Raw genomic sequence first — 57,671 nt, 5'->3', positions numbered from 1 at the left:
AGGGCGAGTATATGGAGGGTTCCCGTCTTTTCGAAACCCTCATGGAGAGTATCCGGTAAGTGTTCCCGGACGCCGAGAAAGAGGGCTTCAAAAAGCGAAGATGCGGGGTATCCCATGGTGCCAATACTCTCTTCAAGCATCCGTATAATGGAATAACGGATTTCCCATACAGGAAACGTAAAGCCATCTGCTTTTATATTATCTTCACGAGCGGAAGCGATAAAATGAATATCCGATTCGTCGCTGCCGTCGAATACGGAAAGGGTGGTGGCTGCAGATATCTTTTCTCCGGTATAACGCTTTTTACCGAACGGGGAAACAAGCATCACCGCGCCGCGCGCATCGGCAATGATGTCTGCGGAACGCACTGAAACAAGTCCGATATAATGGATATATCCGCCGTCCTTCCGGGCGACACTGTCTTTTTCGATATACCCCGAAATATAACGAACACGTGACAACCGGATACCGGTGTACCCCGCACCGCGTTCGGCATCTATTCTCGAGGAAAGAAAAAAACCTGAAAAAAAACCGAGGGCAGCGGCGATCAGAAAAAAGCCCGCCCGTTTAGCCGGGGGATGATGAAATCCAAAGAGACTGATACCCGCGCCCCCCGCCAATATCGCGATTATCAAACAGGGTAACACCGCCGTTCCGGCGCGCAGTGAATAGAGGGTGAGTACCAGACAAGCTGAAAATACAATGAGAAAAGAAATATTTCTATGGATCATCATATGTGCATATTTTTTAACTAATCCAGTTTTTTCATTGCGTCCTTTGCGGCGTTTTTGATTGTCAGACTGTAATCCATGTGTCCGACGGCAAGGAGGGCCGATGCCGCAACCTTGTCACCAAGGTTCGCCAGGCCGGCAATCAAAGCCAGAACGATCTGCAGATCGTACGGCTTGCCGCTTTCCGTCAGGGAATTGATGAATTCCAGGTAGAGGGTAAGCCGTTTGGCCGCCTCGTGGGTTTTCATGTTGCCGAGTGCACGGATGGTATCGATGAGATCCGATTCCATGGGTGTGCGGCCGTTTGAAGAGGCGACCAGATTGTTGAAATGTTCGATAACCAGTCCCGTGGCACTCGACCATCGGGCTTTACCAAGCACTTCCACTGCAATTCTCCTGATCCCGGATGCGATCGATGCGTCATCGGCATCCTTTTGTACGGAATGCAATGCAACATCGAGGGAAAACTCGGCGATTTTGCATTGTGCCGGTACGGACAAGTTTTCGTCTTTCCGTGATATGAGGAGGGCGGCCTTTTTTTCAGGAAACGATCCTTCCAGTATGAAATCGAGATACATTTGCGTTGTGTCTCCCCGTATCATGAAAAACGCGCGTTCGGCGGTTTTTGCGACCGGTGCAATATAGCCTGCGTTCATTGTGCGAAGCAGGGCACCGAATGCCGCCGGATCACCCATGTTGCCGAGAACCTCCAGCATCGCTTTTATAACATGGAGGTCGGGTTTTTTGCCCGCCAGCGTTTCGTTATTCCGCCGATCAAGCCAGTCCGCCATATTCCGAACCAGCTGCACGTCTCTTTTTGCAATGTCAGAGATGGTATCGAGAATGATCACCCTCATCTGTCTCGTCTCGTCAATGAGAAAAAGCTTCCAGAGCGTATATTTTGCCGGTTTGTATTGAATCGTATCGATGCACCGGACGGCAAGGAGGGCGATTTTCCTGAGGACCGGTATCGTTTCAAGCAGATCGCCATTGTCGACGACATAGGTAACCGCATCATGGAATAACGGCCCCATCCATTCGATGTCGCCGGCCGACGCTTCCCGGAGTAGAGCATATTTGTCGTCCGGCCGGGCAAACCCGAATGCCCGCTGCAGCTCCGTAAGTCCGGTTTCCGGTGTTTGGGCTGTTGTATGAAATGCAAGCACGATGAAAATAAAAATATATAACCTGTTCATAAATAATGCACTCAATCCCGTCTGATAATCTATACTATAGCCCGCTTTTTGTAAATATCAGGAGTCCTCAAGACGGCGCTCTCAGTATCGTAGCTGGTGCGATGATTTGCTCGAATCCGGACGAATAAAAATCCGGGGACGGAGGTCACGCCGGGTGCGCATATGGATATAGGAGTCGTGTGGAAATGAGGATATGCAGGACAGACGCATATGAAAAAATATTTTCACACACTCTTGATATTTCTCGGATAACCTTACACTATGGTGAATATGAATAAAATAAAGATTATCTGTACCATCGGTCCCGCATCATCCCGGCCGGAAGTACTCGAGAAACTCATCGATGCGGGAATGAATGTCGCCAGACTTAATTTTTCCCATGGAACATACGACGACCACGCGAAGGTGATCGGTCACCTGAAACGTATAAGGGAAGAGAGGGGTAAAAATATCGGTATTCTTCAGGATTTAAGCGGACCAAAGATAAGGGTCGGGAATCTGCCCGAAGGCCGGATAGAGCTTGCCGTGAACACTGAAGTGCGGCTTGTCCCCGGAAAAGAATATAGAAAGACAGGCGATATACATGTCATACCGGTAAATTACGATCATCTGCTCGAGGATTCCAGTGAAGGAAAAATGATTCTTCTCGATGACGGTTATATCGAACTGAGGATAGAAAAAAAGGAAGAAACGTCTCTTTTGTGCAGGGTCATTGACGGCGGCTTGTTGAAAAGTCATAAGGGAGTCAATTTTCCGGGCCAGGTTCTCTCGAACGAGATTCCGACCGGGAAAGATCTCGAGGACCTGCGTTTCGGAATCGAACACTCGGTCGATTTTGTCGCGCTTTCCTTTGTTCAGAAAAAAGAAAATATCGAACGGCTTCGAAAGGAAATAATGGCACTGGGAGGAAAGGCCCTGGTGATTGCGAAACTCGAACGGGACGCGGCGCTTCGCGAGATGGACTCGATTATCCCCGCCTCGGATGCGGTCATGGTGGCCCGGGGAGATCTGGGAATCGAGTGTGACCTCGCGATGATTCCCATCTACCAGAAAATGATCGTCAGGCTTTGCAACCTGCGTTCACGGCCGGTGATTATCGCGACACAGATGCTCGAAAGCATGATTTCGAATCCGATTCCGACCCGGGCGGAAGTAACGGATGTCGCAAACGCGATCTATGACGGATCGGATGCGATCATGCTTTCCGCGGAAACCGCTGTCGGGAGTTACCCTGTGGAGGCGGTTACAATGATGCGGAAGATAGCGAATAATGTCGAACGAAATCTCTGGCTCGACAGGGGGTGGGTGCGGGAGGAAAAACTCGATTATTCGATTAATCCCAGTCTCATCATTGCCGAATCAATCTGTACATCGGCTGAAGAACTCGATGCGAAACTCATCATTGCCAATACCATGTCCGGTACCACGGCGAGGCTTATTTCCATGTTTCGTCCGCGTGCAAAGGTGATAGCGATGACACCGGTTATGGAGACCTATTACCAGCTTTCATTGGTCTGGGGAATCGAGACCATTTTTCATACGGAACTCAATGCCAGCTTTCTGGATATGATCGCCAAAGATGAAGAAATACTCAAACGGGCGGGTCTTGTCGAGAAAGGAGACCTTGTCGTTGTTTCCGCGGGACTTCCACACGGAATAGCCGGCGGAACGAATGTGATGAAACTTCATACAATAAGTTAAGCGTCCGCCGGGCGGGGATGAAGGACATAGAAGATTTCCTCGTCATAGCTTTCAAAAGCTTCTTCCGTCTTGTCGCAATTGAACGCGATTTTTTCACATTGTTCCGAATATTTTCGGAAACTGTTTGAAATGTGCGGGAAATTGCTGATATTGTGGGGGGCGATAATCTTTATCCTGCTGCCGTGTGGAAGAAGTAGTCCGGTGAATTTTTCCATAAACGTTGAAAAAAATCTGATGGGCATAAATGTGAATGATTTTTTAATCTGGATTCTGTCGATGAGAACGATTTCCCTGTCACAAGAATAATCGAGCACATAGATGTTGCCCACCCACTCGTCGGAGTAAAATATCCTGATATTGAAAAACCGCGGATTCGCCAGATGATCTTTCGCGAGGTCTTCGTCCACGGTACAGTCATGTGAATAATATCCCTTCAAGTAATCATGATAATCCTTGCACGGATACAACGTGAGTTTTTTGTTTTCCGCGATATCGTTCCTGTCCAGTTTTTTTTTCTTGAACGTGTGGATGAGAGAATGAAATACATTTATCTGCGAACAATAAAAATTGGCCTCGAAAAAATTTTCATATTTATCGAGCAGAAAGAGAAAGTTCTGGAGAATTCCCTTTGCGCGAAGAAGTTCACCGTCTGCGGCCACATGTTCGTAAAGACCGATTATCTTGTTGATGTTGTTCTTTACCTTGCTTATCGACGTGTCGCGGTAAAGGGTATTCATCTGATCGATCACGCTTCTTCTGAGATTGGCAGGAAGCCGTTGTTTGATTATTTTATCCTTGAAGTGCTGGATAAAGGTGACTACCGAAGGATGAAGGAAAAGGCTCTTAAGAACGGACAGTTTTTTACAATAAAGATGCATAAATTCCCGGATCAGCCCGATACATGGCACCTCGTATGCTTCAATGCGTTCCCAGAGTTCTTCCTCGAATGTCGAGGTCTGCGTGTCGTATGAAATCAAGGCGATGATCGTCTTTTTCAAAAAAAGGCCGACCTCGTCATTCGATGTCGATAGAAAAATCTGGAAGATTTCTCCCATAAGGTCGATCGCCAGGGTACGGCGCTCGAGTTTGCCGATTATTTCACTTTTTTCCCTGATGCGGCCGCATGTGTCTGAAAAACGGTGCGCCGATTTCGGTTTGATTCCCTCGAGCAGGGCGATTCCGGTTTTGCATATAAGGGTGACAAGATCGTCGTAATTTTCCGGAAGTTCGTCCGTCACATCGAGGAACTCCGCCCTCAGTTGTTCGAACAGCCTGAAGGGGCGGTCATCGTCGAGAAAGTGGGGTATCGATGAGATAAGGGCTTCGTGTGTCTTTTCGACCGTTTTAATCGTCACATCGAGGCTCAAAGGAATTTTATTCAGAAGTGGGGGGATGACGAGGGGATTGGATCGGGCGAACGAAAGCATTGACTCGGGAAAGTAATCGGGCGTCGTATAACGCCTGAAAGCGTTTATCTGGGTAATTGACTGTAATCTGAAAGGCGGCGTCATGTGCATTGCCCGGTTGTTTCTTTTTTTTTATATCCGCTGCCGTCTGTCCTTCCGCCGGATTTCCTCGCATGGAAAAGGGGTCGTACGCGGCAACCCTCTCTTTTTTAATCCTTCGCCTCGATAGGAGCGACCGATGTATTTTATCTCGCTAAAGCGATAACCTGTCACCAATATTATACATCAGTCCGATATTGTCAAGCGGCGACGGGTGGGTTTTAACGGGATTTGCCGGCGTAACTGTTCCTTCCGGGCTGTATCGCACCGCCCGATTTCCCGCCGGTGTATGCCGGCGGTATAGCTGAGCGACCAATCGGAGAAGATGTCTCTCTTGAACACATCGATCTTTGACGCTACACTATTTGAGCGACATCCGTGTTCTGTAAAACGGCGATATGAGGGGGAGACGTGAAAGAGATATATATCGGGACAAGCGGCTATTCCTACAAAGACTGGATCGGGCCGGTTTATCCGCCGGGTACGAATCAGAAGGATTTCCTTTCCTATTACTCCGAGGAGTTTTCGATCGTCGAACTCAATTTTTCCTACTACCGCCAGCCGGAAGCAGGGATGCTCGAACAAATGATCAAAAAAAGCCGCGACGGGTTTCTCTTCAGTATCAAGGCGCATAAAGCGCTTACTCATGAGATCGATGAACACCTCGAAGAACAAATCGGACTGTACAAAAAGGGTATCGACCCCCTTATGGATCACGGAAGACTCGGTGCCGTCCTTTTTCAGTTTCCCTACAGTTTTCACTATACGGATGAAAACAGGAGGAGCCTCGATACGATCACAAAAGCCTTTGACGGATTTCCCACGGTGATCGAGTTCAGGTCGGATGAATGGGTAAGGGAGTCTGTTGTCGAAACGCTTGCCTCGCGCAATGTCGGTTTTGTCAATGTGGATGAACCCGATCTGCCGCGGCTTATAAAACCGGGAGACATCGTTACTTCCGATATCGGTTACATACGTTTTCACGGCCGGAATAAAGCCAACTGGTGGCAGGGAACCAATACGAGCAGGTATGACTATTTGTACCGTGAAAGTGAACTTGCCGAATGGATCGTACGAATAGAAAAGATTATCGAGACGGCAAAAATCATCCTTATCGCATTCAACAATCACTATAAAGGGCAGGCGGTTCAAAACGCGCGCATGCTCAAGGAAATGCTTGGTGAAAAAGGCGGCATGAAGGTTTTGTAGACAGACGGCCTTCGGCGGAGAGACCACCGTTATTCAAAAAGATCCATGACGCTGTGGGCTTTTACAAAGAGAAGCGGCGGCAGGCTTTTGAATTTTTCAAGCTCCCGCGAGAAAAAAAGCCTGTCCAGGGCAAAAAGCCTCGCGAGGCCGCTGCCCCGCTGGCCCGGCATACCCATCATGATAAGCAGCGCATCGGCGGAGTGTTCCTCGATGTTTTTGTGAATCGGTTTGTCGTCTTCTTCGAGTACCATGATCGAGCCTTTCAGCCGCGCGTTATAGAGAAGCCGCGTAAGATCCTCTTCCGCTTTTTCCTTTTCCTCACCTTTGAACAGCTTCCTGATAAGCCGTACGGATTTCTCGGATTTTTTCTCCCGCCTGTCGCTTCTGTTGATTATATAGGAGAGGAGGGCCATGAGATTGCCGTTTTCTTCCCCTTTCCACCAGATATCGATGCGTCTTGTTTCGGGATCGCGAATAATGCCGTGCTTGTAAAGAAGGACATTTTTTTGCATGTTGATGATTTCCTCGATAACGGCGATATTGTTTATCCTCGGATCGAGGGGAAGCAGGGCGGTATTTGTATTGAATCCGCCGGGGACCGATGATTGTAATATTGAAAGAATCGCATTGTTGAAGTCATCGTCGGGAATTTCGATGATCTGTGCTTCTTCGGGGATGAAGTAGGGCGGGGCGGGCGCTTTTTTGGGTTTCAATATATTGACCATGGTGAGTCCCTGAAGGGCGGATATTCTTCTTCCCATTTCCAGTGTCGATTCGGATTCTTCCTCCTTATCCGCCATGCAAAAAACATTGACGATCGGCCGCCAGTTCTTGGTCCCCTGGATTATCATACGCATCCGCTTGAAACCCCAGTTCAGGCCGCTGAAGAGAAGACCCCACCAAACGCCTTCGAGTCTGTTGCGTGTTTTGAATTTCAAAAGAAGGACAAAAATGACTATCTGTGAGGCAATCACGCAAAACCCGATGACAAAATTAAAGAGGGAAATGACGACCATACAGATGAGAAAACCGTAGAGGGAGATCGCCCAGTGACCTTTTGATGTGGGTCTGAAGCTCGGGTTCCCGCTGATTCGTTCAAGAAAAGCGGCGAGATTGACCCAGCCGTAGACGACGAGAAAACAGATACCGACGATCGTCGAAGCGAACCCTTCGTCACCCGCCCAGACAACCCCCATGATAATGAACAAGACAGCGATCGTTGCCAGGCGGGGTTCCTGACCTTTTCGTGTGAAATCCCTGCTTAGAAAAGAGAGAAATTTCGGGAGGATACTGTCTTTCGCGAGTGCCTGTGCCGTACGCGGGGCAGTCATAAAGTACGAGAGCGCAGATGAAAGTGTCGCGAAGACGATTCCGGTGAAGATTATCCAGGAAATAAGGGGCGCGGCCTGGAAAATTCTCGCGATATTCGGGTATTCCTTTTCCGTGGGACTAATCGTGATAATATTGAGAAGGTCCATTTTAATAAACGAATAAATGAATGTGACGGCCAGATAAACGAGAAAGGTAATACCGATGGCAAAAAAGGTCCCCTTGCCGAGTGATTTTCTCGGATTTCTCAGATTCCCGCTCATCCCCACTCCCGCGTCGATTCCCGTGACTGCCGGGAAAAAGGTGACGAATGAACTCCAGAAAATCAGCATCCATCCCGGGCGTGTCAATTCGGTCGTCATGGTGAACACGGGCGTGTCGTTCATGGTGATGTTTGATAACGGCGCGGAGAATATGGCCAGTATCGAAGCGGAGAGAACGATGAAAATGAGCAGCTGGATTTTGACGATAAAATCAGCGCCCACAACGGCAAAAACAAAAGCCAGGACAGCGACCGCGGTCGCGATGACCTGTTTTTGAAACAGAACCGAATATCCCCCGAAATAGTCCGAAAAAAGGGGCAACTGGATCAGTATCGGCTGGAGGGCTTTTGCAAAGGCGAGCACATAAAATCCGATACATGAAGCCTGCGCGATGAAAAGCTGTATTCCGATGGAACCCCCGAATGCCCTGCCGAGAGAACGCCTCGAAATAGCGAACATGCCGCCCGCACCGACATTTTCGAGGTTCGTCGTACAATCGGAAATGGAAAATGATGTGGCGAGTGTCGCGCTGTTTGCGAGAATGACGATAATTGCCATGGGAACGAGTCCGATGCCGCCGACGAGACCGGGAAGGATAAGGAATATGACCGCCCCTAAAATAGCTTCATATGAGGGAACAAAGACGCCCTGGAATGTGCCGAATTTTTTCATCGATATCTCCGTTTCAGTGAGAGGATACAGGAATAGTTCATGGTTTTGCAAGGCTTTTTCACATAATTTCGATATCGATCGAACATGTTTCCGAATTCAAGGGTTCCACAAACCACCGTTCCCTTTCCCTGCCGTCGACTAAAAGACGGTTTTGACCTCCCCGCCTGCACGCGACCGTATACCGGCAGCCGCGAAAGATACGTTCCATGGTAAAGCCTTCCCATGAGCCGGGGATGCACGGCGAGATCGTAAGCCCGTCGAGTCCCGGTCGTATGCCGAGGATATGGCGGGTGAACGCGATATACATCCATGAAGCGGTACCGGTAAGCCAGGAATTCGCCCCTTCGCCGGTATTCAGTCCGTCTTCCGAGCAGATCGTCTGGCAAAAAACATACGGTTCCGTTTTGAGAATATCCGCCCGGTCGTTTTTTTTGACGGGAAGTATCGCCGAGTAGTACTCGAAGGCATAATCGGGCCTTCCGAGCATTGTTTCCGCGATCACGGCCCAGGCGCACGCATGGGCGAATATTCCGTTTTCCTTTCTTCCCTTCACGTAGCGGGAGATGAGTCCGTGATCGGGGTCGTAACGGTCGAAGGGCGGTGAGATAAGTTTAAGCCCTTCGGGGGAATTGAGGTGACTCCTCGCGCTGTCCATACAGGCGAAAGCGCGTTCTCCCCGGGCGATACCGGAAATGACCGCCCAGGACTGGCTGTTGAGGAATATCCTTGCCGCCCTGTTTTCTTTTGTTCCGATTTTTTTCCCGCCGAACCCCCGCACGTACCACCCGCCGTCCCAGCAGGACTCATTTATCAACGCCGCCATTTCGGATGACTTTTGACGGATGGCCGCGGCATCCGAAGTTTCCCCGATTCGTTCGGCGAGCGAGGCGAGCAGGCCCGCGGCATACATATAGAGTAAAGCGGTAAAAACGGATTCGGGTGCCTCGGATTCCATCCAGAGATGAAGGGTGTCGTTCCAGTCGGCGACAAGAATAAGGGGAAGCCCGTGAGGTCCTTTACGTTTTTGGGTCGCCTGTAAGGCGGCGGTCAGATGATCGTAAAGGGGGGCCTTCACGTCACTGTCCGCGTAGGGGATGTTCTCCCGGAGGAAATCGAGGTCGCCGCTTTCCGCGATGTAATAATAGGCCGTGACGATGAGCCAGAGATGATCGTCGGAAAAATTTTTTAATTCAGCCCGGTGTCCGAGAGGGAAAAACTGGTGATAACAGTCCCCGGTTTCAAGCTGACAGGCGGATATGATCTCCGTAATTCGTTTTCGTACCGCATCGGGGATTCGTTCGCAGAGTGCGAGGGCGTCCTGGCATGAATCACGGGTACCCATGCCCCGTCCCTCGCCGTTCTCATAGTAGGAAATGTAGCGGGACCAGTCGAAGGTCGTTTTACACTGATACGGATGAAAAACATTGGTGAACGTGTTGATCATGCTGTCGGGACAGGCGATCGTGAAGCCGGAAAGATAGGATTGCCACCCCCCGTTCATATCAAAGAATGCCTTTTCCGCGTTTCCCGGATCGCCGAAATATCGGCTTGAGGCATACGCTTCTTCTTTGTTTGCAGCGAAACCGAGGATGACGATTACCTCTTTGCCTTCCCCCGGCTCGAGTGAGACCTCCGTGCGGAGCGCCGCGCACCCGATACCCCCTTCAAGGAGAGACCCCGAAAGCGAGGGCGCCTCGACGCCGGCCGGATTTGTTTCCGACCGGTATGTTCCGATAAAAACGTCACGGCTGCAATCGTAATCGTTCACACGGCCGTCGATACCCATAAAAGCGAATCCCGGCCGTTGCGGATCGTAGGCCGATTTTTTTTTCGCATCAAAGGCGGGATGAGGTTCGATAAAGGGATAAAAGATGAGACCGTTTTCGAAAAAACAGCGTGTCAGGTGAAGCGACCACTGAATGTTCCGTGATTCGGGTTCGCACCAGAGGGTGAACTCCGAGTACGGGATGACGGAGAGGTCGATGGGGTTGTGTGAGGTGTTTTCGATACGGAGATGCCATATTTCAAGTGAGTGTTCCGGGGGAACAAAATAGCATAACGAATGGGCGATATCCCCGTAACGCGATTCGATTCTGGTATACCCAAGGCCATGGCGGCATATATAGCGGTCGGGATGTTTCATGACCGGCTGCCATGTCGGGGACCAGTAATCGCCGGTCGAGTTGTCTTTGATATAAATGTAGCGGCCGGGTCTGTCTATAGGCACCCCGTTAAAACGGTATTTTGTTATCCGACGGTCGCGCGGATCCCCGAAAAAGGAAAAACCGCCCCCGGTCTGGCTGACGATTCCGCAATAGCCCCTGCCGTTCGAAATATAATTCATCCATGGAGTCGGGGTGTCCGGCCGGGTGATAATATATTCCTTTTGTTTTTCGCTGAAATAACCGTACTGCATGGATATATCTCTTTCCGCCTCAACCATAGTCGGAAATACTATGGCAGGTCAAGCAAAAAACCGATGATTGATAGAGAGGGTTGCTTGCATTGATTTATTCATCGATATAACATTAAGGGGGATGAGATGGTGAGGAACAGGCTGACCGCATCAGTAAGAAATTGCCGTGTGCATCGCGGGCGGGATGTCGCTTGTTTGAATAATATTCGCCAAAGGGTTTCCCTGTTTTCCGTAAACGGAAAGGCAGAAAGACGCCGTTTTCCCGCACAGGGCTTTGCGGTCATACTGTGCGTATGTTTCATTCTGCTGAACGGCTGTAAAAGTCCGCCGCTTGTCCCTGAAAAGGCGGAAGTCCCCGTTATCGAAGAAAAATTTCCGCTTCCCTCGACCTCCGACCCCGAGGGTCCCGAGGAACTGCCATATTATTTGGAGAAAATACCGCCGCCTGCGGAATTATCGATCGGGCTTGATCCCTGCTCGTTTACCCATTATCTCTATTATCGGATATTCGTTTATATGAATCTTCTCGATGTCATTCCGCAGAATGAACGGGTGATTCTCCTTAAGGAAATCTATACGTTGCTTCAAAAGGGATACCAGGTCAATATCGTCGTGAGGAAATATCTGGGCGTCGGTCCGATGATGGTTGCCCTCTATTTTGTTCATGAGTTCGGTGGTCCCGTCCTTTTTCTGAAAACCAATTATGACGAGGGTGCGGGTGTTCTCGTGCCCATGGATATCCCGAAAGAGGAATGGTACCGGTGTATCTCATCACGTTATTCGATCGTTGGAACGAAACTCGTTGAAAAGGAAAATTTCTATTCCAGGAAAACCGAATATGACTTTAAAGAAACGGAGGATATGGTCGGCCTCGCGCGTTTGTACGTATACGACGAGAAGGATGATAATGATGAAGCGGTTCCAGATTTATTGAACAATGCGCTTCTCATGAAAAAAGATACATGGGCCGGATTCAACATACTTCTTTTATTGTCGCATTATTATCTGCTTCGTCAGGATATGAAAGAATCACGACTGCGCATGAATCAGGCGTATTACGTCATAAATAACTCGGTACCGCCGGAGAGTGAACTTCAAAAGCTTTACGCTGTAAGGCGCCACGAACTCGATGTCGCAGGACTTCTCTATCGCGAAAATACCGATAACGGGGTCCCGAAATGAAAACCGTGAAGAACAGGGTAATAAAAAGCGATGAACGGGGTGATTTTTTTCTTATCTTTTCGTTATCTTAATGATGTCACCGGTTGAAATCGATTCAAGAATTTCCGGTTTTCCGTCGCATTTTCCCACGATGTTCACTTTGGTGACGAGTTTGCATTCGTCCCCGTCCGCGATCGGTGTCGGACCGAATGGAATCGCGAGTGATGTTCCTTCCACCCAGAAGCAGATTGTGCCCGGGTCGACTATCCGGCGGGCGTCGGGCGAAAGATCGTCGGAGACGGGAATGGTGAAATATACCTCTTTCCCCCAGAGGTTGGCACGCGAAGAAAAGGGAAGCGACAGATATATTTTCCGTGCAGTCTGCGTATCGTTAAGGGTTCCGGTTATCTCACCCTTGGCCCATGATATTTTTATCCGCATGAATGAGGCCTCCTTTTGTCCGGTACGGATTCTTTTTGTTTTTGAGATATTGTTTGAATATCCGGCACGCGTCGTAATAACCCTGGGGCCCCCTGAAGGTTGAAGAGACGTCCGCCCTGTAGAGTTCCAAAAGAAGCGGGAAAAGGGGCGAATCCATTAGTTTTTCCGTTCTGTAAAGGGGAAGTTTTTTTAACGCGTGCGGTATCATATGAAAACGAATGAGGAATGCGACATTCTCCCGAATACTTCTTTCAAATCCCATTCTCTGAAGAAAATACACGGCAATATGTGCCCCCAGTTCCGAATGGGAATTGAACGGCTTGTCCTGTGTTTTTTCGGAGACGGGTTTACCGATGTCATGCAGGAGGATGGCAAGAGAAAGGGTGAGGTCGGCTTTTTTTCTGTATTTAAGCGATTCGAGGGAATGCATCCAAACGTTTCCTTCAGGGTGATATTCTTTCGCATGTTCGGTCCGGTCCATTCGGGAGAGTTCCGGCCAATACCGTTCGATGAATCCATACTCTTTGAGAAGCGAAAGCCCCTTCCATGGGTACGGGGAGGTCAGTATCAATTCGAGCAGATGTTTCTGCATCATGGGAGAGGGAACATAATGATGCGGCAATTGCGAAACGATCCCGGGCTCGAGTTCATAATGATAGCGTGAAACCATGGCTGATGCTTCCATGAGGATGACCGTTTTGGGGAGGTTGTTGCCTGTGCAGACCAGTTTCGTATTTCTGAGATCCTGGTAGATTGTGTGCGGATCGAGGAAAACCTTCCGGTTTTCATGATAGAGGAGATTCATGGCCGTAAACGGGAACGACGGCGGTCTGTCCAAATCGTCGACGCACCTGAAGAAGATGTGTTTGTCTTCGATCGAAAGCGATGCATCCACAAAGGGGAAGCCGGGATATTTTAGCCCTTCGAATATTTTCGCGAGACTGATGAGGGTCGCGTCGGTATTGAGAAAATACGAGGAGGAATCCTTTATTTTAAAATAGCGATCCAGGGCGGAATAGCTTCCGAGGAGAAATGTTATTCCTCCTTTAATCCCTTCCCCAATAACAAAAGCGAGTGGTTCTCCCATTCGTCTGTTTTCCTGTTCTCTGTCAATTGTGTCGCTCAATCGGCCGCTGAACTCTTCAGCAGCTCCTCGAGTCTTTTCTTAGCCAGATCAATATTCGATTGATATATTGAAGGTGCGTTCTTAATATATTCCAAATATGATTGAATTGCCAGATCATACTTCATGCTTTTTTCCGCGGCAAGCGCCATTGTCAGGTGCGCCCTTGTAAAATCCGGGTTACTTTTAAGTAATTGTTCGAGTTCCTTGATGGCCGGTCCGTAACAACCGTCTTCATAAAATGCGTGTGCCCGGTGGAACAGCGCCTCGATATTGTCCTGATCGATCTCCAGAACCTTTGTAAACTCCAGAATCGATTGATCGAACATCCCCTTTTTGAAATAATCCATACCCCGCTTGAAAAAAACGGATGAAAGAAGCCTGTTTTTGAGTCCTTCGTCTTCAAGGTAAATTTCCGTGATATTCACTTCAGGGAAAGCCGGCCCCGGCACGGCAAAGAGGAATCCCTGACCGTATTTGATTTCCATATCGATGAGTGTTTTCAGTTCTTTTTTTGTCTGGATCCCTTCCGCAATAATATCGGCGCCGACATCATGCGCCATTTTTTTAAGCGATGTGATAAGGTTTCTGCTTAATGTATGTATATCGATATCCCTGATAAGAGAAATATTGAGTTTGATGTACTGAATCTTCAGATTTTTGAGAAGACTGATGTTCGAACCTATCCAGCTGTCGTCGATTGCAATGGCGAAACTCGTATTCGAATAGAGACGGGTGATTTCATTGAAAAAATCGGCGTCCTCTATCGCATATCGTTCGGATATCTCAAAGACGATGTCATTTGGTTTCAGGGTTGTCTCTGTGAGAAGGTCTTCGAGGTATTTCACTCTCATTTTCGAATCGTGGATACTGGAAGAAAAGATATTGACGAACAATTTCTTTTTTTCTTTCAGTTTTTTAATATCCTTGAAAATATTGGTTTTGCAAAGCCAGTCGAGTTCATAGAGAAGACCGATTTCTTTTGCGATCGTGAAAAGGACATACGGATTTTCGAACTCGGTGTCTTTCGGGCCCCTTGAAAGGGCTTCGTAGCCGAGTATTTCATGGCTGTTGATATCGACTATCGGTTGATAGTAGGACTGAATCTTTTTTTCGATAATAAGATCGTATACTTTTTCCTTGTAACCCATTATATTTTTTATCGTCTGATACCGGGCGATGATTTCAGCCTCTGAAATCATCGCCTGGAGGATGCGTTCTTCTTTGACCGACGGATTGTTAAAGGCGATCGCATACCCGATGTTTACCCTCGGTTTTTCCTTGATGAGCGGGAATATGGTCGAGAACATATGGGTGTTGATAAAAATCTGAATTCGTTCGGAAAGCCGTTCATAATCGGACAGCTGGAAACTGCCTTCATTTTTTCGTTTTGACAGAAAGATATAGAATTGATTTCCTTCGCTTTGATTGATGGTAATTATGTCGTCTTTGCGAATTTGTTTCGTCTCTTTCAGTTTTGAGACGGTGCTCTTGAGTGTTTCGAAGATGTTTTCATAGATGGTTCGTCCAAAATTGAATTCGATGTTTTTCAGCTGGGACGCATCGATCATAAGCATTCCCAGCTTGAAGTCGCTCGTCAACCGTTGTTTGATTTCTTCAAGGTTTTCCTCGAATGTCGGAAAGATTATTTTTGATTGTGTTTCAGACATGACACCATCCTTAACGCTTTTCCGCGAGATGTGAATCCCTTGTTTGCATTGTTCTTTTTGGTAAAAATCCGGAAATCTTTATTCCTTGCATAATAGAGTGAAAAGGGTTCTCATTTCGGCTAATATATCGCTAATAAAACAATAATAAAACAGATGTGATATGTCAAGAAAAACAGAAGTCTTTATGTTTCCGTACTTACGAAGGTTTATACGGAAAGTTCACGGCGCACCTCTTGAGCAATTCGGTAAGGAGTATTGTGACCGTATATATATCGCGGATAAAGATTTCCTCCCCTTTCGTATGGCAGGGATGGATTGCCGGTTCCAGCGCCACAGAGGGAAGCGGATCATGAGCCGATACCGCGAAGCATTTTCCGTAGGTCACATAATCGTTCGTGTTGTTTTCATGCCGCACCTCCGGGACGATTGAAAAGACAAGCCGCTCTATCTGTTCGGTCACGGCGACGAGTTTCCGTGACGGATGAAGCCCGCAGAGTTCCCAGAAACGGGAGTAAAGGGCGACGCCGTGTTTCCCCTTGAACGTCGGGGTTGTATCGATGGTAATGACGAGCGCTGGATATCGTTTTGTTTGGATCAAATGCCGTGAAAGACGAAAAGCACCCACACCGGAGGACCACATTCCTTCACCCGGTATCTCGTACGGACCGTACTCCTCCATTTCCGAAAATAAAAGGTAAAGAGGCGGAAAATTATTACTTGCGGTGAGGAGTCCCATATACAGGCATATTCCGACACCCGCGGCATCGTCCAACTGACCCTTTATTTTTTCCCCGTCCGAGGTTACCGGAAGGTTTTCGGGAATCGGGTGCCCGAAATGATTTATCTTATCGAGATGTGCGGTAAGGGCGAGCGGGGGAGCATCTTGTGCGCCCGGTAATGTAAGGAGAAGGTTGTTTTCCGGTACGCGGGTTAATACGGCTCCCGGCATGCTGCGTGCAAAACCTTCAATCAGCGGATGAAGGCGGTCCTCCATCGTACTGAATGAAGGAACGGCGGCACATTCTGTGATAATATCGATGACATTCAAGATAACGACACCTCCTTTTATCGAAACGGTGATATTGATCGAATCATATAACACCCCGGGGATCGCGATGTCATCATTCCTCTTTCTTTCATCGTTTTCATGGTACCCCGGGCCGGTCCTCGATCGGCTTGACAGGGTAATTCTTTCTATAGTATCATTATTATGTCAAGGGGTGGCATATGAAGCGTCTATGCCTGAGAATATACCCATTGAACCTGATCTGGATAATACCAGCGAAGGGAGCAGGACCCGCACATATCCCACACCCCCGGACGAGAATTATCCACAGGCGAACAAAATAGATCGAAGGTGATGCGACACATATCGATTTCTTTTGAGATCCATACGATACATGAAAAGGAGGAAAACGATGACCCAGCTTGAATATGCATCCAAACGACGGATTTCACCCGGGATGAGGGAAGTTGCCGCGTATGAACATATCGCCCCGGAAGTCCTTCTGAAAGATATTGCCAAAGGCGTTACCGTCATCACAAAAAGCGAACGCCATCAATGCAGACCCGTCGGTATCGGGAAAGACCTGCTCGTAAAAGTCAATGCGAATATCGGTACATCCGGGCTGTGCGCTCATTTGCAAAAGGAATGTGAAAAACTCTCGGCCGCGATCAAAGCCGGAGCGGATACGGTCATGGATTTGAGCACGGGCGGCGATATCGATCATGTTCGCAGGACGATTATCTCAGCATCAACGGTGCCGGTCGGTACCGTCCCGGTCTACCAGGTTTTGACGAAACAACCCGATGTCGCCGGGATCACGGAGGATGATTTTCTTCATTCCATTTTTACCCATATCGAAGACGGAGTGGATTTCGTCACCGTACACTGTGGCATAAAGCGGGAGTATATCCCGCTGCTTTCTACCCGGATTATGGGTGTCGTGTCGAGGGGAGGGAGTTTTTTAATCAAATGGATGCTCCATCACGGGAAAGAAAATCCCCTTTACACCAGGTTTGACGAGATTTGCCGTATGGCAAAAAAATATGATGTCGTTTTGAGTCTCGGCGACGGCCTGCGGCCGGGATGTCTCGCGGATGCCACCGACAGGGCCCAGATCGCTGAACTAAAAACCCTCGGGAACCTCTGCCTGAGGGCGCGGAAGGCGTTTGTTCAGGCGATGGTGGAGGGTCCGGGCCACGTGCCGATTCATCAGATTGAAAAGAATATAAGGCTTCAAAAACGATACTGCCATGGCGCCCCATTTTACGTACTCGGTCCCCTTGTCACCGATATCGCACCGGGCTACGACCATATCGTCGGCGCGGTCGGCGGCGCCCTTGCCGCATATTACGGCGCCGATTTTCTCTGCTATCTGACACCGACAGAGCACCTCGGCCTGCCGGAGAAAGCCCATGTCGTCGAAGGGGTTATCGCTTCGAAAATTGCGGCCCATGCGGCGGATATCGGCCGGGGCAGGGCCGGCGTCCGCGACATCGATGACAGGATGTCGCGGGCGAGGAGTAATCTGGATTGGGAGGGGATGTTCGCGTGCGCGATGAATCCGGAGAAAGCGCGCATGGTTCGGGCGGAAACGGGAATAAAGGATAACGGCGTCTGTTCCATGTGCGGCGAACTCTGTTCGGCCAAGATCAACCGTGAAAACAGGGAGCGATATAAAAAGAATGTTGTAAAAAGAACTTAAGTCCGGTGTCTTTATTCGATTTTGAAGTATTAATTTTTACTATAGCGGGCGAATCAATAATTACTATAGCTTTTTAAGGAATGAAATTATTTTCTCAAATGCGCGGTGATTCAGATCAAAATAACCTGCTTTTATGGCCGATCCCAATTCCAGATACGGTTTGGGTTTGGAAGCTATAAATGAATGGATTTTGGCAGAAGCTATATTTTCCGGCCACTCATATTCTTGAATAGCTTTTTGTAATTTCTCATAAACGGCTGATTCAATAATTTCTCTTGATATTAAAAAAGATCGTATTTTTGTTTTTGCTTGATTGATGTGTAAATCATGGAAATTATCGGTTTTCTCCCGTATACAATTCATGTATGCTTCGACACAAGACATATGAGGATCGTCTTTTATCGATGAAAGACAAATATCTTCGAGCATACCTTTTTTATCACGATCGGGAATAATCAAAATAGTGACTTTTATTTCGTTTCTATTTTTTTTCTCTTGATCCGGTCCGGGATAGCTTGCTGATTTTAATGCATGACAGATACTATCATAAGCCGCATCAGGATCATTGTCGGCATCCTGTTCGATCCCTATCGATGTAATAGTCTCGTGTCCTGTCCTTTTTTTCAGGCTTTCTAAATAATTCTTTAAATTTGCTTTACCTTTATAATCTTCAATCTGGATAAGCAGTCTTTCTTTTTCCACTATTTCACTAAAAAAATTGCACTCGTCCTTACCTTCGACCAATAGAATCCTGCTTGATCGAATCGGTTGTGGGGTCATCATTATCGTATTTCCCAACCGGAATCCAAAGATGTCTCGAGCGTCTCTTTATCAAAGCTTACTGCGGAAATATTTCCATTAATTTCTTCAATCCTATGAACACGAAAATCATACTGTTTTTCTTCTTTAAATGAGCTATGTGCGTTCTGGATGCATTCGAAACTGTGGGTGGTGGCGAAAACCTGAACATTTTCTTTTCTTGATAGTTGTGCTATTGCCTTCCATACTTTTTCCAAAATTGAGTAATGGATACCATTTTCAATTTCATCTATCAACACTATTCCGTCATGAGTCGTTGCTATTCCCATCGATATTTCAAGAAGACGTTCCACTCCGCCTCCCATTAATGCTATTGGTATCAATCTCGATTTACCGATATCGCCATGAATGACGGGAATTCCGCCCTGGATTAGTGTGCTTAAATCCTTTAGCTCGGGATATATGACTTGCAGGAAAGCGATAATTATATCTTTTTTTTTGATTTCAGCCAAATCACTATATCGCTCGGCCAAGGTTTTTTGCTTTTCCTGCCAACGTGACGCAATGAATATCGCTTTTTTTTCTTTTATATTTGGCGGCCGTTCGCCTCGAATTTCCATACGGTCACCATTTACGGAAGGAAAAACACGGCTTCTAAATACCTTTCCATCCGGGCCTGTGTGTTCTATTAATAATTGACGATTCGTGGATGTTATTTTTTCAATTCCGTTGGATAAAATATTATTATCGGTTATTGATCCCGATGTTCCTTCACTCATATTATTTTTTGCTATCGGCCCCGTTGAAGCTGGAGTATTGATTATTTTTACTGTATTTTTTTTGCCGTTTTCAATGGAAACGATTTCAATCGTTTTTTTGGGATCGAATTGAAAAAATAAATTCCATCCGAATTCATCAAGTTTTATTTGATCCAGACCACGAAAAACGTTAACTGAAAACGGTAATCCGGGATTAAACCATCCCTGATGCAGAAAAAATGCTTCCAACAGAGTGGTTTTCCCGATTCCATTCTTTCCAATAAAAAGATTGATACGTTCGAGATTGTCTATCGTAAATTCTGAAAAACAACGATAATTTTTTATAGAAAACGATGAATACATTTCTTTTCTATGCTAATATTTTTATTAATAATAAGCAATAGGTTTGATATACGAAAATGAATAACGACAATGCTTGCGATGTATAAATATTATCGCTATTTAATTACTCTATTTCTCATCCGAATTACTCGATAATGGTCTGCGTTCTTATTTAAACCCGCAGGTTTTTATATTATACTTTAATATGGTTTGCGTGGAATTATTGTTTCAATATTTCATATAATAAGGACCTGAAAATGAAAATCAGCGACATCGGCGGAGAGTTTGCACTGATACGCCGCATCACGGCTAAAACCGGTACATCGCCTGAGGTGATCAAGGGGATCGGTGATGATTGCGCGGTCTTTCGCTTTACCGATGAACGGTATCTGCTTGTAACAACGGATATGATCGTCGAGAACGATCATTTCAATCTGGAGTGGTTCAGCCCGCGCCGGGTGGGGATGAAGCTCATGGAGTCGAATGTCTCCGATATCGTTGCCATGGGAGGAAGACCTCTTTATGCCTTTCTCTCCATGTCGCTGCTCGAGACGACGGCGGTCGAGTTTGTAGAAGATTTCTCGGACGGGCTGCTGACGTCTGCCGGTAAACACGGGGTTATCCTCGCGGGAGGAGATACCACCCATGGGACCGAATATGTCTTTAACCTTACCGTTCTCGGTGAGGTCGAACACGACAGACTCAGACTCCGTTCCATGGCGCTTCCCGGCGACCTTATCGCGGTAACCGGTCATCTCGGAGGAAGTACGGCGGGACTGGAACTCCTCAGGGCGGGAATATCGGGGTATACGCTCGACCATCTGGAGCCTCACTCGAGATCCGCCGCAGAAGGATCACTCATCGCATCACGGGCGCATGCCATGATCGACGTAAGCGACGGGCTTGCTCCGGAAGTGACCCATATCGCCGAGGAAAGCGGAACGGGCGCCGTTATAACATTTGAAAAAATACCGATATCGGACAATACCCGTGAATCGGCAAAACACCTCGGCCGGGACCCTCATGATTTTGCACTTTACGGCGGTGAGGATTTCGAACTCGTTTTTACGATAACACCTGAAAAGGCCAAAGCGCTCGCGTCGGTATTCAGTGATTTTACCATCGTGGGGGAGATTGAGGAAAAAAATGCGGGTATTTTTCTTGAAAAAGACGGAAAAAAAATCGGGTTGAAAAAGGGCTTCGATCACTTCAGGTGATGGGACTCAGGCAGTATCGTTCCCACCTTTTACGCTGCCCCGTTCACCTTCCCGTGCATTACCGTGAACTTCATAAGGGAATATGGATTTTTCGAGAGGGCTCGACCGTGCCGATCGTTCCGTAGCCCGCCAGGGTATTCTTCATTAGCGCGATAAAATACGTGATTATCGTCGATAAAAAATAAAGTATTGTTGACTAATGGTTACATTTTATTATAATAGGACATGCTGTGATAAAAGTGTGTCATCGGGGATTCATATATATGAAAGCAATAACGCCGAAATAAAATACACCTTGACGGGATAAAGGAGGAAGGATATCAAAACAATCAAGATAGAGAAAAAAAAGCTTGTACCGATTCTCAAGGATATCCTTATTTTCAGCAGCCTCGATAAACCCGAAATAGAAAAAATATCGGAAATTTGCAAGCTTGTCGAATATACCGAAGGGGAGTCAATCGTCACACAGGATACGCTGAGTCCGTATCTTTACGTTATTCTCGAAGGGAATGTATCGATTCTCATGAAAGGGAGTGAAGGCGAAGACATCATGATAAGTGAGGTGAATGAGGGTGATGTCTTCGGCGAAGCGGCAATATTCATGGACGTAAAGAGAACGGCCAGTGTCGTGGCGCGGGGAAAGGTATTGATCGCAAGCATTGCGCGTGAAAAACTCATATCATTTACCAATATATTCCCGCGCGCGGGGGTGAAAATCTATCTCTTTATTATTCTCAGTTTGTTGTTAAAACTTAAAAAGGTAAGTACGGAACTGGTTCTTGAAAAAGAATCGACGGTGAGTGCAAAGGACCTTGAACACTTGCGCAACTTTTTCCCCAAAGCCCTGGAAGATTTTTTCTGATAATTGATGCGTCATATGATCTGTGCCCTTCCGGGATGCGCGGTGATAACGGGTGCATAGGTATTGCGTAAATAGGGGGAGACAAATGGATATTTTCGACTTTGGCATGAAAATGGAGCAGGAGGGTGAACAGTACTATCGCGAAAACGCGCGAAAAATCGAGGACGAAAATGCCTCCCAATTGATTTTTTTTCTGGCAAATGAAGAAAATCGGCATTACCAACTGATAAAACACCTCAAGGAAGGATGCGGGGGCGTGTTGTATACCAGGTTCGTGAAAGATGTAAAAACGATATTCAAGAAAATGAAAGAAAAGGGCGAAAGTTTTGTGGAAGAGAAATCCGGTATGATGGATATACTCAATGGCGCTTTGAGAATGGAGCAGGAAAGTATCGATTTTTACAGGACCGAATCTGAAAAAACAGATAATCCTGAAGCCCGGGAACTCCTGCGTTTGCTCAAGAAGGAGGAAGACGCCCATTATTCACTTGTCAGTTCACTTATCGAATTTTACGAAACCCCTCATCTCTGGCTCGAACAAGCGGAATTTACCCATCTCACCGATTATTGATCGGCATATTCAAACGACTTCCGGAGGAAATCACTTCCCGAGAAGCGGTCCATGAAATTTTTATCCCGGCCATGAAAATATGCAATGCAGAATGAGTCATGGTAGCCGCGATTTAAAAAAGAATGAAATTCGGACGCAAAAAACTTTCAGGAGTGAAAAAATGCGGGAAGAAAGCGTTACGGGGAATAACTTGTTAGTTTTTTATAGACAAAATCGGCAACCTCGCGATCGATATTCCTGCTTGATGCTTTAAAGCGCTCCGCGATTTCGTCTTTTGAGAAAAGACCGTCTGGAACAAGGATGGGAGTCATTTTTGCACGTCCCGGCTTCTCACCGTTGTCGATTTTATTGTGCTCGAATCCCGACCTGTTTTTCCAGGTCAACGAACGTTCCGTATTCTCCTTGTCATAGCAGAGTTGAAAACCCGAGATTGTCCGGTCGTCCTCATACCATACGATAAGGTCAAAATAGGTATCGCTGAACCAGCGTCTGTATCCTTCGTCCTCGAATTGTTTTACCTGATTAATCTCAACCAACATGAATGCACTCCTTTGTCCGTCGACATCCATAGACGGTAGAATCACTTAGCAACGTCCTTCTTAAAATATATCGCAAACGAAATAAAAACCGTCGCTACATTATTTCTGGCATGGGTTTGTTGTTTTCTATCATTTTTTTCAGGGCAACCAGATATGCTTTTTCGATTTTTTTCCATTGTTTGTTCAGCGAATTGGCGTAAAGTCCCACAAAAAAAGCGACGGTTCTTCCCCTGAGGAGTCGTGCGATGACTCGATACGGTGCATAGAAACGCGTATGTGCCACTATCTGGGCCATTTGAAGTTCCCATGCAGAGTAATGAATCGGTTTGAATTTTACATGGTGTGCGTCATAGGTATCCCATTTGTAATCGAGCACACGATTTTCGGAACGCATCCGGTTATAAAATTCGGTACCCGGTAACGGTGTCAGAATAAGGAACTGGACGGTATCGATTTTGTATTTTATTGCAAAATCGACCGTGGCTTTTGCCTTTTTTGGGGTATCGTTATCGAATCCCATAACAAACATGCCGTGGATATGAATTTTCCGTTTCTGTATTTCCCTGATCGCGTGTATGATTTCTTCAACGGATTGTTGTTTTTTCATTTCCATGAGTGAATCCGGATCGATTGATTCAAAACCGATGTAGAGTGTCGTACAGCCCGCCCTTTTCATGAGATCCAGCAGTTCGCTGTCTTTTGCCACATCGCAGCGTACCTGTGTCGACCAATTGAATCCAAGCTTCAAATCGATCATCTTATTAAGCAGTTCCTTTGTCCTTTTTCTGTTTGCGGTAAAATTATCATCATAGAAAAAGAGAACATGCTTTTTGGGGTTGTATTTGCCGATTTCCTCGATAATATTATCGGCGGATCGGTACCTGTATTTTTTTCCGAACATTTTTGTTACGGAACAGAAATTGCAATTAAAGGGACAGCCCCGTGAGGTCTGTACGGGTATTTTTTCCCTGAAAATGCTGAAACGCTTCTCTTTGCGATGAAGTAGTGTAAAATCCGGTATCGGAATCGTATCCAGGTCGCATATCGGTTGCGAAAGCGGATTGAGATGTATCTTACCGTCGGATTTCCAGCCGAGGGCGGGGATGTCATGAAACGAACCGCCGTTATTCAGGGCTTCGATCAGCAGCTGAAACGGCACTTCCCCCTCACCCCTTATCAGGTAGTCGGCATGTTCCAGGGCTTCTTCCGGTAAAAAAGTGACGTGGGGCCCGCCCATCACAACGGGTATACCCTTTTTTCTATAGTGATCGGCAAGCATATATGCCTGCGGCGCGGTCGCGGTAATCGATGAGATAGCGACAAGGTCTGGTGAAAGGTTTTTTGCCAGAATTTCCTTTCTGCGGCCAAAATATACGCTCGCATTGTATCCGTTTTTCTTCATTATCGTGGCCAGGATGATATTTCCGAGTCTCGGAAGTTCATATCGAGAAAAAACATGAAGTCGTTCCGAGACAGGTTCTATAAATATTATATTTTTGATCATTGGAGAGTCCTTTTCGAAAGTAATTATATACCAATGTAATTTTTTATCAAAATTCTGTCAATATAGGTGTAAATAATATTGAATTAGTAAAAAAATGTGGTATCATTTGAAATAGATGAAAAGGGAGCGTCTTCGCGTTTATATCACAATATGCCTCGTTATAAGTATATGTTCATGCGGGGAATCCTTTTTTTCTCCCGAAACCGGATCACTCAACGAAATCGCCGTTCTTTCGCTCGCAAACGGCGGCACAATAGAGGTCGGTGAAAACCTCTCCTTTCAGATAACCTCAACGGCAGAAGATGAAAAACCCGATCGATTACTTGTCAATCTTTATTCTAGTGACGGTGAACAATTGGGAACACTCTCGAATTCCTCTTTTGCCCTTAACGAACCGCTTTCGCTCAATCTGTTCGATACACTCGAAACCGGTCGATATACCGTCGAGTTTCTTCTTTACTCGGATTCGGTCATGATATCCGAGAAGAAAATGACTTTTTTTTATGTCAGGGAGCAATACGGAATCACCGGGATTGAATCATTTCCCCCCGTGATTTTTCCGGGTGCGACCGTTCTTCTCACGGCACTCCTTACCGTTCCTGAATCATCGAATCCCTACCTGCGATGGACAATCAACGATACCGTCATCGCAAAAGGCACGATACGTGAGGGGTTGAACAAGATTCTCTGGTCGGCGCCTGAAGAAGAAGGGATTTTTACCGTACGAATTGAACTTTTTCCCATCGAACCGCCCGGAACGGATGATTTCCCTTTTGAATCGGATATTTTTATGGATGTCGAGCTTTTTGTAACAAAAGCGGGCAAACCATCGAATAAACGATTAAAACCGGCGGACTCGTATTATGCCCTTTATCATTTTGAGGGGGATCTTTTTGACAGCGGTAAAGGATCACCGCCTGTTATCGAAGATAAATACAGGGGGGGGGCCACACCGATCGGTGAACCGGAACTCATTACAACAGATGAAGATTTCGGTTATGCCCTGAAACCGGGGGAAGGTTTCATGATAACCGAGAATATTCTGCCGGTAAAAGAAGGGCGATTAACACCATTCACCCTCTCACTGGGACTCCTTTTGGAACCCGACCAGGAGGGGAAGAATATAATCCGTATTTCATCGCTTGATAATCTTTTTTCACTCGCCGTTTATATCGATAAGGATGGGACCTTCTTCGCCGGATTACAGTCGGGGATGAAAGAGGTGTTTATTCCTTCGAAGATCAACGTGAATCTCCTTCAAAAGCGGTTTCTGCTTTCCCTTTCCTTCATCCCCATTGAGAAGACCCTGAAAGCACTCTGGTTCCTTGACGGAATACAGATGGGGGATTTTACCGTCAACGACATCAATCTGGAGATAATGACTTCCGGCGAGACAATAATCGGGGGTGAAAACGGCATCGGCGGGATTATCGATGAATGCGGGGTTTATTTCAGGGACCCTCAAGGCAGGGCCGCCATCAATCCTGATCTTTATGAGGATGCGATCAGACAGCTTTATGATGATAATACCCTTTTTGCGCAGGGCTTCGACGGACTATATCTGCCGGAAGATGTCGTGGTTGAAGGAGATGACAGGATCGATACGGGAAAACTCTTTCTTACAACATCGCTGTCGATCGTGATTTCCCCGCTAAACATTCAATATGAAGATGTGAGCATCATTGTCCGTTACGCTGAACCCGTGCACGATAACTCAAAGATATCCCTGTTCTGGGAAGGAAGCGATACGCCCTTTATCGATTCTTTTTCAAACGGCCAGGTGGCGGCGGGCGGAGAACTGCAGTCATTCCGTCTTAAAAATAACGGCAATTCTTTTTATATCAAGGTAAGCAGTTTTGGGAGAAAAGCCGTTTTTGTCAATGAAGAAAAACCTGTCGATGTCGCTATCGGGAAACCATCGAAAAAACCTGAACGGATGATCCTTAAAATCATAAACAACGATGATGAGGCGGTTGTCATCGATTCGATCACTGTCTTGAAAAACAGGGAATAGTAGGGTTTCGCTACTCGCCGTTTTCATACCTGTTACAATCAAATAAGCCCGTTACGACAACGAAAGACCGGCTTCATGATATTTACAACAATCGGCCTCTTTTGGTATAGTCTGATAAGTGAAACAGTTTATCACCGAACTTTACGAAAACTCCCGTATCGCGGAGAATTATTACCGGATGTCCTTCTTCTGGCCCGATGATGCGGGACTTCCCCGTCCCGGCCAGTTTCTAACCATCCGTATCGCCGATACGACCGTCCCGCTGCTTCGCAGACCGTTCGCATTTTCATATTATGACGGCGTGAAAAAGCGCGCATCGATTATTTATCAGAAGCGGGGGAGAGGGACGGAAATGATGTGCGGTATGGCCCGTGGAGACGCTGCCGACGTGATCGGACCGCTTGGAAATTTTATCGCGGATCCTCCCGTAGGGAAAACTCCCCTCCTGATCGCCGGCGGTATCGGATTCGGTCCCGTCTATTATTACAGTTCGGTCCTGAAAGATCTGGGCATTTCTCACCGCTTCGTGTTAGGTGTCCGGTCGAAGTCGGCCGTTCCCGGGATACCGCGGTTTTTGGATCAGGACCCCGTGCTTTGTACCGATGACGGAAGCAGGGGATTCCACGGGACAGCACTCGATTATTGCGCCACACTGGGGGCGGATATCATAAAAAAGTCCTTTCTTGTCTGCTGCGGCCCCCGCCCCATGCTTGCCGGGTGCCATGCACTCGCTTCTGCGCATTCGGCCGATTGTTTTGTGGTTATGGAGCAGACCATGGCATGCGGGGTCGGTGCGTGTATGGGCTGTGTTGTCAGAACGGAGAAGGCCCCGGGTTTCGCCAGGGTTTGTTGCGAAGGACCGGTTTTTTCAAGCAGGGAGATCGTATGGACCTGACCGTGACAATAGGAAAAAGAAGTTTGAAAAATCCCGTCGGCCTTGCGTCCGGGACGTTTGGTTATGGAGGGGAATATGAAAGCCTTGTCGATCTTTCCGCTGTCGGGGCCCTTTACACAAAGACGATAACCCCGGCTCCCCGTGCGGGAAACGAATGCCCCCGGATCATTGAAACACCGTCGGGACTTCTCAATTCAATCGGCCTGGCTAATGTCGGCGTTGAAGTCTATATAAAGGAAAAACTGCCGGCGTTGAAGGATGCAGACTGTGCGATTGTGGCCAATATTTCCGGTGAAACGGAAGACGGGTTTGGGTCCGTCATCGGGTCCCTCGAAGAATGCGAGCGTATCTGGGGATACGAGGTAAACGTTTCCTGTCCGAATGTTTCGCGCGGCGGCATCGCCTTCGGGACAGACCCTGGGGTGGTCGAACACCTGACCTCCCGGCTGCGGCGGATAACGGAAAAGCCCCTTATCGTCAAACTCACGCCGAATGTCACCGATATCTGCGCGATCGCGCGCGCCGCGGAAGCGGGCGGCGCCGATGCAGTTTCCTGTATCAATACGGTCGTGGGCATGGTTATCGATACTGAGAAAAAGCGGCCGGTCCTTGGCAGCGGGACGGGGGGGCTTTCGGGGCCGGCGATACGCCCCGTCGGTGTGGCGGCAGTCTACCGGGTGAAACGCGCGGTGTCAATCCCCGTCATCGGTTTGGGCGGTATCATGACGGGAGACGATGCGCTACAGTATCTACTGGCCGGGGCCGCTGCCGTACAGATCGGGACGGCGACCTTTGTGGACCCCTCGGCGGCGATAAAGGTTCTTCAGGGAATCGAATCCTACTGCAGACGTGAAGGAATCAAGAGCATCCCGGAACTCAACGCGCTGCTTGAATGAAAGACCGATCGAGGTTCCGTAACGGTCCGGTTACAGGAGATTGAGCATTTTCTCCGTGGCTTCGGCCGCCGCCAGCACCTGATCCGGGTTCACTCCCTTTGTGACAAAATTTTTATGGTTTCTCCAGGTTATCGAACACTGAACGAGTGCATCGGTCTTGCCCCCGGGCGGAATCGTAATCTGGTAGTCGACGAGTTCGGGTATGGAATAACCGAGGCGTTTCGCAATTTTTTTAACAGCGTTCATGAACGCGTCATATCCGCCGTCCCCCTGGCCCGCGTCTTCATATTCACGGATTTCATTCGTTTCGGGATTTTTATAGATGATTTTGACGCTCGCGATCGACTTCAGCCCCTTACTCGCGACAATGATACACGATTCCACATTGAACTTTCTCTCGTTCGGGCGTTCGAGAACGTCGGTAATGATATAGGGAAGGTCCTCCTGGGTAATCGATTCTTTCCGGTCGCCGAGTTCGATGATCCGTTCGAGTATCTTTTTTTTCTGCTCGTCATTCAATTCTATTCCCATTTCCTTGAGATTGTAATCGAGATTCGATTTACCGCTCAGTTTACCGAGGGCGTACTGGCGCTTTCTGTTGAAACGTTCGGGAAGGAGGGAGTTGGCGTAGAGGTTTCCCTTTTTGTCTCCGTCGGCGTGGATTCCGGCCGTCTGTGTAAAAACGTTATAACCGGTTATGGGTTTGTTCGACGGTATTCGTTTGCCGGAAAATATTTCGACAGCCTCGCTGACATTGAACAGTTTCTTTTCGTTCACGTTGGTTTTCAATCCCAGAAAATCGTGAATACCGACAACCGTTTCGTCGAGTGACGTGTTCCCCGCCCGTTCTCCCATGCCGTTTACCGTGCAATGGATGCCGCGGACCCCGGCTTTCACGGCGGTGATCGTATTGGCCGTTGCAAGCCCGTAATCGTTATGGCCGTGAAAATCGAAATGAAGGTCGGGATACCGGCGGACGAGATCGGTGACGTGGGTCATGACCTGTTCGGGCGAAAAGATGCCGAGGGTGTCGGGAAGCATAAAACGTCTTACGGATGTACCCTTCAATGCATCGATTATTTGATGGATAAAACCGGGCGATTCGATCATACCGTTCGACCATACTTCGAGGTAGATGTTGCAGACAACGCCTTTTTTGTCCGCGTACTCGATCGTTTTCAGGATATCGGAAATATGTTCGGAAGCGGTTTTTCTGAGTTGTTTTTCGACATGGAGGATCCAGCCCTTTGCCAGGATATTCATCACCCTGCAGCCGACATCCGTAATCCAGTCGACGGATTTATTGAAATCGGTAAAACCGAGGATTTCTATTCTGTCGATGTAGCCGTGCTTCCCCGCCCAATCGATGATCGTCGAAACCGTCTGTTTTTCTCCGGCGCTCACTCGCGCGCTCGTGATCTCGACCCTGTCGACATTCACCTCTTCCAGAAGCATTCTTGAAATCGTGAGTTTTTCTTCGGATGTATAACTGACATCCTTCATCTGTTCTCCGTCACGGAGTGTCGTGTCCATTACTTCTACCATTTTTTATACCCATCCTCCTTTTTTAGCCGAAAAAAAAGCCGTGAGCTTCTCGCCCACGGCTTTAAAGGTTTCGGATTACATTCTCCCCTAAGGCCAGGGCTTCTTCAGAGTTCCAATAATAATGATTATTATACCGATGATCACAGAAGGGGTTCTTCTCATCAATCCCTGAAAAGAGGAGATTTTACTATTATCAACGTATCGATAATGTAACATGATATCATATACTATCATGGGAGGAAAAAAAAGTCAAGGTACAATCCGATCTATTTGTGTCCTTTTTTACGGAATTGAAGACGCACATCGGTCACGGTTGTATCATGATTACTCACCCCGTTGCTCGATGTATTCCGGGGATTGATGTCTGAAATAGGTATTGTACAGATCGGCATAAGAACCGCCCGAAGCGAGAAGGGAAGCATGGTTGCCTTCTTCGATAATCGATCCTTCTTTCATCATAAGGATCCGGTCCGCCTTCTTTATCGTCGAAAGCCGGTGTGCGATAATGACGGCTGTCCGCGATTTCATGACGGTCGACAACCCTTCCTGTATCTGGACTTCGGTAAAGGGGTCGACACTCGCCGTTGCTTCATCAAGAATGAAGATAGCGGGATTTTTAAGAAGTACCCGCGCGAGGGCGACCAGCTGCCGCTGCCCCATTGACAGGTTGCTTCCCCTGTGGCCGACATCCGTGGCAAGGCCCCGTGGAAGGTCGTCGATCCATTCCCCGTTACCGAGGTGGGTTGCAGCATAGCACACGTCGGATTCCGTCGCTTCAGGCCTCCCGTATCGAATATTGTCGGCCACGGTTCCGGAAAAGAGAAAGGGATCCTGCGGAACGAGTCCGACGTGCCGCCGGTAGGAGACAAGATCGAGTGAGCGGATATCGATGCCGTCGAGGAGGATGCGGCCTTTCTGAAACTCGTAAAACCGTGTAATAAGCCGCGCGATGCTGCTTTTTCCCGCACCCGTATGGCCGACCAGCGCGACCGTTTCTCCATGGTTGATAAGGAGGGAGAAATCACATAGTACCGATTCATTTTCATTGTACGAAAAACAGACACGGTCGAATTCGATATTTCCCCGGACCGATGAAAGGCGATCGTTGCCGGTTTGAATGACATTCGGTTCCCGGTCGATAAGGGAAAACACCCGTTCGGAGGCGGAAAGACCGTCCTGGAACTGACTCCAGAACGAAGCGATACTCAAAAGCGGATACCAGAAGAAACCGACTGTCTGCATAAAAAGATACCATGTCCCCACACTCATGCCGCCGTCATGTACCGCCATGCCGGCCGTATACATGATGAGTGCGGTCCCGAGTGCTCCGGCCATATTGATAATCGGAAATATGATGTTGATGATAATCCCGCGGCGAAGACCGACCGAATACGCCTGGCGGTTGTTTTCAGAGAATTGCCGGAAGAGGGATTTTTCCTTTCTGAAAGCCTTTGCCACCATAATGCCGCTGATCGATTCCTGTATCTGGGCATTTATCTTTGCCCGCACCCGTTTCGCCTGTCTGGTCACTTTACGCGCTATTTTACGGAATCTGAGGGCAATGATGACGGCAACCGGTGCCATGGCAAGAAGAATCAGGGTAAGTGTCGCGTTCAGGATAAAAAGCCAGACAACCAGAATCAATACAAGGATCACCTGACTCAACAGATCCATAATAAGGGAGACGACTTCGGTAAAATCCTGTGTATCCGAGGTAATCCTGCTCACGATTTTGCCGGACGGGTGGCTGTCGTAAAAAGAGAGATCATGCTGGATCGTCTTTTCAAAGACATCGCTGCGCAGTTTCAGCACGACATCACCGATCACCGTAGCCGTCAACCGCTGCCTGATATAATTGAACAGCCATCCGAGGACACCGAGTAAAACAACGCCGCATGCTCCGGCCAGGATGACGGCGAGGGAGGGATTTTTCGCGACAAGATCGATAATCGTCGAGAGCAGGATGGGGCCGGCGCTTCCGGCCGCGGAGTTGAGGGTAAGGGCGGCCGCCACAATGAGCATCTTTTTCCCGTGCGGTTTGAAATAATCGATGATCCTTTTTACGAGTTCACCGTCTTTATAGGAGCGGTCGTATGATTCGGTGTCAAGCCCGTCTAGTATGAATCCCAGGGAAAGTCCCTCCTTTCTATAGATATATGGAAACCGCCTGTTTTGCGGGCGGTATTTTTACGAGAATATCTTCCTGTACGCCTCACAGGTTTCCATCAATCGACGGTGGTCCCCGTTGGCAATAAGCCCACCCTTTTTTAGAACCAGGATCCTGTCCGCCCATCGTATCTGAGACAGGCGGTGTGTGATGATAAATGTCGTTCTCCGGAGGCTGATTTTTTGCATCGCCTTTTGTATCTCGTCTTCCGTGGCGCTGTCGATGGCGGAGGTGCTGTCGTCCAGGATGAGGATCCGTGGATTGGTGAGAAAGGCCCGTGCAATCGCTATCCGCTGTTTCTGTCCCCCTGAAAGCGTCACACCCCGTTCCCCGATAACGGTATCGTATCCTTCGGAAAGCCTCATGATAAACTCATGGGCCTGCGCCTGCTTTGCCGCTTCCGTGATATTTTCAGGCGTCGCGTTTTCGTGCCCGAAAGCGATATTTTCGCGAATGGTCGTCGAATAGAGAAATATGTCCTGTTCTATCGTCGAAATCTGTGACCGCAGGCTTTCCAGGTTCCATTGTTTGACATCGCTGTCATCGACAAGGACGCTGCCCGATGTGACGTCGAAAATGCGGTTGATTAATCGAGTGAGGATGGTTTTCCCCGATCCTGTCTGTCCGACAATCGCGACCGTTTCACCGGGTGAAACGGTAAAGGAGATATCGTCCAGTATCCGTTTACCGCCGAGTGAGAAACTCACACCGGAAAATACCACCTTTCCGTTTACCGGTTTTTGAATGCCTCCCTGATTTTCGTCAAGTTCCGTTTCTTCGTTTATCATCGTGAGGATACGTCCGGCACTCGCCATTCCCATCTGAACCAGGTTGAATGAAAAAATCGAAATGAATGTGGTAAACCGGAACGAACCGAACAGCCCGAGAAAAGCGATCGCATTTCCGAGATCGATAATCCCCCGCCTCCATAGCCAGAGGCAGTGGAGGAAAGCCAGGCCCCAGAAAACCGCAAAGACGAACATGGGCCAGTATTTCGCCTGGATAATTCCCTGTTTGACGAAATAATCGCGGAAAACCCGCGCGTCGCCCATGAATTTTTTCAGTTCATAGGTCTCCATAGCATTTGATTTTACTACTTCGATCCCTTCGACAGTATCGGCGAGTCCGGAATTCATGACCCCGAATTGTTCGCGTTGCGCAAAACTCACCGGTTTCAGCCTGCGATTGTAATCGATGACGGTCAGGACAAGGAAGACGGCGAAAACACCGGGAACGGCAAGAAGTTCGGGTGAGATCAGGCCGATAAGGAGAAGCGGTATAAAAAAGGCGAGTGTCGAATCGAGGATAAGCATCAGTCCGGGATTGAAGAGAAAGTTCAGGTTCCGTACGTCGTTGGTCGCACGGGCCATGATATCCCCTATTTTCTGCCTGCCGTGAAAGCTCTGGCTTTTCCCCAGCAGTCTGAGATAGAGTTCTTCCCGCGCATCCCGTTCGATCCGCTGTGCGAGAAACTCGAAACTGAAATTGCGAACCAGACCGGTAGTTCCCTGAATCAACGCGATAACGACAATCATAAAAACCGGTGTCAAAAGGACTTCGGGAGTCCACCCCGCTTTCGATATGATATTGAATCCTTTTCCGATCTGTATCTGGATGTTGCCGAAGGCGAGGTTATTGACAACCGCGGCTGCGAAAAGGAAAAAGGGGAACAAAGGATACCGGAAGAGGTGTGAGAGTACCCACCGCAGGGAATTTTTTCTGTTATAGCGGTATTCTCCCTTTATACGAAATTCCCGTTTGGCCACGCCACCTCCTTATTGCGTTACAAGAATATAGCCGTCTTTTCGATATTGGGCAAGCATGGAGGAAAAAGAAATGACTTTTTCAGCACCGCGACGGCAACCGATAGCGAACGGATGGAACCGGTCTGATGAATCCGTACGCTCCGCTTTCCGGGCCGGGCGGTATTGTGCCGATCATCCTTCGGATGACGGTGCGGCCGCCGTTACTATTGAAACAGCTTGTCGACGGCGTTATTGCTCATGGAAAAAAACTGTGTATCGTCTTTTGCCGTCGCGATACTCGAACCGACGATTTCCGTCGTTTTTACCGAGATGAGTTTGATATTCAGGTAGTAGGTGTCCCCGACTCTGGACAGAGTCCCGGTCACGATATATTCGGCGCCCGCGAGTTTCCCGATTTCGATCATTTTTGTGGTATCGGCATAATCGGCTAGTTGAAACGATTGTTCATCGAGTATTTTTTCTATACTTTTTCTGTCCATGACCTTGAATGTTCCCTGGTTGACAAAGGCGTTGGTGATGAAACCGACAATCGCTTCGGCGACCGTTGATTTCACTTCACCTGAATCGATACCGACAACGGCAATGCGTTTGTCTTTCAATGCGTTGAGTTTTTTCTGCCCGATGATCTTTTCATTTTTTTTCGCTTCGGCAATTGATGTATCTTCAATCTTTTCCTCTTTCGCTTCTTTTTTTACCTCCACCGCCTTGTAAAACCCTATGTCGTCGAGATAGATTTCTCCTTTTCCGTAATTCCTGTTTTCGAACGCCCATTCGACTTTAATAATCTCTGACGGGTCCCATCGACGCATCGTTCCCCATTTGATCGAAAACCTTGAAAAGGGAAGTTCATACAATTGCCATTCGGAAGAAAGCGCTATATCGTTTGTCGCATGAAAGTTCAATTGTTTCAGTGTGGCCGTTGTCGCAATTTTAACGATAAACAGACCTTTCCCCTTTGCATAGAATCGAATACCGAAATATTCGCTTAAATCCATCGGGGCCTCTTCCGGTTGGAGTGTCGAATTGAAACCGGTATAACTGTAATCGCTCAGACTTCCGAGTTTGTATTCCGCATAAAGACAATGGGCGGATTCCTTGTAACCGGGCGAGTGGTTTGTCTTTATGGTTGTCTTCGAATTGCCGCCGGACACCTCATCATCAAATGTTTCCCACACTTCACCGAAAAGGTTTTTTCCGTCACCGTCTTCAAAATCGTCCACCGGAAGTATCTCCGTTACCTCATACTCGGCATTTCCTTTTGCCCAGACAAAGAAAGGAAGTATAATCATAATCGATAATAACATAAGATATTTCATAATAGGTTTTCTCCTGTGAAAATGATTATACACCGCATCCCGTTCTTTTTCAAGCCAAGCGCCTGCCGGATGTATTTTTTTTAATAGTTAATGTTATCCGACGGGAAGGTTTTTCTTTTTTTCGGTTTCCCGTATTGCTGTTCGAGGGATACCGCGTCAAAAACATGAAAGAGCGAGCATTGTCTGGGCAATATAGTAGGTGGAAAGGTTCCTGAACGTGATATGGTCCACGGGAAAGATAAATTTGTCGACCCCGAGGAGGATGTCCGAAATGTAAAAAAAACACGCCCCGATTGCGATCAGCAGCGAATGGTTTACCGGGATCGAATTATTGAACAGGGTCGAAAACGCTCGCCATACCATTGCCGAAATGATTACCATATAAATTATGACGGGAATAAGCATTTTTCCGAGGTGTTCGCTGAAACTTCTGAACAAGATAATAAGGAGGAGGATTATCATTCCCGCCGGAAGTGCATCCATCACGGCAAATCCGCTTGATATGATAAATGCAATGGTATAAACGACATGAGCGGCAAGAAAAAAAACCAGTCCCGTTATAAAAGCCCGGTTATCCTTGAAAAGAAGGGCGATGTCGCCGCCAAGGGAAAGAACAAGCGCCGAGACGATAAAAATAGTATATGATGAGACCGGCCGGGCCGCATAAACGAACGAAAAAGCGGCGAGTCCGATAATGATCATCGTTGTCGATACTTTTGCACTATTATAAAGCCATTTTATCCCGCGGGCGTCCGCTGTGATTGTCACGGCAGCGCTTGAAGCGATAATCGGAATAAAGATGAGATACTGCATACAGGTATAGTATTACCGATAACGGCCCGAAAAACAAGCGTGTAATGAGACAACCGGCGCCCTTTTCGTATCGAATTCGGGCCGTTATCCATCGTATAGCCGGTTCTGCGACCGGAAATGGTCCGGCCGGCCGGTTTCTCCCCCGCGGTATAAACACTTATGCCGATGGTTTTCCGGCTATACGATACTACCCGTCGAATGTTGTATCCTATCAGACGGTTCGGCCGGGAAGCGGATTTTTTTCGCCGTTATTCGACGATGACCGTCCCCCCGATGCCCTTCGGCCTCCCCACATCATTCGTTTTCTCATCGGTTACCTTGTCGACGGTGATGTTTATTTTACTTGTCCCTTTTTTAACGGCTTTCCAGTGGACCGTCAGAAAATTGAGATCCACCCCCGGTCCGGTCCCGTGTACATCGAAGCCGGCCAGTTTGGCCATGTCCTTAAGATTCGGATTAACCGCGCTGACATACCCGTCCTTTCCCGCCTCAATCCCGGTTTCACCCTTTGAAACATCAATCTGGATAATATCGGAGGTAAAGGTGAGGTCGATACCATACGAGGCGACTTTCTGATTTCCCGAGTTTATGTGAATTTCCGTCGTAAACGCTTCACCAGCCGCTACCGTCAATTCCTCCGGAACAATCCAGACATTCCCGCTTCCGGGAAGGATATATTCGGGTTTCGGGGTTTTCGAAGGATCGGATTTTTTCTCACATCCTGCAAAAAATACGATTACTGCGGCCGCGAGAATAATCAGGCTTCCTCTCAATGGTTTGTTTTTCTTCATGATACGCTCCTTTTCGTATGATTGTTTCCTCTCGTTTTTATTTCAACTGAAGTTGAAGTATTGCGATTTTAGCTTCATCTCACTTCGATTTCACTGTTGTGACCTTTCATCGTTCCGATCGGTGTGGTCGATGAATCAATGAGATTGTCGATGATTATTTCAAGCTTTGTCGTTCCTTTCCTTTTCGCTTTCCAATGGATCGTCGCGATATGGAAGACTTCACCCCCCTTTTTTCCCGAGGTATCGAATCCGGCAATCATTATTTCTCCCGGTTTTGTCACATTCGCCGCAGCCAGAAAACTCTTTGGCCCCGCTTCGGCCCCGTTAATGCCGACTGCCTTATCGACATCGATGATTTCGGGATCGAATTTTATCTTGATACCATAGGCGGCGAGTCCCTGATCTCCGGTATTGGTAAAAAGCTTTGTCGTGAAGTTCGTATTTAATCCGACGGCGGTGTTTTCCGTGACAAGCCAGCATTCGCCTTTTTGAGGTCCGGGTGTTTCTTGCGGTTCCGGGGGTTGTGTGGGGACGGGAGTAGGCTCCGGTTTTGGTGAAGGTGTCGGGAGGGGTGTTTCCGTCGGTTCGGGTGCGACGATGTGCGTCTCATCGGTCCCGGAATCCGAAACGGCGGTTTCATTTGTCGTTTCCTCAGGCGGTTGCGAAACACAAGCCGGCATCAGCATTAGTGCGATAAAAATAACAGGGATATACAGCCACCGTGTATTTCTACGATTACCCATCGGGCGTTCCTCCTTGGAAATGAATATTACAATATATAAATATCGCAGCCGCACCCTTTAAACGTCCGGTTCCCATTAGACTGGCTATGGTGTATTCATTACGGCGGCCGCCGAAAACGCTCCATCCCTATATCCTTCGCATTTCCAGCGATCATAAGGGAATGGTCTATAATGTAATATATTTAAAAAAAAGGCAATCCCCTCCATACCCGTAAACGTAAAAATACGGAATGGATTGAGAGAAAACGGGCTGTTAGCCGGTACGGACGCCGAAACGGGTATTACAAAAAAAACCGTCAATGTCATAAATAAATAAAACATACGACAATAACCTCAATGCCGTATTTAAATAATACCGGCTATAGGTGTTTTTATTAGAATTCCAAGAATTTATCAATAAAATTTCAAGTATGGATGGTAAAAACCGGTTAAAATGATGCAGGAAAAATAGAAATAATAAAGGACACTCTTTCATCATGGATAAAAAAAGGTATACTATTCTATGTTTGTGCATGGTTGCCGCGATACAAATGGTTTCTGCCGCCGACCATTGGGTCGGTACATGGGTAAGCGGCCAGCAATTGACAGAAACATCAAATAATCCGCCTTCTCCGGGATTGACAAACAATACACTCAGACAAGTCGTCCATGCTTCCACAGGGGGAAGCAGGCTGCGGCTCCAGTTTTCAAATGAGTACGGCAACAGTCCGGTAACGATCAATTCCGTCCATCTGGCAGATTCTGCGGGGGGGAGTTCCATCAATACGGCAACGGACAAAGCTATGAGTTTTCAAGGGTCGCCGTCCGTCACTATCCAGGCGGGCGCTACTGTTTTTTCGGATACATTCGATTATAATCTGGCCCCGCTGAGTAATATCGCAGTCAGTATTTATTTCGGCTCGACTTCATCCGCCGTCACCGGACATCCCGGTTCAAGGACAACCTCTTATCTTCAGTCGGGAAACGCCGTGACGGCCGCCGGGATGTCCGGGGCCGCAACGACCGATCACTGGTACATCTTGAGCGCGATCGATGTCATGGCGGGTGAATCTTCCAGAGCGATTGTCGTCCTGGGAGATTCGATCACCGACGGGAGGGGATCGACGACAAACGGGAACAACAGATGGCCGGATAACCTCGCCCGCCGCCTCGCCGGGAATCCGAATACGGCCAATGCCGCCGTATTGAACCAGGGAATAGGGGGGAACGCCGTTTTATCCGGGGGGCTGGGACCGACCGCCCGTTCCCGCTTCGATCGTGATGTGCTCGGCGCGCGCGGCATACGCTGGCTGATCATTTTAGAAGGAGTAAACGATATCGGTTCCAGCGGAAGCCAGACTGTGGCGGCAAGTCTGATTTCCGCCTATGAAGAGTTTATCGACAAGGCGCACGCGGAGAATATTTTGGTCTACGGTGTCCCGATCCTCCCGTTCGGCGGATCGCAATACTATTCGCAGGTTCATGAAAGCGCGCGCCAGACGGTCAATGACTGGATTCGTACAAGCAACAGGTTCGACGCCGTGATCGATCTCGATGCGGCGGTACGCGATCCGGGGAATCCCGTTAATTTGCTGGGTTCCTACGACAGCGGGGATCATTTGCATCTCAATGTCGCGGGGTATCAGAAAATGGCGGACGCCGTCGATCTGGCATTGTTTTCAGAATCTTCCTCCACCTCGCCGCCCGGTTTGATGGGGGACGTGAATGGAAGCGGCGGTATCGACATCGTCGATGCCCTTTTAGTCGCACAGTATTATGTGGGGCTGTCGCCGTCGAATTTCAACACGGAACGTGCGGATGTCACCCGGAACGGAAACATCGATATCGTCGATGCCCTGCGGATTGCACAATGTTATGTGGGACTCGTCTCCTGCAACTTTTAGGATGTTATTGATATAACTGATTTTTGGATATATGACGGAAAAGGATATCCAATATTATATATGGGTCTTTTTTGGGAAAAAGGTTTTTTTCAGCCGGAAAAAAAGCGTAACATGCGGGCGTAAAGCAACAACGTGCGCATTGCCGGGGTGAAAAAAACATTATTAAACAGGAGGTTTTAAAAATGAAAAAATTGTTTCTGCTTGCTTTTTTGATTTTGCCTTGCGCCATTTTCGCCCAGAGTATGGGGGATGTCGATGCCAACGGCAGTATTAATATTGTCGATGCCTTGCTCGTTGCGCAGCACTATGTCGGTCTGACCCCTGCCGAGTTCTACAGCGCATATGCGGATGTTTCCGGAGACGGCACCATCAACATCGTGGATGCGCTGATGATCGCACAATGCTATGTCGGTCTTGTTTCATGTGATTTCGGAGGAACGACAGAAGACAACATCACGGTAAGGGCCAGGGGGACGATAGGCGGGGAAACCATGGAACTCCATGTGGACGGCAGCATCGTCGCTACCTGGAGCATGACCACCAGCTATCAGGATTATACTGCCAGTGCTACCGGAGGCGTTATCGAGGTCCATTTTACCAATGACGATCAGGAGCAGAACGGCAGGGATATACAGGTGGATTATATTATCTACAACGGCGCCACCTACCAGGCGGAAGACCAGGAAGTCAATACCGGGGTGTACATTGACGGTTCCTGCGGGGGGTCCTACAGCGACATGCTTCAGTGCAACGGATATATCCAGTTTCAGACAGGTCCCACCGCGACACCTGGTCCGGCAACCGAGACACCCGTTCCGGAAACCCCTGGACCGACAGGTGGAGGAGAGTGTAATATACCGTCGATGCCTTCTTTCAATTCGCTGCCGAATATTTCCGAACTACCCGACCCGTTTACGTTTATGAGCGGATCGAAGATGACCAGAAAGGATGACTGGACGTGCCGCCGCGCCGAAATATCCGCTCTACTCCAGCGGTTCGTTTACGGCGAGAAACCCGCGGTACCCACTGTCACCGGTTCTTTCAGCGGCAGCAGTATCAACGTCACGGCTTCCTACAATGGCAACAGTATTTCTTTTTCGTGCAGCATTTCTACTCCCGGCGGTTCAGGGCCCTACCCGGCCATGATCGGTATCGGCGGCGCATCAATCGGCAGTTTCAGCGGTGTCGCTTCAATCACTTTCCCCAATGACGAGATCGCGGCCCAGAGCGGCAGCGGTTCACGTGGTCAGGGAAAATTCTACAATCTCTACGGCAGCGGCCATTCCGCGGGCGCCACAATGGCCTGGGCATGGGGGGTCGACTGTCTGATTACCGCCCTGGAACAGACTCCTTCAGCCAACATCGATACCACCAGGCTGGGTGTTACCGGCTGTTCCCGCAACGGTAAAGGGGCATTGGTCGTCGGTGCATTCTGCGACCGTATCGCACTCACCATACCGCAGGAATCCGGAAGCGGCGGGGCCTCCAGCTGGCGCGTTTCCACGTACCTTAAAAACCAGGGTGCGAATATCCAGGAAATATGCCAGATCATTGGTGAAAATCCCTGGATGAGCGCCAATCTGGACCAGTTCTGTAATAACGTCAATAAACTCCCCGTCGACAATCACGAATTGATAGCCCTTTGCGCGCCGCGGGCCGTGCTCGTGATCGGCAACAACATCGACTGGCTGGGACCGGAAAGTGTTTTCACGGCTTCACGGGCCGCCCATTATGTATTTGAAGCGCTGGGTATTCCCGACAATATGGGTTACTCCATCTCGACAAATCACGGCCACTGTTCGCTGCCCTCTTCACAGTCTCCGGATGTCAACGCTTTCGTGACCAAATTCCTTCTGGGCGGAAGCGCCAATACGAGTATCATGAAAGACCAGAACAATTTCAATTTCGACAAGAACAGATGGGCTCCCTGGAGCGTTCCTTCGCTTCAGTAAACGGACGCAACTGAAACAACCTCACCGGGCGGTTCCCTTTTCGGGGCTGTCCGGTTTTTTTTTCGGCGAAGAGTGTAAAACCGGCACATCGGGAGACTGATACCCGGTTGTTCTTTTCGCGATATTCTTCCGTCCCTCGAGACAGCCCGAATCAATGACAATATGTTATTAAGGAACATACGGCATAAAAAAGCCGGGCGGATTTTTTATGCCGCCCGGCTTTAATCCTTATATCATTTATCCGTTTACGGATTCACCATATAGGTGATTTTCACATACCCGTCGCCTCCCGGACAGTTCGCGTCGCCACCGTCGCCGATGCCGTCGATGAATCCGGCCGGTTTGCCGTCGGGATCATACGATTCTGTGGCCGTTGCGGCATGCCCGCCGTCACCGCCTGCGATCTGTATTATTAGTTCACCCGAACCCGAAATATAAATCGCCGATGCCTCGCCGTTTCCTCCCGGCGTTGCCGGCACCGTACTACTCGGATCCGTATGGCCGGGGATTCCCGCCGAGCCGCCCGAGCCGATCCTGATACGCAGTGTATCAGTCATCGTGATGGAAAATGTTTCTCCCTCGATTTTTTCTCCCGCTTTTCCCCCTTTACCGGTATGAGGTCCATATGCAATGCCTGTATAGTCACCTCCGCCGCCTCCGCCGCCGCCGACCATGGTGACGGTGATGATGTCGCCCGCAAGATTGTCAGGCGGGGTCCAGTATTCGGTGCCTGGATTGCTGTATACCTTAGTGCGTTGTTCGGGCGGATCGGTGGGTGTCGGGGGTGAACCATCCGGGTCATTGATCCGGTACTGCCCGCTCGCCCCCATGACAAGCAGCATCCATGTGTTGTCGGAAAGGTAATCGACCTCATAGCAAAGAGGCACGACCGGTGTGCTTATATAGGCGTTTTGATCGCTCGTCAGCCATTCCGCCATATCGCCGGTGTTTATTGTCATGGGCATTGCCGTGTGGCTGTGACCCCCGAGCACCATGATTTCGATGGTACTCTGATTGAGAACGGACTCCTGTTCGACGGTTAGTTCCGTCTTTCCCCCTGCGGTGAAGCCGCAATAGCCTATTTCCAGCGCCGCTTCAAAGGCGTTCCGCACCGTCGTTTCTTCTTCCGAAGACTGGAGAAAGAAAAGAAGCATTCTCCCGTATTTGATCGAAGCGACGTAACCGGGAACGATCCCGTCGGTGATCTGGTGGTCGATGTCGTCCCATCCGACCGATTCGTCGAAAAGGTCGCTCGGTTTCGAGGGCTGGTCGATATTGCATGAATAGTAAAACTGATAAAATTTGACAAGCAGTCTGGTTTTTATTTCCGTATTGGAATAATCGAACCTTTCCTTCAGGGAACCCTGAATCCCGCCGAAGATACTGCTGAACCCCGCGTGCGCGTTGATGCCGAGTTCGACGAGAAGATGCTCGTATGAATAGATAGAAGAAGAAGAATAATTGAACCACGCGGGAACCGATACCTCCCCGTTCCTGAAAACAATTCTGTTGAAGGCATTGGTCACCTTCGAATAGGTGGGGTGTTCTATTGTTTCCGATACCGATTCTTGTGTATTGCCGATCGTGCAGGTGATGGTAAGGGGGGCCCTGTCTTCGATAATCGGCCTGTAGGAACCGTCGACGATGCTCTGCCCGTCGAGTATCGCCCCCGGCCAGATGATCGGGGTTCCGGGATCGAAACACGAGAGGTTCGTATAACCGCGGACGACTTCGAAGTTGTATATCGCATCGTCGCCGTCCTGGGAATCATAACTTCTCAGCATGATATCACGGGTATACGCCGGCTGGACCGGTTTCATCGAATTGAGAATATTGTCGTCGATCGAATCGGCATTGGCAATGGGCGGATCCCAGACGCCGCATCCCGTCATTGCCGCACCGATGGCGGCGATGGCCAAAAATATACCTATATTCTTTAATGTTTTCATAACTTACTCCTTAATAAATTATTTATAATAGCATTCTATATTGTATCGCAATGACGTTTTATACACCGGATTCAAATTTCGGTATATATGAAAGTCCCTATTATATCACAAACCTCCTTTTCTCTCAAATAATTTATTGCCAGGCAATCGTATTTGCCATTGAGGACGTTTCACACGGTAAAATCACTCAAAAAAAATCGGATAATTAAAAACATCATCGATAATCCGTTTGATTTTCACTTTCTATTTATTGCGTTTTATGATAAAAATGTGAGAGATTTTTGTCCGGGAAACGTCATTGATAGAAAGGGATGCATGGAGTTTTCGGGTGACTTTATAAAACGGCTGCGAAAGAAGGAGAAGGCGGCATTCGAAGAACTCTACACAAGAACATGGCCGGCCCTCCTCAATTTCATACGGTTCAAGGTGCGCAATGGCCACAGTACGCCGGAGGACATTCTTTCCGAAGTCTATCTGAGGGCAATCGAATATTCGCATACGCTGAGCAGCAATGTCATGGGGTGGCTTTACCGTATCGCCCGTTCGAAGGTTGTCGACCACTACAGGAAAAAAAAACGCGCGCAGAAACTCATCAGGGTCGAGACGGTAGCGGCCGGGCAGAGGGAGATCCTCAACAGCATTGCCAACGCGCCGGAAGCGGAGACGATCGAGAGTGAAAACGCGCTTATCCTTAGAATAGGATTTTCACGGCTGCCCGGGCAGTATCGTGAGGCCCTTGAAGCGAAATATGTAAGGGAAGAGAGTGTGGCGGCGATTGCCGCCGCTATGGGCAAGACGGAAAAAGCGGTGGAGAACATTCTCTATCGAGGACGAAAATTACTGGAAGAACAGGTCGCTAAAACGGCAAAGGAGAAAATCTACCGTTACGGCAAAGGAGGTAAAGAGTATGGGACATCAAAACCTCAGTGACGCCGAAATGAAGATACTCATCCGCCATGCGACCGCCCTGCCGACGGCAGGCAGTCAAACCCGGACGCGAATTGTTTCAGGTATCGCCGAATATACGGAAAAGAAGGCTTCCCGCCATAATCCCTTTTTAGCCGTCATCTACAATCCCGCTTTCTCACTCGTTTTTCTCATCCCCCTGTTGATCCCGGTTTTTATTTCGGTTTTTTTTCTGTTTCAAAAGCCGGCGGGCGGGACATGGGAGAAAGCGATATTGATTTCGGGTTCCGCGATTTCCGATACACCGGGAACCGCCGGCTTCCGGGCGGGTTCCGTTATCGAAGAAGGAGAACGGGTGACTGTTCCGGACGGCGTCACCTCCGACTTCGGCATGGGAGATAATATCCGTTTCAGGCTGTTCCCCGGCACAGACTTTAAGGTCGTTACCGGTTCCGAAGCTTCCGGCCGGTATCTTGTTTCCTTCAGCCGGGGAAGCGCATATGTCGTCAAGCACGGGAAACTCGACGATAACAAATCGCTTGGCGTCCGTGTCAATGGCTATACCTTCATGCTTACGGGAACCAGGGCACTTTTCCAAAGCGCGGGGCAACATATAAGGGTTTTCTGTTTTGAAGGCAGGATCGATGCATTCAGGCTGGAAGAAGGAGACGAACGGGAACTCTTCACGCTTCGTTCGGGAGAAGAGGCCCACATTGTAGTGCAGAGAGAGAGAAGGACGTATAGCATCGACGACTTTCTTATAGAAGCAGCGGTCAAGTTCGATAAAACCTTTGACGTACTGCCGCCGGTCGATGATGCGATGCTTTCCCGGCATGAGGGATTCCTTGCCATGGAAGGCGTGATCGGGCTATCGGTTTCCCGTGAGGAGACCGGCCCGATACCGGCCACTACTCCCCTTCCTGAACCGGCACGGGACGCCGAAAAAAAACCGTTCACCGTTCATGAAGCGGGGAACATAAGTGACGCGAGTTTTCGGAAAGGAAGGATTAATTTCATCGCGGCAGTGCCGGATGAAGGAAGCGGTTATATTATCACACAGAACAGTATTTACGGGTTGAACGGCGGTACCCTTCGTAAAGGGCCGTCTTTTCCCGCCGGCACTATTTTCAGGGTAAAACCGGCCGTCTCGAAAACCACGATCTGCTGCGTGTCAACCGGGAAGGTATATATTCTCGATCGGTATTCCCTCGCGGTCAGGGAGGAGATGTCTCTTCCCCCGTCGGGCAGTGCGGAAGACAATTATTATCCCGCCGGTGACGGCGGAACCTATTATATTCCCGTTCTCAATCATGGTTATTACACCATTGAACGGGACGAGAGGGAACCCGAACTTCGCAAGGTGTACGACGAACTCTTTCCCGTCAGTCCGCTTGTCACAAAAGCGGGTATTGTCGTCGGGGCTTCTTATGAAAACTACATCGCCATGATAAGCCGCGGCGGATCGCTTCTCTGGAAAAACGAGCTTGAGGGTAAATCGTTCGTCAATTTCATTGATTCCGGGGGAATAATCTATGCCTACGTGCTGAAAGACAGTTGTCCCATGATCATCGGATTCGATTCCGGCGGGCGGAAGCGGGGGGAATGGCCTCTCGGGCAAATGGTAACCGCGGACCTCACGGCATTCGGAACATTTCTCTTCGGTTATTATGACGACGGCGGGCTTTTTATGTTCGATACCGCTTCGGGAACGGCTGAGCATATCGCCGATGTTTTCGGTGGAACGCTTTCAGGCAGGATATTGCGGACGATGAAACCGACTGTTCATGACGGCCGTCTCTATAGCGGTACGGACAAAGGAGAACTTCTCGTATATAATATCGCGGCCCGAACTGTTGAATACAGGTACCCGATTAATGTAGAAGAAGCTTTCTTTGCTTCACCGATCGTTCGGGATGCGACGGTGTATCTTGCCGGAAATTCCGGTAAGGTATACGAAATAGTCAAAACCGAAAGATAAACCCCAGGCCCGCCACGTCGATTGAAAAAGGTCTGGTGTGGATGTCCCCTTCAAGATCGCCGTAATCGTAGAAGTCAATCGGCGAGAAGGCAAAGTTGAAAAAGAGACCGTTCCAGTACAGGGCATACGGTTCGCCCAGGTTGATGGTAAGCCCCGCATTGATGCCCGCCTTGAAAAACCATATTGTTTTCTCGTCGGACCAGGTCAGAGAATACTCACCGCCGATATCGTGTTTTTTTATATACCAGGAATTATGTATAGTCAGGGCGGTGACGACATTGAGTGCAAAGCCGATTTTTCCTCCGGTTCTGAACGAGAAAGGAATTAGGCGTATCTCATGTTGATGGATGTAGGGAAGCGTCGTCATAAGCGGGTCGAACGCTCCGGGGTAGCTGTATGAATAACCGTAACCGGCCCCCAGGCCGAACATGGCGCCGTAATACCAGCATATATCGCTTTCGAAACTCAGAACGCACATCATCGGTGTGTAATAGTAGAGCATGGCCGGCTTTACCAGTTTCTGGTAGATCGATACGGTCCACCGCCGGGCGAGAATTTTTTCAGCGGACAGAAGATCACCGAGTTTTTCTTCCACCCGTATATTTTTCTTTAATTCGGCGGCGAGGATATCCTGGGACAGAAACGGAAGCTTTTCCTCGATCATACGGATGATGACGGCAGCTTCTATTTCCGGTTCCTGAAGCGAACCGATCGTTCGGGAGTAAAGATCGCCATTGTTTTCCCCGAAAACGACAAAACGGAATACCCCGTTATCGTTTACTATCATGGCGGCGTAATGACAATCACTCGCGGAAAGTATCTCTTCTGCCTCTTTCCTTTCAGGGGTCCCGTTCAATGGTGAAATTTCTGCAATAAACGGCATGAATCGCCTGCTCGTAATGATGCCCTGCAATACCCGGTGGAGTATTTCCCTCACCCTGGCGGTTGTTTCGTCATTTGCAAAAGCGGGAAGGAGAAAGAGAATACGTTCCTTGACCGTTACCGGACTCAACGTCTCGAGTACCCGTTCTCCGGGATCAATCCGGTGATCGGTCTGCAGTATGGATTGAAGTATTTTTCTCGAAAGCGGCCGCATGAAGACGGCAAGTGCGTCAATGGATCCAAACTCATTCGTATGGTTTTCTATGATCCGTGAGAAAACCGTATCGAAAAGTTCGACTGAAAGGACGACCGCCTCGCCTTCGCTATCGATACTCATCACGATGATGAAGTCGGCAAAGAGACGGCGACCGGCTTCCTCGTAATCCCGCCTGGAGAGCCCCTGTTTCTTCCCGAATTCAGCCGCATCGAGAAGCTTCTTCTGTTCGAGTCTTCCGATGACATGACACTCGTTTGTTTCGAGTAAATTAGCGCCCAGAAGATCGATGAGTGTCTGACAGTCTGTTCCGGAGATGCCCCGGCTGCCGGATTCAAGAATGGCGATAACGGGCTTTATCGTTTCACCCTGCCCGGAGAAGGGAACCGCGGCGATGATTGACAGCATGAACAGGACCTTACGGTATTTCATTAAAACCGGACCCCGATTGAAGCGTGAAGCGCAAGGCAGACAAAATTCAGGGGTGAAAATCCGTTTGCATAAAGGAGTTTCTCGTTGCCGTCGGTGTAGTCGGAGAAAGCGGAAGACTCGTACGTCCATGTAAGACCGTAACAGACGAGCCGGAAGCCGATGAAATAAACCGGATCGACATTGAAGGCGAGTGAGAGTACGAGGGGAATGGAAAAAGAAATCCGGCTTGCCGCCGGTGCCGTATCCTCTTCGGACGCGAGTGCAGAACAGGAAGCGTTATAATCGTAGGTAAGCGCCACTCCCGCCTCCACCCCCACCGAAAAGAGGGATCGCGAATGGAGACCCACAAGAAGATCGATTCCCGCCTCTGTTTTTTCAATGTCTTCGACCATCACATCAATAATCTGATATTCCAGACCGGCCGAAAAGTGCCATGTCTCGCCGAAAAGCCAGGTATATTCGATTCGAAGCGGAATAAAAAGAGACGGTTTTGAAGCCGACCATGAAATAATGGTGCGGCCCAGGCTCAGGCCTGTCAGTGGATAGAAGCGAAATTCATGATGTTTTTTCAGCACCGAATCGAGAAGCCGTTCATCCGCATCCAGCTTCTGTCGCAAACGGGAAGTAATCTCTTTCTGCATTACCGCTTCCCTGTCGAGTGCGGGAAGTTCTCGAGCAATAGCGACGGCAATCTCGCCGCACGTGCGGTCAAGGATGTCATACCGCCCCTGGTCCGACGGCATCGATTTCACATAACACCCCTTGATGCGGCGGGAAACGACGTCGACGACGGTCACCGTTATGGTAAGTACTTCATTTGAAACATAATACTCGCCCATGACGCATGTTTCCACTTCATAAGCCTTCTCAAATCCCCTGATAAGGCGATCGAAACCATTGGTTTCCCATTTTCCCGCAATATTCAGCGTGTCTTCGAGAAGAACGAGCGATTCCTGTTTTTTGAGGTTTATCGTGAAAACATTGAAAATCGTATATGAAAGCGAAGCGTATTCGAGATTATCGGTAATGTTTCGTACAGGAAGCAGCATGACGGGACGCCTGACTATATTTTCGGAAGGTTCCGATACCGTTCCCGCTCCCACCCGCATCAGAACTGCCAGCAAGAGAGAAACTAATATTCCTGTCCGTATACGGTTGCCATGAATGAACTTTTTCATTATTTGAATGTAACAGTACACCATCGATGCCCTAAATTCAATACCACTGTATCGTATAACTTTTGAATATCATCCCGAACCGGATGGACGGTTTCCGTGTACCCCGTGAACGATTACCCGTTCATTCGTGCAGAGAAACCGCCGGTGATTGCAATCGCCGGCATATGTGGTATAATGACAGGTATGAAGATTTTTTCGATACTATCGTTGGCATGTTTGTTCATTTTTATAATGTCCGGCTGTCCGATGGACGATCCGGCTCTCCCCACCCTCGATGTTCGACTCAATTCAGTCGGATTTCCACCGGACAGTCCCAAAATGGCGACGGTCGCGAAGGCGGCCTCAACGTTCGACATCCTCGACGCCGCAAGCAAAGCGGTCGTTCATTCCGGCGGCATCACCGGTCCCTTTTCAAGCGGTGATACGGGAGAAACGGTCTATATCGCAGATTTTTCCGCCTTTACCGATTCAGGCATATATATTATGGAGGTTCCCGGCGTCGGAAAATCGGCCCGTTTTACGATCGATGCCGATGTTTACCGCACGACCTTTCATACGGCGATGCTGGGCATGTATCTCTGGCGTTCGGGCACCGCCGTTTCGGGAAGTCATAACGGGACAACCTTTTCCCATTCCGCTTCGCACCTCAATGACGGCTATCTTACCTATATCACCGGCGCTAATGTCATACGGGACGGGACGGGCGGCTGGTACGATGCGGGCGACTACGGGAAATATACGGTCAACGCCGGTATTACCGTGGGGATGATGTTCAAGGCATGGGAGCACTTCAAGACAATTCTCGAACCGGTAACGCTTTCCATCCCTGAGACAGGGGGCACTCTTCCCGATTATCTGGACGAAATCAAATGGGAACTCGATTTTATCATCAAGATGCAGTATACCGACGGGACATACCGTGTATGCCACAAACTCACCCCCCTAAACTTTTCAGGTTTCGTGATGCCGCAAAACGACACATCGAACCGTTACTTCGCACCCTATTCGAGTGCGGCAACGGCGGATTTCGTTGCGATGCTCGCCCAGGCCGCGCGTATTTATCAACCGTATGATGCGGCTTTTGCCGCGAGTTGTCTCCAGAAGGCGGAAGAAAGCTGCACATGGCTGGATGCGAACCCGGGGAATCACGAAGCCGATCTTTCGGCCTTTTCAACGGGCGGCTATCAGACGGACGATGCGGACGACCGCCTATGGGCCGCCGCCGAATTGTGGGAGACGACCGGTGAATCCGGTTACCTTGACGATGTTGAGACGCGTATTGGAAATAAATCACCGAAAATCGACAGCCAATTCGACTGGCCCTCGGTCGGCAACCTCGGGATGCTTACCTATTATTTTTCCGAGCGGGGTGGAAAAGCTGCGGCTTTGACGGAAGCGATCGGGACGAGTCTTCTCGATGTTGCGGACGATCTGGCCGCGGCCGCCGGCTCCAATGCCTATGGCAGACCGATGGGTTCTTCCTATTATTGGGGATGCAATGGCACGGTCGCGCGGCAGGCGCTTATCCTTCGGGCCGCATACATGGTCTCTTCCGATCGGGTATATCTCGATACGGCCCTCGATGCGATATCCCATCTTCTGGGAAGAAACTGTTACGGGCGGTCATATGTGACGGGGGTGGGATATCATCCGCCGAAGTATCCCCACGACAGACGATCCGGTGCGGATTCGATAGATGACCCGTGGCCCGGCTATCTTGTGGGCGGCGGTCATACGGCAACAGGTTGGGTCGATGAACAGGCCAGCTACGAGACGAACGAAATCGCCGTCAACTGGAACGGCGCGCTTATCTACGCCCTTGCCGGTTTTCTCTCCGGTTCATAGAATCGGGAGGTCTTTCGTCTTTTCCGGGCCGTTCGTACCGGGTTCGATTGAAATTCCTTCCGCCGGCCGGATCGATTGACAGTCCGAACAGATACAGGTTATTTTTTTCATTATGATCAGGGACTTTGTCATTTTATCCATCGCCGGAGAAACCGATATCAATGTCAGCATATCCCTCGAACCTGCCGAGGATTAATGCGGACTCATCGTGAATGGTATGAGCAATGGTAACATGGAAAAATTTTTAAATGGAGGTAAGGTATGACATTGACAAGCAGCGCTTTCACCGATTCGGCGCGTATTCCGTCACGTTATACATGTGACGGCGATGATGTGAATCCGCCATTGTCCGTCGCAGACGTTCCTTCGGGAGCAAAAAGCCTCGCCCTTATCGTGGATGATCCCGACGCGCCCGCGGGGACGTGGGTTCACTGGGTGGTCTACGATATTCCGGTCATAAGCAGGATCGGAGAAAACAGCGTTCCGGGAAAACAGGGGAGGAACAATTTAGGCAAACTCGATTACGGCGGACCGTGTCCCCCCGCCGGGACCCACCGCTACTATTTCAGGCTGTACGCCCTTGATTTTTCGCCGGACAAACGGGAGGGGCTTACAAAAAAGGAACTCATGAACGTAATGAGCGGTCATATCCTCGGCAAGGCGGAATTGATGGGAGTATATTCCAGACGGTGAAAGACGGGACGGACGCCATCCCTGCCGATGTAAGCAGGGAATTCTCCAAAGCGGCGGGCGCTTTGCACCTTTCTTCTCCCGTCGCTTATATCTATAATCCCCTTGAATACGCATGGGAACCCCATGAGGCATACATGAACCGGTACGCCGGCGGCGGGAAGCGAGTCCTGTTCATGGGTATGAATCCCGGTCCGTGGGGAATGGTTCAAAACGGGATTCCTTTCGGGGATACGGTATCGGTCAAAGAATGGCTTCATATCGAAGGTCATGTCGATCAGCCCCGGACAACACACCCGAAGCGGCCTGTTCTGGGTTTCGCCTGCGGACGCCGGGAACAAAGCGGCAAACGTCTCTGGGGTTTGGTAAGCGAACGCTTTCGGAACGCGGAAATCTTTTTTAAAAGCCATTTTGTGGGGAATTATTGTCCCCTGGCATTTTTTGATACGGATGGGAAAAACATTACACCGGACAAGCTGTGTAAAAAGGACCGCGAGTCCCTGTTCGATCTTTGCGATTTTTTCTTGAAAAAGACCATTCTTACACTCCGGCCTTGTTATATTATCGGCATTGGCGTATTTGCTGAAAAAAGGATCAGGGACAGCCTCGGAAAGGATGATTTTTTCAAAAAGGGCGGATATATAATCGGCGGTATTCTTCATCCGAGTCCCGCGAGCCCTAAAGCCAACGCCGGCTGGGCCGGTAAGGTTGTCCGGAAACTCAAGGACATGGGGGTGTGGGAGTGATAAGAACACCTTTTTCCCGTTGATTACCTGATTACCATAATCAAACGATTTATAAAGGACATTACTCCATATACGGTGGCATTTTTTCTACCGAAAGAGAACGACTTCCGGAAATGTGAAAAACATCAGTAAAAAGTGAATCGGAGACATGTTTTCCCTGTTGTATATTTTATATATTTGTCAAAACAGGCGACGCTTCCCGGAATATTGTTGACACGGATATATCCGGGCGAAAGAGCTCTGTGTACGAAGCGGGCGGGGAGATACGGTATGTTTGAGGACCGGAAAGACGCGGGCAGACAACTTGCCGGAATACTCATAAAATACAGGGATGAGAATCCGCTTGTCATAGCCATACCTCGAGGCGGTGTCGCCGTTGCCGCTCCGGTTGCAAGGCGGCTTCAGACCGATCTTTTACTTCTCGTATCGCGCAAACTTCCGTTACCCGATAATTCCGAGGCGGGATTCGGAGCCATCGCGGAAGACGGGAGTGTTTATCTAAAAAAAGAGGCCCGCGTATGGCTGCCTGATGATGTTATCACCCGTATAATCGAAGTGCAAAAAGAGGTAATTCGCGATCGAATCGCCTCGTTACGGCATGGAAATCCGCTTCCCGGGTTATGCGGGAGAACCCTTATTCTCATCGACGACGGCCTTGCCATGGGTTCGACAATGCAGGCGGCGTTTACCATGTGTAAAAAACAGGACCCCCGCAGCATTATCGTCGCCGTCCCCGTTGCCGGCCAAAGCGCCCGGAGATTATTCGAAGATCAGGCGGATGATCTGGTCATACTCGAGGAACCCGCTTTTTTTCAGGCCGTTGCGCAGGTGTACAGGCATTGGCGCGATTTAACCGATGAGGAGGTATTACGAATACTGGAAGGGATGGACCATGAATCTGATACAGTATGAACATATCAAGGAACTCATATCATTGCAGAGAGAACATTGCGTATCGATCTATATTCCGACAACATATGTGGCGGTGGATTACACTAAAAACTCATCCCGCCTCAAAAACATGCTCAACCGCGCGGACGAAATGCTCGAGGCGCAGGGTGTTAGAAAATCCGGACGCGACGAACTGCTCGAAACCGGATGGGCCCATCTGAAAAATATCTTTTTTCAGCAGCGGCAGAAACTGGGGCTGGCCATGTTTCTCTCCGATGGTTTTGCAAGAAGCCTGAAACTCCCGGTCGAGTGTGAAGAGACGGTCATCGTCTCCGGTCATTTTTACCTCAAACCCCTGCTGAAACTGGTGAGCGGCAATGGAAGATATTTTTTACTGGCCGTAAGCAAACATGAAGTAAAATTGTACCAGGGCTCCCGCTTTACACTCGCCGAATTGAATCCCGAGAAAATGCCCCGCGGCATGAATGAGGCCTTGCGTATCGATAAGCCGGAATCCGGATTTCAGTATCATTCCGCGGCTTCAGGTGGACCGGCGGGGAAAATGCCGGTCATCTATCACGGACAGGGATACGGATCGGGCAATGACCGGACCCAGGAAAAGAAAAATCTCCTTCGTTTTTTCCGCCGGATCGACAGGGCGCTGAATGACTGGATTACTTCAAAAAAAATCCCCCTGGTTTTGGCCGCGGTCGATTATCTGCATCCCCTTTATACTGAAGCCAACACATATCCATCGATGCTTAAAGAGGGTATCGATGGAAATCCGGCGCATATGCAGCGTCAGGAGTTGATGCAGCGGGCATGGGATATCGTCGGCCCTGTTTTCAGGCAAACGGAAGAGCTTCTTCTCGATGAATTCGACGAACTCAAGCATACGGAACGGACTTCTTACGACATCAGGGACATTCTAAGGGCTGCGTTTGAAGGAAGGGTGCAGCGGCTGGGAGTCGTGGACGGAATACACGAATGGGGTGTTGTCCAGCCCGATACGAATCACATTGAAATCCATGCACAACAACAGGCCGGAGACGTTGATCTCTATGATGAGGCGATGCTGCAGTCCCTCAGACAGAGTGCCGATGTGCTTTTACTGGATAAAGGGCGAATGCCGGATGGTGCCGGGGCCGTCGCCGTGTACCGTTACTGATACGGAAAAGGAGGTTTTTATGAAGGTACCGCTGCAATTATCGTTTCGCAATATCGGGGAAACCCGGGAAATGGAAGAGCTGGTGAGAAAACAGGCCGTGAAACTGGATAAATATCATAATCATATAACAAGCTGCCGTGTCGCCGTTGAAATGGATCAGAAACACGGAATGACAGCGAATCCTTACCGTGTGCGAATAGACATAACGATTCCTCCGGGTCATGAGATAGCGGTCGTGGAAAAACCGAAAAAGGGGGACTCCCGTGTCGATCCCGCGACCATGATTCGGCGCGCTTTCAAAGCGGCGCGAAAGCAGGTTCACTCGACAAAACTGAAACAGCGTGGAGAAGTGAAAACCCACCCTTATAATCGGGTACAGGGTATCGTGACGGTACTTTATCCGGATAAAGGATACGGCTTTATCAAAAATCTCGAAGGACAGGATATATATTTTCACAGAAACAGCGTCGTTCATAACGAATTCGGTCGGCTTTCGATAGGCACGGGTGTCAGATTTTCAAGCGAATTGGGCGAAGACGGTTTGCAGGCAACCAGTGTACATATCGAAGACAAGCCCGGGATTCACGGCGGCGGCCGGGGCGGGGGCCATCGGTACGTTGACTGAAGGGAACATGGCACCGCTAAATGGTGCGCCTTTGCCGTGTCGGCCGGTTCGTTTTGCCCGTCAGATCAGGACCTTCGATCGTTCTTCATTGGAGACCGGATAGTGATCCTCCGTTTCCAGAACCCCCGCTGCGGTATGTATAGTTTATTTGCGGTGACGAGCAGTTCGATCGCCTCTTCGATATCATCGGTATGCCATTCGGAAAGAAGGCCGTACCCATATGCAAAATCGAGGTTTTTCTGCACCACCTCATATGTTTTTATTCCCGCAAGCAACTGGCGCGCCTCGCGTAATGTATACCTCCGTTTATTTCTGTTGAAAAACGCAAGAATCAGCCGTTCTCCTTCATATTCCCGGACAACATCGCTGTGACAGACATCACAGCCTGAGCAGAGATCGTCAAGGGTATAATCCAAAAGCGACAAAAGGTATGCACGTCTGCAATGCGAGTCGTTTCTGGCATATGAAAGGATTCTCTCGAACCGTTTTTTTCGCACTTCATCCGTAATCGTGCCGGTAAAACGGATGTCTTCCTCTCCGTAGAGGAGGATCGCTTCCGCCGAACCTCCGTCCCTTCCCGCCCTTCCGGACTCCTGAAGGTAGGCTTCGACGGAAGGGGGAATATCGGCATGTATCACGGTACGGATATCGGGTTTATCCACCCCCATTCCGTAGGCAGATGTGGAACAGAGGATCCCGTTCTCCGAACGGAGAAACCACTCCTCCACATCCTTACGTTCTTCCCTGTTCAGGCCGGCATGATAGAAAAAGATGCCGTCTTCCGCCATTCGCTGTCTGAGCATACGGGCGGTCCGTTCCGCTCCTTTTCTGCTTCTCGTAAAAATGATGACCGGCCGGTTTTCGGTTTTGGCAAGCCGGGTAATCGCGTGGTTTCTGCTGAGAACAGGTATTACCCGGTAGGAAATATTCGGTCTGTCCGGATTAGCCATAACCGTGACCACCGGTGTATCGGAAAAGAGGATGGTTTTTATTTTTTGAATGACGGTCTCTGCGGCGGTCGCGGTAAACGCGGTGACGAGGGGATCGCGGAGATGTTTGATCAGGCGGGAGAGGTCGAGGTATGAAGGTCTGAAACTTTCCCCCCACTCGCTTACGCAGTGCGCTTCGTCGATCACGAGGTGTGATATGGCAAGACGGGACAGCTGCTTGATGATTTTCGATGAAAGGGCCGCCTCGGGGGTGGTCAGGATGATGGGGATCGAACCTTCCCCGGCCTTTTTAAAAATATCCGCTCGCTCGACCATCGATTGTTCTCCCGTTATCACCCCGGCGGGAATTCCCTTTTCACCCATACTTCGCTTCTGGTCGGCGATCAGCGAGAGGAGGGGCATGATGACAAGTGTCGGACCTTCGAGCAGGAGTGACGGCAGCTGGTAACAGAGAGATTTTCCTCCTCCGGTGGGCAGGATAACGATCTGGTGTACGCCTTCGAGAATATTGGCGATCGCACAGCGCTGATAGGGATACAGATAGGGAATGGAAAAACGTTCCCGCGCGCAGGAGACGACCGGGTCTTCTGTCTGGATGATTGCTTCTGTTTCCATAATCTTTTTCACGGCAATGGTTTTGAGGATTATATGCATCATGGGTAACATGTATTGTTTTGTCAAGAGAGGGACGGGTGGTCTACCGGGTTTATATATCATATAATTATTAGGGATATAAGGGAGTTTTGGTTATTTTAGTGGATTATTTGATTCTTTGAGTTAGAAGTCTGTTCGGCCCGGTATATTATGTGCATGATTATATTCTACTTGTCAGGCACAATTATTCTGACTGGTCCGTGAGGCGTGTAGATGCAGGAAGCGGGGTGTGGTTTATGGATGTGTTTTATAGCCTAAGTATCCAAATTGGTGAATAATGATTCGTATAGAGTGAAATTAATCTATTTCGTCTCGGTAGATGCTTAATTATCGTAAACAATTGTCGTAATTTCTTTCGAGTAGACTGCTGTAATCTCCTCTCCTCAACACTCCATCGCTTAAATATTTTCTCAAATTCTTCAAAGACTCTATTGCCATATCTCTCCACCATCGCTAAAAACAGTTCCAACAACCCTCTCAAAAACTGTGCGATACTATAACAATTCAAATCAGCATGCAGCAACTTGATCTTACGGTACACATCCTCGGGAAAATAAACATGTACATGTTCCCGGTTTTCTGCGGGATTATCTGAGACCGATTTATACCGACTCATCCTTTGCCTTCCCCATTTATGTTCCTTTATAATCAAAGGATCGACAAGGGACACAATCCGGACAATGACACCGGATAACGATCGGCTTGAACCGAATAATTTCAGATTGCGCAGTTTCTCCCTCATAATATCGGTAATGATTAAATGAAATTCATGAGGATCGGATGCTTTCATTCGTCCCTCCTTGAGTGATTATTTTCATACATTGTATAACGCTGAAAAAGTGCAAATTACTTTGATTTTATATAGAGGAGACATGAAAAGTTGACAAAATCTTAATATTGACACGGCTTTATATTCCAAGGGGGGAGTAAATTTATCTCACAAAACACACAATGAAAATAAAAAAATAATTTCTCTATGTGCTTTGTGAGAGAAATATTTATATACAAGTCCGTATCTGAGTAACCGTCAATTTCAACCCGTCAGGATTTTTCTTCGGTAATCAGCTTCGGATCGATACGATGAGGAAGGAGATTTCTTAGCTGT

Annotated in this window: 46 protein-coding genes and 1 riboswitch (1 of these 47 running past the window's edge); of the genes, 20 read left to right on the top strand and 26 right to left on the bottom strand. The window is 48.7% G+C overall.

All coding sequences use genetic code 11. The features are described 5' to 3' along the window. Both JW881_09185 and JW881_09180 read right to left on the bottom strand, forming a co-directional pair. A protein-coding gene (locus JW881_09185; protein ID MBN1697674.1) for a ComEC/Rec2 family competence protein crosses the window boundary here: on the bottom strand, positions 1-734 show its beginning. The gene continues 781 nt to the left of window position 1, outside the view; 734 of the gene's 1,515 nt are visible here — the first part of the coding sequence; its start codon is at positions 732-734; its stop codon lies beyond the left edge, outside the window. Between the two features lie 17 nt (positions 735-751). Then, positions 752-1,927 (bottom strand): hypothetical protein, encoded by a 1,176-nt coding sequence (locus tag JW881_09180; GenBank protein ID MBN1697673.1) that lies wholly within the window; start codon positions 1,925-1,927, stop codon positions 752-754. A gap of 270 nt (positions 1,928-2,197) precedes the next feature. Between JW881_09180 and pyk the strand changes: the two genes are divergently transcribed. Continuing rightward, a complete protein-coding gene (gene pyk / locus JW881_09175; protein ID MBN1697672.1) occupies positions 2,198-3,628 on the top strand; it encodes a pyruvate kinase in 1,431 nt (476 codons plus the stop codon). Here pyk and JW881_09170 read toward each other — a convergent pair. Further along, on the bottom strand, positions 3,625-5,139 hold the full coding sequence (locus JW881_09170) for a hypothetical protein (GenBank protein ID MBN1697671.1): 1,515 nt from the start codon (positions 5,137-5,139) through the stop codon (positions 3,625-3,627). The two genes, pyk and JW881_09170, sit on opposite strands and share 4 nt — an antisense overlap. A 405-nt stretch (positions 5,140-5,544) precedes the next feature. Here JW881_09170 and JW881_09165 point away from each other — a divergent pair, with 405 nt between their 5' ends. Beyond that, positions 5,545-6,342 carry a DUF72 domain-containing protein gene (locus JW881_09165; protein MBN1697670.1) on the top strand — a complete coding sequence of 266 codons (798 nt, stop codon included), beginning with the start codon at positions 5,545-5,547 and terminating at the stop codon, positions 6,340-6,342. A gap of 29 nt (positions 6,343-6,371) precedes the next feature. On the opposite strand, the gene JW881_09160 is transcribed toward JW881_09165, so the two are convergent. Further along, complete coding sequence (locus JW881_09160) at positions 6,372-8,606, bottom strand: amino acid permease (GenBank protein MBN1697669.1); 2,235 nt, start codon at positions 8,604-8,606, stop codon at positions 6,372-6,374. Positions 8,607-8,664: 58 nt separating this feature from the next. After that, on the bottom strand, positions 8,665-11,022 hold the full coding sequence (locus JW881_09155; GenBank protein ID MBN1697668.1) for a hypothetical protein: 2,358 nt from the start codon (positions 11,020-11,022) through the stop codon (positions 8,665-8,667). A gap of 126 nt (positions 11,023-11,148) precedes the next feature. Between JW881_09155 and JW881_09150 the strand changes: the two genes are divergently transcribed. Next, positions 11,149-12,204 (top strand): hypothetical protein, encoded by a 1,056-nt coding sequence (locus tag JW881_09150; protein ID MBN1697667.1) that lies wholly within the window; start codon positions 11,149-11,151, stop codon positions 12,202-12,204. A 51-nt stretch (positions 12,205-12,255) separates the two neighbouring features. Here JW881_09150 and JW881_09145 read toward each other — a convergent pair whose 3' ends face one another. The 4 genes from JW881_09145 to JW881_09130 form a co-directional block, all read right to left on the bottom strand. Continuing rightward, positions 12,256-12,624, bottom strand: a complete 369-nt coding sequence (locus tag JW881_09145; GenBank protein ID MBN1697666.1) for a hypothetical protein — start codon at positions 12,622-12,624, stop codon at positions 12,256-12,258. Further along, positions 12,593-13,711, bottom strand: coding sequence for an HD domain-containing protein (locus JW881_09140; GenBank protein MBN1697665.1), 1,119 nt, complete (start codon positions 13,709-13,711; stop codon positions 12,593-12,595). The genes JW881_09145 and JW881_09140 overlap by 32 nt, the downstream gene beginning before the upstream one ends. A gap of 35 nt (positions 13,712-13,746) precedes the next feature. Next, positions 13,747-15,417 carry an EAL domain-containing protein gene (locus tag JW881_09135; GenBank protein ID MBN1697664.1) on the bottom strand — a complete coding sequence of 557 codons (1,671 nt, stop codon included), beginning with the start codon at positions 15,415-15,417 and terminating at the stop codon, positions 13,747-13,749. Positions 15,418-15,613: 196 nt separating this feature from the next. Next, entirely contained in the window at positions 15,614-16,465 is an 852-nt protein-coding gene (locus JW881_09130; protein ID MBN1697663.1) for a hypothetical protein, read from the bottom strand. Between the two features lie 158 nt (positions 16,466-16,623). Next, a riboswitch (TPP riboswitch) is annotated at positions 16,624-16,724 on the top strand. 111 nt (positions 16,725-16,835) lie between these two features. Here JW881_09130 and thiC point away from each other — a divergent pair. After that, positions 16,836-18,125, top strand: coding sequence for a phosphomethylpyrimidine synthase ThiC (gene thiC / locus JW881_09125; protein ID MBN1697662.1), 1,290 nt, complete (start codon positions 16,836-16,838; stop codon positions 18,123-18,125). A gap of 63 nt (positions 18,126-18,188) precedes the next feature. On the opposite strand, the gene JW881_09120 is transcribed toward thiC, so the two are convergent. Together JW881_09120 and JW881_09115 are read right to left on the bottom strand one after the other, a co-directional pair. Then, positions 18,189-18,869: a hypothetical protein gene (locus tag JW881_09120; protein MBN1697661.1), complete on the bottom strand. Its 681-nt coding sequence runs from the start codon at positions 18,867-18,869 to the stop codon at positions 18,189-18,191. Positions 18,870-18,907: 38 nt separating this feature from the next. Then, the gene (locus JW881_09115; GenBank protein MBN1697660.1) at positions 18,908-20,005 is read right to left on the bottom strand and encodes an AAA family ATPase; all 1,098 of its coding nucleotides are present in this window, start codon (positions 20,003-20,005) and stop codon (positions 18,908-18,910) included. Positions 20,006-20,241: 236 nt separating this feature from the next. On the opposite strand from JW881_09115, the gene thiL reads away from it, so the two are divergent. The 3 genes from thiL (at position 20,242) to JW881_09100 (ending at position 22,634) form a co-directional block, all read left to right on the top strand. Further along, on the top strand, positions 20,242-21,201 hold the full coding sequence (gene thiL, locus JW881_09110) for a thiamine-phosphate kinase (protein ID MBN1697659.1): 960 nt from the start codon (positions 20,242-20,244) through the stop codon (positions 21,199-21,201). Between the two features lie 319 nt (positions 21,202-21,520). After that, positions 21,521-22,063, top strand: a complete 543-nt coding sequence (locus JW881_09105) for a cyclic nucleotide-binding domain-containing protein (GenBank protein ID MBN1697658.1) — start codon at positions 21,521-21,523, stop codon at positions 22,061-22,063. An 85-nt stretch (positions 22,064-22,148) separates the two neighbouring features. After that, a complete protein-coding gene (locus JW881_09100) occupies positions 22,149-22,634 on the top strand; it encodes a ferritin family protein (protein ID MBN1697657.1) in 486 nt (161 codons plus the stop codon). Positions 22,635-22,810: 176 nt separating this feature from the next. Here the strand turns inward: JW881_09100 and JW881_09095 are convergent, their stop codons facing one another. Together JW881_09095 and JW881_09090 are read right to left on the bottom strand one after the other, a co-directional pair. Beyond that, positions 22,811-23,173 (bottom strand): hypothetical protein, encoded by a 363-nt coding sequence (locus tag JW881_09095; protein ID MBN1697656.1) that lies wholly within the window; start codon positions 23,171-23,173, stop codon positions 22,811-22,813. A 94-nt stretch (positions 23,174-23,267) separates the two neighbouring features. Beyond that, entirely contained in the window at positions 23,268-24,677 is a 1,410-nt protein-coding gene (locus JW881_09090) for a B12-binding domain-containing radical SAM protein (protein ID MBN1697655.1), read from the bottom strand. A 115-nt stretch (positions 24,678-24,792) separates the two neighbouring features. On the opposite strand from JW881_09090, the gene JW881_09085 reads away from it, so the two are divergent. The 3 genes from JW881_09085 (at position 24,793) to JW881_09075 (ending at position 28,482) form a co-directional block, all read left to right on the top strand. Next, positions 24,793-26,691, top strand: a complete 1,899-nt coding sequence (locus JW881_09085) for a hypothetical protein (protein MBN1697654.1) — start codon at positions 24,793-24,795, stop codon at positions 26,689-26,691. A gap of 178 nt (positions 26,692-26,869) precedes the next feature. Continuing rightward, complete coding sequence (locus JW881_09080; protein ID MBN1697653.1) at positions 26,870-27,586, top strand: dihydroorotate dehydrogenase electron transfer subunit; 717 nt, start codon at positions 26,870-26,872, stop codon at positions 27,584-27,586. After that, a complete protein-coding gene (locus JW881_09075) occupies positions 27,577-28,482 on the top strand; it encodes a dihydroorotate dehydrogenase (protein MBN1697652.1) in 906 nt (301 codons plus the stop codon). Before JW881_09080 ends, JW881_09075 begins: the two co-directional genes overlap by 10 nt. A gap of 30 nt (positions 28,483-28,512) precedes the next feature. On the opposite strand, the gene JW881_09070 is transcribed toward JW881_09075, so the two are convergent. The 7 genes from JW881_09070 to JW881_09040 all read right to left on the bottom strand — a co-directional run bounded on the left by JW881_09070 (position 28,513) and on the right by JW881_09040 (position 37,623). Beyond that, the gene (locus tag JW881_09070) at positions 28,513-30,027 is read right to left on the bottom strand and encodes a hypothetical protein (protein MBN1697651.1); all 1,515 of its coding nucleotides are present in this window, start codon (positions 30,025-30,027) and stop codon (positions 28,513-28,515) included. Between the two features lie 324 nt (positions 30,028-30,351). Beyond that, the gene (locus JW881_09065) at positions 30,352-32,049 is read right to left on the bottom strand and encodes an ABC transporter ATP-binding protein (GenBank protein MBN1697650.1); all 1,698 of its coding nucleotides are present in this window, start codon (positions 32,047-32,049) and stop codon (positions 30,352-30,354) included. 165 nt (positions 32,050-32,214) lie between these two features. Continuing rightward, entirely contained in the window at positions 32,215-33,960 is a 1,746-nt protein-coding gene (locus JW881_09060; GenBank protein MBN1697649.1) for an ABC transporter ATP-binding protein, read from the bottom strand. A gap of 203 nt (positions 33,961-34,163) precedes the next feature. Continuing rightward, entirely contained in the window at positions 34,164-35,276 is a 1,113-nt protein-coding gene (locus JW881_09055; GenBank protein MBN1697648.1) for a CIA30 family protein, read from the bottom strand. A 156-nt stretch (positions 35,277-35,432) separates the two neighbouring features. After that, positions 35,433-36,089 (bottom strand): lysoplasmalogenase, encoded by a 657-nt coding sequence (locus JW881_09050; protein MBN1697647.1) that lies wholly within the window; start codon positions 36,087-36,089, stop codon positions 35,433-35,435. A gap of 248 nt (positions 36,090-36,337) precedes the next feature. Further along, on the bottom strand, positions 36,338-36,880 hold the full coding sequence (locus tag JW881_09045; GenBank protein ID MBN1697646.1) for a hypothetical protein: 543 nt from the start codon (positions 36,878-36,880) through the stop codon (positions 36,338-36,340). Between the two features lie 74 nt (positions 36,881-36,954). After that, positions 36,955-37,623, bottom strand: coding sequence for a hypothetical protein (locus JW881_09040; GenBank protein MBN1697645.1), 669 nt, complete (start codon positions 37,621-37,623; stop codon positions 36,955-36,957). Positions 37,624-38,099: 476 nt separating this feature from the next. Between JW881_09040 and JW881_09035 the strand changes: the two genes are divergently transcribed. After that, the gene (locus JW881_09035) at positions 38,100-39,506 is read left to right on the top strand and encodes a hypothetical protein (protein MBN1697644.1); all 1,407 of its coding nucleotides are present in this window, start codon (positions 38,100-38,102) and stop codon (positions 39,504-39,506) included. Between the two features lie 182 nt (positions 39,507-39,688). Continuing rightward, the gene (locus JW881_09030) at positions 39,689-41,458 is read left to right on the top strand and encodes a hypothetical protein (GenBank protein MBN1697643.1); all 1,770 of its coding nucleotides are present in this window, start codon (positions 39,689-39,691) and stop codon (positions 41,456-41,458) included. Between the two features lie 245 nt (positions 41,459-41,703). Here JW881_09030 and JW881_09025 read toward each other — a convergent pair whose 3' ends face one another. Continuing rightward, positions 41,704-43,407, bottom strand: coding sequence for a thiol-activated cytolysin family protein (locus tag JW881_09025; protein ID MBN1697642.1), 1,704 nt, complete (start codon positions 43,405-43,407; stop codon positions 41,704-41,706). Between the two features lie 315 nt (positions 43,408-43,722). Here JW881_09025 and JW881_09020 point away from each other — a divergent pair, with 315 nt between their 5' ends. Together JW881_09020 and JW881_09015 are read left to right on the top strand one after the other, a co-directional pair. Next, positions 43,723-44,337, top strand: coding sequence for a sigma-70 family RNA polymerase sigma factor (locus tag JW881_09020; protein ID MBN1697641.1), 615 nt, complete (start codon positions 43,723-43,725; stop codon positions 44,335-44,337). After that, positions 44,315-46,291, top strand: coding sequence for a hypothetical protein (locus JW881_09015; GenBank protein MBN1697640.1), 1,977 nt, complete (start codon positions 44,315-44,317; stop codon positions 46,289-46,291). Before JW881_09020 ends, JW881_09015 begins: the two co-directional genes overlap by 23 nt. On the opposite strand, the gene JW881_09010 is transcribed toward JW881_09015, so the two are convergent. Together JW881_09010 and JW881_09005 are read right to left on the bottom strand one after the other, a co-directional pair. Continuing rightward, positions 46,275-47,819, bottom strand: a complete 1,545-nt coding sequence (locus tag JW881_09010) for a hypothetical protein (GenBank protein ID MBN1697639.1) — start codon at positions 47,817-47,819, stop codon at positions 46,275-46,277. The two genes, JW881_09015 and JW881_09010, sit on opposite strands and share 17 nt — an antisense overlap. Then, on the bottom strand, positions 47,819-48,943 hold the full coding sequence (locus tag JW881_09005; GenBank protein ID MBN1697638.1) for a hypothetical protein: 1,125 nt from the start codon (positions 48,941-48,943) through the stop codon (positions 47,819-47,821). Before JW881_09005 ends, JW881_09010 begins: the two co-directional genes overlap by 1 nt. Positions 48,944-49,243: 300 nt before the next feature. Between JW881_09005 and JW881_09000 the strand changes: the two genes are divergently transcribed. Beyond that, positions 49,244-50,842 carry a glycoside hydrolase family 9 protein gene (locus JW881_09000; protein MBN1697637.1) on the top strand — a complete coding sequence of 533 codons (1,599 nt, stop codon included), beginning with the start codon at positions 49,244-49,246 and terminating at the stop codon, positions 50,840-50,842. Here the strand turns inward: JW881_09000 and JW881_08995 are convergent. Then, the gene (locus tag JW881_08995) at positions 50,837-51,013 is read right to left on the bottom strand and encodes a hypothetical protein (protein MBN1697636.1); all 177 of its coding nucleotides are present in this window, start codon (positions 51,011-51,013) and stop codon (positions 50,837-50,839) included. The two genes, JW881_09000 and JW881_08995, sit on opposite strands and share 6 nt — an antisense overlap. Positions 51,014-51,103: 90 nt before the next feature. Between JW881_08995 and JW881_08990 the strand changes: the two genes are divergently transcribed. The 5 genes from JW881_08990 to JW881_08970 all read left to right on the top strand — a co-directional run bounded on the left by JW881_08990 (position 51,104) and on the right by JW881_08970 (position 54,962). Next, positions 51,104-51,535: a YbhB/YbcL family Raf kinase inhibitor-like protein gene (locus tag JW881_08990; protein ID MBN1697635.1), complete on the top strand. Its 432-nt coding sequence runs from the start codon at positions 51,104-51,106 to the stop codon at positions 51,533-51,535. After that, the gene (locus JW881_08985) at positions 51,532-52,278 is read left to right on the top strand and encodes a single-stranded DNA-binding protein (GenBank protein MBN1697634.1); all 747 of its coding nucleotides are present in this window, start codon (positions 51,532-51,534) and stop codon (positions 52,276-52,278) included. Before JW881_08990 ends, JW881_08985 begins: the two co-directional genes overlap by 4 nt. Positions 52,279-52,548: 270 nt before the next feature. Then, on the top strand, positions 52,549-53,190 hold the full coding sequence (locus JW881_08980) for a hypothetical protein (protein ID MBN1697633.1): 642 nt from the start codon (positions 52,549-52,551) through the stop codon (positions 53,188-53,190). Then, the gene (locus JW881_08975) at positions 53,171-54,337 is read left to right on the top strand and encodes a hypothetical protein (protein MBN1697632.1); all 1,167 of its coding nucleotides are present in this window, start codon (positions 53,171-53,173) and stop codon (positions 54,335-54,337) included. The genes JW881_08980 and JW881_08975 overlap by 20 nt, the downstream gene beginning before the upstream one ends. A gap of 19 nt (positions 54,338-54,356) precedes the next feature. Further along, complete coding sequence (locus tag JW881_08970; GenBank protein ID MBN1697631.1) at positions 54,357-54,962, top strand: HPF/RaiA family ribosome-associated protein; 606 nt, start codon at positions 54,357-54,359, stop codon at positions 54,960-54,962. A gap of 65 nt (positions 54,963-55,027) precedes the next feature. Here the strand turns inward: JW881_08970 and JW881_08965 are convergent, their stop codons facing one another. Beyond that, positions 55,028-56,527 (bottom strand): ATP-dependent DNA helicase RecQ, encoded by a 1,500-nt coding sequence (locus JW881_08965; GenBank protein ID MBN1697630.1) that lies wholly within the window; start codon positions 56,525-56,527, stop codon positions 55,028-55,030. Between the two features lie 286 nt (positions 56,528-56,813). Continuing rightward, positions 56,814-57,356: a hypothetical protein gene (locus JW881_08960; protein MBN1697629.1), complete on the bottom strand. Its 543-nt coding sequence runs from the start codon at positions 57,354-57,356 to the stop codon at positions 56,814-56,816. Positions 57,357-57,671: the final 315 nt, after the last annotated feature.

The sequence above is a fragment of the Spirochaetales bacterium genome, from assembly GCA_016930085.1.
Lineage (GTDB): Bacteria > Spirochaetota > Spirochaetia > SZUA-6 > JAFGRV01 > JAFGHO01.
The sequence above is the reverse complement of the archived record's forward strand: the minus strand, read 5'-3'. Positions and strand labels throughout refer to the sequence as shown.

Coding starts and splice junctions, on each gene's coding strand:
- JW881_09135 (MBN1697664.1), bottom strand. CDS start 15,417: ATGTCTGAAACACAATCAAAAATAATCTTTCCGACATTCGAGGAAAAC.
- JW881_09150 (MBN1697667.1), top strand. CDS start 11,149: ATGGTGAGGAACAGGCTGACCGCATCAGTAAGAAATTGCCGTGTGCAT.
- pyk (MBN1697672.1), top strand. CDS start 2,198: ATGAATAAAATAAAGATTATCTGTACCATCGGTCCCGCATCATCCCGG.
- JW881_09025 (MBN1697642.1), bottom strand. CDS start 43,407: ATGAAAACATTAAAGAATATAGGTATATTTTTGGCCATCGCCGCCATC.
- JW881_09100 (MBN1697657.1), top strand. CDS start 22,149: ATGGATATTTTCGACTTTGGCATGAAAATGGAGCAGGAGGGTGAACAG.
- JW881_09020 (MBN1697641.1), top strand. CDS start 43,723: ATGGAGTTTTCGGGTGACTTTATAAAACGGCTGCGAAAGAAGGAGAAG.
- JW881_08965 (MBN1697630.1), bottom strand. CDS start 56,527: ATGGAAACAGAAGCAATCATCCAGACAGAAGACCCGGTCGTCTCCTGC.
- JW881_09045 (MBN1697646.1), bottom strand. CDS start 36,880: ATGAAGAAAAACAAACCATTGAGAGGAAGCCTGATTATTCTCGCGGCC.
- JW881_09065 (MBN1697650.1), bottom strand. CDS start 32,049: ATGCTCATTGTGGCGGCCGCCCTTACCCTCAACTCCGCGGCCGGAAGC.
- JW881_08995 (MBN1697636.1), bottom strand. CDS start 51,013: ATGCTGACATTGATATCGGTTTCTCCGGCGATGGATAAAATGACAAAG.
- JW881_08975 (MBN1697632.1), top strand. CDS start 53,171: ATGAATCTGATACAGTATGAACATATCAAGGAACTCATATCATTGCAG.
- JW881_08990 (MBN1697635.1), top strand. CDS start 51,104: ATGACATTGACAAGCAGCGCTTTCACCGATTCGGCGCGTATTCCGTCA.
- JW881_09170 (MBN1697671.1), bottom strand. CDS start 5,139: ATGACGCCGCCTTTCAGATTACAGTCAATTACCCAGATAAACGCTTTC.
- JW881_09155 (MBN1697668.1), bottom strand. CDS start 11,022: ATGCAGTACGGTTATTTCAGCGAAAAACAAAAGGAATATATTATCACC.
- JW881_09180 (MBN1697673.1), bottom strand. CDS start 1,927: ATGAACAGGTTATATATTTTTATTTTCATCGTGCTTGCATTTCATACA.
- JW881_09090 (MBN1697655.1), bottom strand. CDS start 24,677: ATGATCAAAAATATAATATTTATAGAACCTGTCTCGGAACGACTTCAT.
- JW881_09030 (MBN1697643.1), top strand. CDS start 39,689: ATGAAAAAATTGTTTCTGCTTGCTTTTTTGATTTTGCCTTGCGCCATT.
- JW881_08970 (MBN1697631.1), top strand. CDS start 54,357: ATGAAGGTACCGCTGCAATTATCGTTTCGCAATATCGGGGAAACCCGG.
- thiC (MBN1697662.1), top strand. CDS start 16,836: ATGACCCAGCTTGAATATGCATCCAAACGACGGATTTCACCCGGGATG.
- JW881_09075 (MBN1697652.1), top strand. CDS start 27,577: ATGGACCTGACCGTGACAATAGGAAAAAGAAGTTTGAAAAATCCCGTC.
- JW881_09055 (MBN1697648.1), bottom strand. CDS start 35,276: ATGAAATATCTTATGTTATTATCGATTATGATTATACTTCCTTTCTTT.
- JW881_09115 (MBN1697660.1), bottom strand. CDS start 20,005: ATGTATTCATCGTTTTCTATAAAAAATTATCGTTGTTTTTCAGAATTT.
- JW881_09050 (MBN1697647.1), bottom strand. CDS start 36,089: ATGCAGTATCTCATCTTTATTCCGATTATCGCTTCAAGCGCTGCCGTG.
- JW881_08960 (MBN1697629.1), bottom strand. CDS start 57,356: ATGAAAGCATCCGATCCTCATGAATTTCATTTAATCATTACCGATATT.
- JW881_09000 (MBN1697637.1), top strand. CDS start 49,244: ATGGACGATCCGGCTCTCCCCACCCTCGATGTTCGACTCAATTCAGTC.
- JW881_09095 (MBN1697656.1), bottom strand. CDS start 23,173: ATGTTGGTTGAGATTAATCAGGTAAAACAATTCGAGGACGAAGGATAC.
- JW881_09145 (MBN1697666.1), bottom strand. CDS start 12,624: ATGCGGATAAAAATATCATGGGCCAAGGGTGAGATAACCGGAACCCTT.
- JW881_09080 (MBN1697653.1), top strand. CDS start 26,870: ATGTCCTTCTTCTGGCCCGATGATGCGGGACTTCCCCGTCCCGGCCAG.
- JW881_09040 (MBN1697645.1), bottom strand. CDS start 37,623: ATGGGTAATCGTAGAAATACACGGTGGCTGTATATCCCTGTTATTTTT.
- JW881_09010 (MBN1697639.1), bottom strand. CDS start 47,819: ATGAAATACCGTAAGGTCCTGTTCATGCTGTCAATCATCGCCGCGGTT.
- JW881_09160 (MBN1697669.1), bottom strand. CDS start 8,606: ATGAAAAAATTCGGCACATTCCAGGGCGTCTTTGTTCCCTCATATGAA.
- JW881_08980 (MBN1697633.1), top strand. CDS start 52,549: ATGTTTGAGGACCGGAAAGACGCGGGCAGACAACTTGCCGGAATACTC.
- JW881_09085 (MBN1697654.1), top strand. CDS start 24,793: ATGAAAAGGGAGCGTCTTCGCGTTTATATCACAATATGCCTCGTTATA.
- JW881_09070 (MBN1697651.1), bottom strand. CDS start 30,027: ATGGTAGAAGTAATGGACACGACACTCCGTGACGGAGAACAGATGAAG.
- JW881_09015 (MBN1697640.1), top strand. CDS start 44,315: ATGGGACATCAAAACCTCAGTGACGCCGAAATGAAGATACTCATCCGC.
- JW881_09140 (MBN1697665.1), bottom strand. CDS start 13,711: ATGGGAGAACCACTCGCTTTTGTTATTGGGGAAGGGATTAAAGGAGGA.
- thiL (MBN1697659.1), top strand. CDS start 20,242: ATGAAAATCAGCGACATCGGCGGAGAGTTTGCACTGATACGCCGCATC.
- JW881_09035 (MBN1697644.1), top strand. CDS start 38,100: ATGGATAAAAAAAGGTATACTATTCTATGTTTGTGCATGGTTGCCGCG.